Below are 57,671 nucleotides of genomic sequence, written 5' to 3' on the forward strand. Positions count from 1 at the left end.
ACGGGGCGGGGTGCCCCGGTGCCGAGCCGCCGCGCGGGGCGGTGGGGGAGTCGCCGGGGCCTGTGCTCTGCGAGGACCGCCCCGGAGCCGGGGTGCTGCTCGACGCGGTGCTGCGGGGGCCCGACACGCGGCTCAAGTACCCGACATGGAGCGTCCGGCTCGGCACGGACAGTGCCAAGGGGCGGCCCGCGGCGCCCGCTCTCGCCGATCGCGCGCTCCTCGAGTCCGGGGCAGTACGGGTCGGGGACGTCGTGACCGTGCGGCGCAGCACGGGCGGCAGTGCGCGGCTGAAGATCGTCGGGCGGATCGAGGCGGTACCGGGCGTCGCGCGCGACCGGCCCCGGCTGCTCGCCGACTCGCGGGCGATGGCTGCCCAGTTGGTGCTGAGCGGGGCGTTGCCGGGGGCGGAGAGTGTGTGGTGGGCGGGGGTGGGAGTGGAGGAGGGCCGGGGCGATGCCTCCGCCGCGTGGCAGGCGGTGCGGGACCGGCCCCGGCTCGGGACGGCCGTGGATGTGCCCCACGCGCGCGTGCAGCTCGGCGAGGATCCCCTGCGGCGCGGAGCACGGGCGGGCCTCTGGCTCTGCCTCGCACTCGCCCCTGCCTTCGCCGTCATCGCCTTCACCCTGCATACGGTGCTTTCGGCGCGGGCGAGGGAGCGGGAGTTCGCGCTGCTGCGGGCGCTGGGGGTACGGCGGGGCCAACTCGCCGCGTACTTGTGGACGGAACAGCTGGCCCTGGCGGGCGCGGCGGCACTCCTGGGCACGGCACTCGGGGCGGGCCTCGCGGCGGTGATCATGCCGGTCGTGACGGTGGACGCGGCCGGTGCCCCGGTCTTCCCCGGTCTGCTCACGGAGGTCCCCTGGGTGCGGGTCTGCCTGGCGGCGGGCGGGGTGACGTTGGTGATCTGCGGGGTGGTGAGCGGGGTGGCGCGGGTTTTGGGGCGGGTGGATCTGGGGCGGGTTTTGCGGGCGGGGGAGGACGTATGAGGGGGCTGGCCCCTGGGCCTGGTGCGGGGGTGGGGTTGGGGCGTTTGCGGGTGCGGGTGGGTGTTGGCATGTCCGTCCTCGCTACCGCTGGTGGGTGCTGGGCGGGTGCGGGTGCGGGTGCGGGTGCGGGTGCGAGGGCGGGTGCGGGTGCGGTGCGGGGGCGGTCCGTCTGTGGGTGCGGGGCCGCGCCGGTATGTCCGTCCTCGCCATCCGCCTGTGGGCGCTTGCTTGCTTCGGCGGGGGAGTGTCGCGAACCGTGCTCCGGGCGGAAATACCGGCACACCCCCTCGCGAGCGCTGCCGGGTGCGAGTGGATGGGGGGCTCCCATCCACCTCACCGCCCTGTTGCTGCGGGGCAATCGGGTGGGTGGGCGGGAAATGCTTGTTCGTTCAGGGGTGGATGCGGGGTGAACGGGCGGAGTGGAGGGGCTTGTTCGTGCAGCGGTGGATGCGGGGGGAGTGGCATGGACGGGGGTGACTCGTGAGGTGGGGGGAGTGGGGGCTCCGGGGGTGCCTCGCTGTGTTTGTGCTCGTACTCGGAGCCGTGACCATGGGCGGATCGGCGGCGCTCGAGAGAGCCGCCGGGGACGCCTTGGGGACCCGGCTGGAGCAAGCGCAGCGCCCCGCACCCGGAATCACGCACCGCGTGCGGTTCGGACCGGAGGTGGAGAGGGACGGAGTGGAGAGCGACCTCGGGGCCGATCTCCGGCGACTCTCCACCGTCATCGAGAATGCCGCGCCGAAGACCCTGCGCGGAGACCTGGTGCGCGATTCGACCCGGATCGCGCTGCCCGGCGTACGGACCGGTGACGACACCACGCTGTCCCTGGTGTACGCCTCCGACGCCCCACCCCGTTCCGCGTACGCGGCAGGGCGGCCCCCCGCCGCGCGGGGACGCGTAGTGGAGATCGCCGTCTCCACCCGTACGCGTGACGCGATGAAGCTGCGGCTCGGGCAGGAACTCCGGCTCGGCCCCGGCGCGTTGGAGAACGTGGACGCACCGGCCCGGGTGGTCGGGTTCTACGCGGCCGACAGCGACCGGCGGCTCTGGAGCGAGCAGCCCCTGCTCGCGCGCAGCGAACGGGAGCAGCGCGCCGGCACGGACGCGCCGGTCCGGTACGCGGGCGCACTCCTCGCACCACGCGGCGTCGAAGTACTGCAGAGCCAGGCGAACACCGAGCTCACGGTGATCTGGAACATGCGCCTCGCCCCCGGCGACGATGCCGCACGCTTCGTCGGCGATCAGGGGCAGCGCGACTTCGAGCGCCTCATGCTCCAGTATCCGGAGTCCGTGCGGAGCGTCACGTGTGACCTGGGCATGGTGGCCCAGAGCATGCCGTGCACCCTGGGCACGCATCCGGCCACGGAGGCGGAGAGCGCCACCGAACTGCCGGACGCCCTGGAGGAGTTCCAGCGGCAGTGGCGGCAGGGCAGCGTCGTGATCTCCTTCGCGCTCGCCTCGGTGGCGGCGGTCGGGTTCGCCGCCGTGGTGGTCGGTGCGCTGCTGTCCGTACGCCGCAGGCTCGACGTCCATCGGCTGCAACGCGCGCGTGGAGCGTCGGCCACGGGGATTGCCCTGGGGCGCGCCGCGGAGACCGCTCCGGCCGTAATCCTTGGGTTCGGCGGCGGCTGTGTGGCCGCCTCGCTGCTGCCGGGGTCTTCATCCGCGTACGGGCGTGGGCTGCTCGTCGCCGTGGGCGTGTGGCTGGTACTGCCGCTGCTGACCTGGTGGGCCGTACGGGACCGGGCACTTCTGCGGGACAGGAGCAGAGCGGGCGGGCGCCGGGTCGTCGCCGAGGCGGGGGTGGTCGTGGTCGCCCTCGCGAGCGTCTTCGCGCTGCGGGCCCGTGGGACCGGGGGAGGTTCGGGCGGTGATCCCCTGCTCGCCGCCGTGCCCGTACTGCTCGGGCTCGCCACGGTCGTGATTCTGGTCCGCGTCTACCCCTTGCCGGTACGTCTCGCCGCCCGTTGGGCCGGCCGGGGACGCGGAGCCGTGGCCCTGATCGCGCTCTCCCGCGCGGCCAAGGAGGCTCCCGCCAGGGCGCTCGCGCTGCTCGTCCTGGTGGTGACACTGGCCGGCGCCGTGTTCGGCGGCCTGGTCGCCGGCACGCTCACGGAGGGGCGCCGGGATGCCGTCGCGTGGCGGGTGGGCGCCGACGCCTCCTTCCTGGGAGCGGAACGCGACCCCGACACCGCTGGGCGCCTGGCACGCGCGCGTGGAGTGCGGGAAACGGTGGCGGTGCGGCAGATGCGGGTCGACCCGGTGAGCGGCACGGACGGAGGGCGGTACGGGGTCGCGAGCCTGGTGGGCATCGACGGCACGAAACTGCGGACCGCGGCGGGCAGTTCGGCAGCGGCCCGCGCGCTGCGGGACGCCGGACTCAGCGGGGGCCGAGGCGAGGCCACGAGCACGGGCGAGGGCGAGGGCGGGAGCGGGGCTGCCGACAAGGAGGGCCAGGAGGGCCAGGAGGGGCAGGAGGGGCAGGCCAAGGTTGAGGTGGGGCGCGAGGCTGCGGGTCTGGACGCGAGCAGGGCTCCGGGCAAGGATGCGGGAGGGCGCGAGGCCATCGGCCAGGGCGGAAGCAACGCCACCGGCCAGGGGCGGGACAAGGCCACCGGTCAGGGCGAGGGCCGGAGCAAAGCCCTCCGCCAGGGCGCCGGCAGCACCCGTCAGGACATTCGCGTACTCGCCGACGCAGCCCACGCAGGGGATCTGCTCACCATCACCGTCCACGGCAAGGAGCGTCGCCTGCGTGTCGTCGGCGCTCTTCCCGAAGCGGTGCGGCGCGACCCCGCGCTGGGTCCCGTACGCGCCGCCACGCAGGGCAGAGAGCACCTCCTGCTGGCCGACAACCGCGACCTCGGGGGTTTCGACGCGGGGGAGTTCGAGGAGTCCGCCCTGCTGCTCTACGGGCCGCACCTGGACACCGCCGAACTGCGCTCCGTGGTCCCGCGCACCGCGCCGGGCAACGCCACCGGAGAGCTGCGGATCCGCGCCGAGGAGCAGGCCGAGGCCGACGAGGACGGGCTGACCGCGGCCCTGACCGCCGCGCACACCGCCTGTACGGCCCTGGCCGTACTCCTCGCGCTGCTCGCCCTCGTGCTCGAACTCCTGCTGTCCGCCCCCGCGCGCGGAACCACCACCGCCCGCCTTCGCACGCTGGGACTCGGCGACCGCGCCACCGCCGGGCTGCATCTGCTCCAGCTGCTTCCGCTGGTGCTCGCGGCCGTGGCCGGCGGCGTCGCGCTCGGCCTGACTCTGCCGGGGCTGCTCGGACCCGCGCTCGACCTGCGGGAGTTCACCGGCGGGCCCTCCGCGCCCGCCCTGCGGACCGACGCGCTGTTCACCGCTGCCCTGGCCGCCGGAACCGTGGCCCTGGTGGCCGTCGCGGTGGGAGTGGAGACCTGGCTTGGGCGGCGCCGGGGCCTTGGAGCAGTGCTGCGACTGGGGAGGAACGATGACTGAGCTGGCCGATCTGGAGGCCCGCGCGAACGCCGCGCGCCGCCCCGCCGGTGACGAGGGACTTGTCGTGTGCGACAACCTCGTACGCGTCTATCGCACCGACAAGGTGGAGGTGCAGGCCCTCCAGGGGCTCGATCTGGTGGTCGGGGAGGGGGAGTGCGTGGCCCTCGTGGGCGCGTCCGGGTCCGGCAAGTCCACCCTCCTGTCGATCCTCTCGGGGCTCGACCTGCCGACGGCGGGCCGGGCCGAGGTCGCCGGACACGATCTGCTCTCCATGGGGCGCCGCGAACGCCTCGGCTACCGCAGGGGCACGGTCGGCTTCGTGTGGCAGCAGACCGGGCGCAACCTGCTGCCGTACCTCACCGCCCTGGAGAACGTCGCGCTGCCGATGAAGTACGCGCGCGTGCCCCGCCGTGAGCGCGCGGCGCGGGCCGCCGAACTGCTCGACGTGCTCGGCGTCGCGTACTGCCGCGACCGGCGTCCCGCGGAGCTGTCCGGCGGCGAGCAGCAGCGCGTCGCCGTGGCGGTCGCCTCCGCCAATGCCCCGCGCGTGCTGCTCGCCGACGAGCCCACCGGGGAGCTGGACACGGCGAGCGGCGAGGAGGTGTTCGCCGCCCTGCGCCGGGCCAACGAGGAGCTCGGCGCGACCGTCCTGGTAGTCACGCACGACCCGCTCGTCTCCGGACAGGTCCGTCGCACGGTGCGCATCAGGGACGGCCGTACGTCCACGGAGACGTTGCGCGAACAGGGCTGCGCGGGCGAGGAGTTCACGGTTCTGGACCGGGCTGGACGGATGCAGCTGCCGCGCGACTACGTGGAGCGCTACGGGCTGCGCGGACGCGTGCGCCTCACGGAGGAGCCGGACCACATCGGCGTCTGGGGCGAAGGGCCGGATTCCGCCACGCCCGGGCCCCGCCCCGGCCCCTGAGCAGGAGCTCTGACTTCGCGTGCGGAGGAACGTGTAGAAGACCTCTAACTTCACGCCTTGACGGAAGCCTGGTCCGTACTTATGGTCTCGGGCCAACACGCTTGTTCAGAAAGGCACTTGAAGTTCACATACGAGAACTTACGAGAATGGATGGCCCTTCGCATGGCTGACACCCCCACACCCGTGCGCCACCACCGCAGACCCCGCACCACAGTCCTCGCGACCCTCGCCACCGTGGTGACCGCCCTGGTCGCCGCCCTCCTCGCCTGGCCGGGCGCCGAGCGCGCCGACGCGGCGCCGGCGGCCGCGCCGAGCACCTTCGCGCACCCCGGAGTCACCGTCTCGCGCGGCCAGCTGGACTTCACCAGGGAGAAGGTCAACGCGGGCGCCCAGCCCTGGAAGGGCGCCTACGACCAGATGATGGGGAGCAAGTACGCCTCCCTGTCGCGCACGCCCAAGCCCCGCGCGGTCGTCGAATGCGGCTCTTACTCGGACCCCAACTACGGCTGCACCGACGAGCGCGAGGACGCGATAGCCGCGTACACCACGGCCCTCGCCTGGTACATCACCCGTGACGAGCGCTACGCCAAGAAGTCCATCGAGCTGATGGACGCCTGGTCCGCCACCATCAAGGACCACACCAACAGCAACGCCCCGCTGCAGACCGGCTGGGCGGGCTCTTCCTGGCCCAGGGCCGCCGAGATCATCAAGCACACCTACACCGGCAGCTGGGGCAACTCGGGCCGCTTCGCGACGATGCTGCGCAACGTCTACCTGCCCGAGATCATCAACGGCTCCAACTCCAACGGCAACTGGGAGCTGTCGATGATGGAGGCCGCCATCGGCATCTCCGTCTTCATCGAGGACAAGGGCTCGTACGACAAGGCGATGGCGAAGTTCCGTACGCGCACCGCCGCGTACGTCTATCTCGCCTCCGACGGCGACCTGCCCAAGACCGTGCCGAGCCAGAACCTCGACACCCGCGCGAAGATCGTCAAGTACTGGCAGGGACAGGGCACCTTCACCACCGGGCTCACCCAGGAGACGTGCCGCGACTTCACCCACACCGGATACGGACTCTCCGCGATCTCCCACGTGGCCGAGACCAGCCGCATCCAGGGCGACGACCTCTACAAGACGGACGTCGGCGAGCGGCTGCGCCAGGGCCTGGGCTTCCAGGCCAAGTACGAGCTGGGCGAGGCCCCGCCGAGCTCGCTATGCGGCGGTTCGATACACCGGGGCCTCGGGCCCGTCACCGAGGTCGGCTACAACGCACTGCACGGCCGCCTCGGCAACGCCATGAGCAACACCCAGAAGCTCACCGAACGGGGCCGTCCGGCAGGCTCCAACAACCTGTTCGTCGCCTGGGAGACCCTGACCCACGCGGACAACCCGAGCTGATCCGAGCCTTGTTGGGCCGGGCGTACGGTGACCATACTGGCGCCCGGCCCCACAAGGCCGTACGGGGGAGCGAGCACGGGGGAGTGCACATGGCCGAGAGCGCGGTCGTCGTCGAGGACCTGCACCGGACGTACGGCAGCGGCGCGTCCGCCGTGCACGCCCTGCGCGGTGTCTCCTTCACCGTCCCGCGCGGAGAGCTCGTCGCCCTGAAGGGGCGGTCGGGGTCCGGCAAGACCACCCTGCTCAACCTCGTCGGCGGACTCGACACCCCCGACGCGGGCAAGGTCACCGTCGAAGGGCGAGAACTCGCGGGCCTCGGCGAGAACGGCCTCCTTGAGCTGCGCCGCGACCACGTCGGCTTCATCTTCCAGTCCTTCGGACTCATCCCGATCCTCACCGCCGCCGAGAACGTCGGCGTGCCCCTGCGGCTCCGCAAGACCGACCCCCGCGCGCGTGAGGAGCGCGTCGCGCTGCTTCTCGCCCTCGTCGGACTCGCCGACCACGCCGAGCAGCGGCCGGGCGAGCTCTCCGGAGGACAGCAGCAGCGTGTGGCGATCGCCCGCGCGCTCGCCAACAAGCCCTCCCTGCTCATCGCGGACGAGCCCACCGGACAGCTGGACGCCGAAACCGGGCTCGCGGTGATGGAGCTGCTGCGGGCCGTCGTGCGCGGCGAAGGCGTCACCGCCCTGGTCGCCACGCACGACGCGGCGCTGCTCGACCTCGCCGACCGGGTCCTGGAACTGAGCGACGGCGAGATCGTCGAGCACTGACCTCCGGGTACCGGGCCTCTGGGCACCGGGTGGCCGGGGGGCGGGAGACCGACATCAGGGTTGTGTCAAAGAGCGGCCCCGGCCGCACCTTCGTCCGGTTTGCGGGAATTGTTGGCCGTAAAGTCGACGCTGCGTACAGAGCGGATTCGGGAAGACAATGGGGCCATGGCACGCGGCAAGCTTCGGATATACCTCGGCTCGGCGCCGGGCGTCGGCAAGACGTACGCGATGCTGTCCGAGGCGCACCGCCGCATCGAGCGCGGTACCGACTGCGTCGTAGCCTTCGTGGAGCACCACGACAGGCCCCGCACCGAAGTGATGCTGCACGGCCTGGAGCAGGTGTCCCGCAAGGACCTCGACTACCGCGGCACCCTGTTCACCGAGATGGACGTGGACGCCGTCCTGGAGCGGGCCCCCGTCGTCGCCCTCGTGGACGAACTGGCGCATACCAATGTCCCCGGCTCCCGCAACGCCAAGCGCTGGCAGGACGTCGAGGAACTCCTCGCCGCGGGCATCGACGTCGTCTCGACCGTGAACATCCAGCACCTGGAGTCGCTCGGCGACGTCGTCGAGTCGATCACCGGCGTCCGGCAGCGCGAGACCGTGCCGGACGAGGTGGTGCGGCGCGCGGACCAGATAGAGCTGGTCGACATGTCGCCCCAGGCGCTGCGCCGCCGCATGGCGCACGGCAACATCTACAAGCCCGACCGGGTCGACGCGGCCCTGTCCAACTACTTCCGGCCCGGCAACCTCACCGCCCTGCGCGAGCTCGCGCTGCTCTGGGTGGCCGACCGGGTCGACGAATACCTCCAGCAGTACCGCGGCGAGCACGGCATCCGCTCCACCTGGCAGGCCCGCGAACGCATCGCCGTCGGCCTCACCGGCGGCCCCGAGGGACGCACGCTGATCCGCCGCGCGTCCCGGATGGCCGCCAAGGGCTCCGGCAGCGAGATCCTGGCCGTCTACATCGCCCGCAGCGACGGCCTGACCGCGGCATCCCCCAAGGAGCTCGCCGTCCAGCGCACCTTGGTGGAGGACCTGGGCGGCTCCTTCCACCACGTCATCGGCGACGACATACCCGCGGCGCTGCTCGACTTCTCCCGCGGCGTCAACGCCACCCAGATCGTCCTCGGCTCCTCGCGCCGCAAGACCTGGCAGTACATCTTCGGACCCGGTGTGGGCGCGACGGTCGCCCGCGAATCGGGCCCCGACCTGGACGTCCACATCGTCACGCACGACGAGGTGGCCAAGGGGCGCGGCCTGCCCGTGGCGCGCGGGGCACGGCTCGGGCGCTCCCGGTCCATCTGGGGCTGGCTGGTCGGCGTCGGCGGCCCGGCGCTCCTCACCCTGCTCCTGACCCATGTCGACGCGAACCTCGGCCTCGCCAACGACATGCTCCTGTTCCTGACGCTCACGGTCGCCGCCGCGCTGCTCGGCGGCCTCCTGCCTGCCCTGGCATCGGCCGCGTGCGGCTCGCTGCTCCTGAACTACTACTTCGCGCCACCGCAGCACCTGTGGACGATCTCGGACTCCAAGAACATCGTCGCGATCGTCGTCTTCGTGGGCGTCGCGATCTCCGTGGCCTCCGTCGTGGACCTCGCAGCCCGCCGCACCCACCAGGCCGCCCGGCTGCGTGCGGAGTCGGAAATACTCTCCTTTCTCGCGGGCAGCGTGCTGCGCGGCGAGACCAGCCTGGACGCCCTGCTCGAACGTGTGCGCGAGACCTTCAGCATGGACTCCGTGGCCCTCCTGGAGCGGGCGAGCGACGTCGCCCCCTGGACCTGCGCGGGCCGGGTCGGCGAAGGCCGCACCCTGGAGCGCCCCGAGGACGCGGACGTGGACATGCCGGTCGGCGACCACATGGCGCTCGCCCTGTCAGGCCGGGTCCTGCCCGCCGAGGACCGCCGGGTGCTCGCCGCGTTCGCCGCGCAGGCCGTCGTCGTCCTGGACCGCCGGCGCCTCCAGGACGAGGCGCAGCAGGCCCGCACCCTCGCCGAGGGCAACCGTATCCGCACCGCGCTGCTCGCCGCGGTCAGCCATGACCTGCGTACGCCGCTCGCGGGCATCAAGGCCGCCGTCTCGTCCCTGCGCTCCGACGACGTTGCCTGGTCCGAGGAGGACCAGGCCGAGCTCCTCGAAGGCATCGAGGACGGCGCCGACCGCCTGGACCACCTGGTCGGCAACCTCCTGGACATGTCACGCCTGCAGACCGGCACCGTCACCCCGCTGATCCGTGAGATCGACCTGGACGAGGTCGTCCCGATGGCGCTCGGCGGCGTCCCCGACGGCAGCGCCGACCTCGACATCCCCGAGACGCTGCCCATGGTCACCGTCGACAAGGGCCTCCTGGAGAGGGCGGTCGCCAACATCGTCGAGAACGCGGTCAAGTACAGCCTCGACGCCGAACCGGTCCTGGTCTCGGCGAGCGCCCTCGGCGACCGCGTCGAACTGCGCGTCGTGGACCGCGGACCCGGCGTCCCCGATGCCGCCAAGGACCGCATCTTCGAGCCCTTCCAGCGCTACGGCGACGCCCCGCGCGGTGCGGGCGTGGGCCTGGGCCTCGCGGTCGCCCGCGGCTTCGTCGAGTCCATGGGCGGCACGCTCGAAGCGGAGGACACCCCCGGCGGCGGCCTCACCATGGTCCTCACCCTGCGGGCCGCGGCGGGCGGACCGCCGGTCCTGCCGGACCTCTCCGCACAGGCCACCTCATGACCGCCACCACCGGCACCACCGCCACCACCGGCAAGACCCCAAGGCCCGAAAGGCAGGCACCCATGCCGCACTCTCCCGGGGGAGACCCCAGGACCCCCACGAGGGTGCTCGTGGTCGACGACGAGCCACAGATCGTCCGCGCCCTCGTGATCAACCTGAAGGCACGCAAGTACGACGTGGACGCCGCCCCCGACGGAGCCACCGCGCTCCAGCTCGCCGCCGCCCGCCACCCGGACGTGATCGTCCTCGACCTCGGACTGCCGGACATGGACGGCGTCGAGGTCATCAGGGGCCTGCGCGGCTGGACGCGCGTCCCGATCCTGGTGCTCTCCGCGCGGCACAGCTCGGACGAGAAGGTCGAGGCGCTCGACGCGGGCGCCGACGACTACGTCACCAAGCCCTTCGGCATGGACGAACTGCTCGCCCGCCTTCGCGCCTCCATCCGCAGGGCCGAGCCCGCCGGAGCGGGCGAGGACGACGTGATGGTGGACACGGAGGACTTCACGGTCGACCTGGCCGCCAAGAAGGTCAACCGAGGCGGACGCGACGTACGCCTGACACCCACCGAATGGCATCTGCTCGAAGTCCTCGTGCGCAACACCGGGCGCCTGGTCAGCCAGAAGCAGCTGCTCCAGGAGGTCTGGGGCCCTTCGTACGGTACGGAGACGAACTACCTGCGCGTCTACATGGCGCAGCTGCGGCGCAAGCTGGAGGCGGACCCCGCGCATCCGCGGCACTTCATCACCGAGCCCGGAATGGGTTACAGGTTCGAGCGCTGAGTCAAGGGTCGGGCCGGGCTGAGCGGGCATAAGCACAGATGAGCTCACCCGTTGCGGCGCTGTCCGTGACCCCCGGTACGCTTCCTGTATGAGTGCTGTTCCTGGTTCAGAGAAGCCGGCAGGCCGCTTCCGGCGCATGCTCGACCGGCTGTCCTCCTCCCAGGAGGACCTGGAGTCGGAGGAGCTGCGCGAGGACGCCGAAACGGCGGGGTGCACACGCATCGGGGACTGCCACGACCGCCAGATAGTCACCGTTACTGGTACCTTGCGCACGGTCACCCTGCGGCCACGCGCCGGTGTCCCCGCCCTGGAGGCGGAGCTGTTCGACGGTTCCGCGGCACTGGACGTGGTGTGGCTCGGAAGGCGCTCCATCGTGGGGATCGAGCCGGGGCGCAGACTGATCGCGTCCGGCAGGGTCTCGATGAGCCGGGGCCGCCGGGTGCTCTTCAACCCGAAATACGAACTCAGACCCCTCGGACGGGAGTAGCCGGTGACGTCCCTCGACAAGCCGACGGACCACGGAACCACGGACCGGGGATCCACGGATCAGGAAGCCGCCGATTCCAGGGCCGTGACCGAAGCCGCGCTCTTCGAGGCCTTCGGCGGCGTGCGGGGCATGGTGGAGACCGTCGCCCCCGGCCTTCTCTTCGTGACCATCTTCACGATCAACAAGGACCTGCACATGTCGGCCATCGCGGCCCTCGCGGTGTCCCTGGTGCTCGTGGTGGTCCGCCTGGTCATGAAGGACACCGTCAAGCACGCCTTCAGCGGCGTCTTCGGTGTCGCCTTCGGTGTGGTCTTCGCGATGATGACCGGCAACGCCAAGGACTTCTACCTGCCGGGCATGCTCTACACCCTGGGCCTCGCCCTCGCCTACATCATCACGGCCCTCGCGGGCGTCCCGCTGATCGGCCTGATCCTCGGCCCGGTCTTCAAGGAGAACCTCTCCTGGCGGACCCGCAACCCCGGCCGCAAGAAGGCGTACACGAAGGCCAGTTGGGCCTGGGGCCTGATCCTCCTCGCCAAGTGCGCGATCCTCTTCCCGCTCTACTGGTGGGCGGACACCACCCAGTTCGGCTGGGTCCTGATCGCCCTGAAGATCCCGCCGTTCCTGCTCGCGGTCTGGCTGACCTGGGTCTTCCTGGCCAAGGCACCCGCGCCGATCGACGTGTTCGCCGAGATGGAAGCGGCGGAGCAGGCGGAGAAGGAGCGCGAGCAAAGGGCCCCGTAAGGGGCGCGGGGAACTGCGCGCCCAGCCACGACGGTCCCGCAGACGACGTCAGATCCTGCACGCGTACGAGATGGGGGCCGCCCGGAAAATTCCGCGCGGCCCCCATCCACGTAACTGCCGGGGCGGCTAGCCCACCGCGTCCTCCCGGCGCACGGACAACAAGTCCTCCAGCTGCTCCTCACGCGCCTGCGCCGCCACGAAGAGGAGTTCGTCGCCCGCCTCCAGGGAATCGTCCGGGGTCGGCGCGAGGACGCGAGTGCCGCGGATGATCGTCACCAGCGAGGTGTCCTCGGGCCACTGGACGTCGCCGACCGTCGTGCCCGCGAGGGCGGACTCGGGCGGCAGGGTCAGCTCGACGAGGTTGGCGTCGCCGTGGCTGAAGCGCAGCAGGCGTACGAGATCACCGACGCTCACCGCCTCCTCGACGAGCGCGGACATCAGGCGCGGGGTCGAGACCGCGACATCGACGCCCCAGGACTCGTTGAAGAGCCATTCGTTCTTGGGGTTGTTGACGCGGGCGACGACACGGGGAACGCCGTACTCGGTCTTCGCGAGGAGGGAGACGACGAGGTTGACCTTGTCGTCGCCGGTCGCGGCGATCACCACGTTGCAGCGCTGGAGCGCCGCCTCGTCGAGCGAGGTGATCTCGCAGGCGTCGGCGAGCAGCCACTCCGCCTGCGGGACGCGCTCGACCGAGATGGCGGTCGGCGCCTTGTCGATGAGCAGAATCTCGTGCCCGTTCTCCAGGAGCTCACCGGCGATGGAACGTCCCACCGCGCCCGCTCCGGCAATGGCGACCCTCATCAGTGACCGCCTTCCTCGGGGCCTTCGGCGAACGCCGCTTCGACCTTCTCGACCTCGTCGGTGCGCATCATCACGTGCACCAGGTCGCCCTCCTGGAGCACGGTCTGGGAGGTCGGCAGGACCGCCTCGCCCAGCCGGGTGAGGAAGGCCACGCGTACACCGGTCTCCTCCTGGAGCTCACTGATCTTGTGGCCGATCCAGGACTCGGAGGCGTGCACCTCGGCGAGCTGCACGCCGCCGGTGGGGTCGCGCCACAGCGGTTCGGCCCCGGAGGGCAGCAGCCTGCGCAGCATCTGGTCGGCGGTCCAGCGGACCGTGGCGACGGTGGGGATGCCCAGGCGCTGGTAGACCTCGGCGCGGCGGGGGTCGTAGATGCGGGCGGCGACGTTCTCGATGCCGAACATCTCGCGGGCCACCCGGGCGGCGATGATGTTCGAGTTGTCGCCGCTGCTGACCGCGGCGAAGGCGCCCGCCTCCTCGATGCCGGACTCGCGCAGGGTGTCCTGGTCGAAGCCGATGCCGGTGACGCGGCGCCCGCCGAAGCCGGAGCCGAGCCGGCGGAAGGCGGTGGGGTCCTGGTCGATCACGGCGACCGTGTGCCCCTGTTGTTCCAGGGTTTGCGCGAGAGCCGATCCGACTCTCCCGCAGCCCATGATGACGATGTGCACGCCCGTCCTTCCGGCTGTGTCAATACTTTTCGCTCAGGTTGAACGGTCAAAGCGTCTCAGACCGACGCCCAAGCTACACACGCACGGTCCGCGGAGGGCACCCCCGTGCACCTGCCGGTCGTCGGTACTCGCGGATTGTTCAGTCCACGCTGCGCAGCAGGCCCTCGACGGACTTGAGCCGGTAGCCGACCTCGACCAGCTGAAGCCGCGCCGCCTCCTGCTCCGACCTGGCGCGCTCGACGGCCTGGCGGTACTGCTCCATCGCCTCGGCCCACTGGCGGTCGCGCTCGCGGTTGCGCTGTGACTGGAAGTAGGCGACGGCCACGATCGCGCCGGCGAGTATCAGGAAGAAGGCGACCGGAATGATCACGTCGTCCATTAAGACCCCTCAGGTGAGTGCTGTCCGGCCTCGTCGGACGCGTCCTGCCGGACGGCCGCGAGGATCGTGTCCACGTTCAGGCGCACGTCGAACGGCGCCAGTTCGAAGTACTTGAGCGCCTTGCCGTCGTCGGAGAGTTCCAGGCGGCCGACGACGAGACCGGCCTTCTCCAGACGTTCGAGGTGCATGTAGAGCAGGGGGCGGGAGACACCGAGCCGCCGCGCCAGTTCGCTGACGTACAGCTGCCCCGGGGCGAGCTCGGTGATGATCCGGATCCGCTGGGCATGGCCGACGGCGGAGAGGAAGGCGAGCAGCTCTTCGCTGTCCATGGCCCGCCTTTTCGCTGATCCCGAAACCTGTCAGCCAAGACTTACGCATGACGGGATCCACTGTCAATCCACGCCGATCCGGTGCCTTTCCAGTCCCGAATGACAGTTGACGGCTCGCTCCTTCACCTGTCAGTCTCAACTTACACATGAAGGACTGAACGCCAGAGCATGGCGAAGGGGCGGGGATGGTCATGGGGAAGCGATCGGTCACGGTGCGCGCGGCGAGATGGAGCGCGCTGCATCCGGGGCGCGCGGTCATCGGGTGGCTGGTGTTCGTGGTGCTCTGCCTGGGGGGCGGCATCGCCGCGGGCATGAACAGCGCGAGCAGCGAGGACTACCGCGTGGGTGAGGCGGGCCGCGCCGAGGCGCTGGCCACCGAGGGCAGCGTCCAGCTGCGGCCCACGGAGCAGGTGCTCGTCCGCGCCGAGGAGGGCCCGCTGGACAAGGCCGCGGCCGACGCCGCCGTCAAGGACATCACCGCCCGGATGAAGTCGCTGCCGGAGGTCGCCTCGGTGGCGGCGCCGGTGCAGTCGGCCGACGGACGGGTCCTGCGGGTCCAGGTGGAGCTCAACGGCCCCGACCAGGACGGCAAGAAGAACGTCGTCCCGCTGCGCGCCGAGACCGAGCAGGCCGCCCAGGCCCACCCGGACCTGGTGATCGAGGAGACCGGCGCCGCGTCGGTGAGCCAGGGCGTCAACGAACAGCGCGGCAAGGACCTCGCCTTCTCCGAGGCGATCACGCTCCCCGTCACGCTGATCACGCTCGCCGTGGTCTTCGGCTCCGTCGTCATGGTCGGCGTACCGCTGCTGCTCGCCATCACCTCGATCATGGCGACCGTGGGCCTGGCGATGCTGGCCTCGCACCTGCTGCCGGACACCGGCGTCGGGATGAACATGATCCTGCTCATCGGCATGGCGGTCGGCGTCGACTACACGCTCTTCTACCTCAAGCGCGAGCGCGAGGAACGGGCCCGCGCAGGCGGCCGCCTCACCTCAGCGGCCCTGGTCGAGGCCGCCGCGGCCACGGCGGGCCGCGCGATCGTCGTCTCCGGGCTCGCGGTGATCGTCTCCACCGCCGCCCTCTACCTCGCCGGTGACGTCATCTTCGACTCGCTCGCGACCGGCACCATCCTGGTCGTGGCCGTCGCCGTGGTCAGCTCGGTCACCGTGCTCCCGGCGCTCCTCGTCAAGCTCGGCGAGCGCGCCGAACGCCGGGCGGCGAAGCGGCGCACGCAGGGCAAGCCGGTGAAGACGTACGGCGAGAAGAAGCCCGGACGGGCGTGGAACGCGCTGCTCGCGCCGGCCCGCAAGCACCCCGCGCTCACCCTCTGCCTCTCCGTCCTCGTCATGCTCGGCCTGGCGCTGCCCGCCCTGGACATGAACCTCAAGGACCCGGCGCGCGACAGCTTCTCGCGCGACATCCCGGCGATGCAGGGGTACGACCGGCTGCTCGACGCCTTCCCCGAGCAGCGCGTCCGGCACCTGGTCGTGGTGCGCGCCGAGGCCTCGCAGGCGACCGAAGTACGCCGGGCGCTGCACGACCTCGACCGCAAGGCAGCGGCCGACCCGCTCTTCTCGCACCCCTCCGCCGTCCCGCTCGTCCGCTCCTCGCAGGACCGCAGGACCACCACACTGGAGCTGAACGCCCCGCACGCCACGTACTCCGACAAGGCCACCGCCTCCCTCGACCACCTCCGCGACGACTACCTCCCCGCGACCGTCGGCAAGCTGTCCGGCGTCGAGACCGCCGTCACCGGCGAGGTGCCGCGCGGCACCGACTACGTGGAACACCAGAACCAGAAACTGCCGCTCGTCCTCGGCTTCCTGCTCCTGATGACCTTCGCCATGACGGTCTTCGCGTTCCGCTCGATCGTCCTCGGGCTGCTCGGCATCGTGCTCAACCTGCTCTCCGCCGCGTCCGCGCTCGGGCTGCTCGTCCTGGTCTTCCAGGGAAAGTGGGCCGAGGAACTGCTCTCGTTCGTCTCGCTCGGCGGGATCTCCTCGCGGGTGCCGCTCTTCCTCTTCGTGATCCTCTTCGGGCTCTCCATGGACTACCAGGTGTTCGTGGTCAGCCGGATCCGGGAGGCCGCACTGAACGGCGTACCCACCCGGCAGGCCGTCATCGAGGGCATCGGCTCGTCGGCCAAGGTCGTCACCAGCGCAGCGATCGTCATGGTCACCGTCTTCGCGAGCTTCGTGATGCTGCACATCCTGGAGATGAAGCAGATGGGCTTCGTCCTGGCGGCGGCCGTCCTGCTCGACGCGTTCGTGATTCGCATCATGATTCTGCCCGCGGCGCTGCTGCTGCTCGGGCGCGCCACCTGGTGGCCGTCCCGCGCGATCCGCCGCGCCGAGGAGCGGGTGGCCGAGCGCTACGGGGCCCATGGGGCCCACGGGGCGCAGGAGGTACCGGGAGCACCGGAAGCCGCCGATCAGCGTCCGCTTTCCGGGCATTGGGCGGAGCCCCCGGCGGCGCGTCGTGGCTAACCGGAGCAGTTAGGGGGTGGTGGGTGGGCGGGCACCCATTCGAACGCTTACGATCCTCTGCGTGTCCAAACTGACCGACGTGCCCAAACGGATCCTCATCGGGCGCGCACTGCGCAGCGACCGGCTCGGAGAAACCCTCCTGCCGAAGCGCATCGCTCTACCCGTGTTCGCGTCCGACCCGCTCTCCTCCGTGGCCTATGCGCCGGGGGAAGTGCTCCTCGTCCTCTCGATCGCGGGTGTGTCGGCGTACCACTTCAGCCCCTGGATCGCCGTCGCGGTCGTCGTGCTGATGTTCACCGTCGTCGCTTCGTACCGGCAGAACGTGCACGCCTACCCGAGCGGCGGGGGTGACTACGAAGTCGCCAACACCAACCTCGGCCCCAAGGCCGGACTCACCGTCGCGAGCGCGCTGCTCGTCGACTACGTCCTGACCGTGGCGGTGTCGATCTCCTCGGGCATCGAGAACCTCGGCTCGGCGATTCCGTTCGTCGTCGAGCACAAGGTGCTCTGCGCCGTCGCCGTCATCGTGCTCCTGACGGTGATGAACCTGCGCGGCGTGAAGGAGTCGGGGAAGCTCTTCGCCATCCCGACGTACGTCTTCGTGGCCGGCGTCTTCATCATGATCGCCTGGGGTGCCTTCCGGGGCATCGTCCTGGACGAGACGATGAAGGCGCCCACCGCGGACTACGAGATCAAGCCCGAGCACGGGGGCCTCGCGGGCTTCGCCCTCGTCTTCCTGCTGCTGCGGGCCTTCTCCTCCGGCTGCGCCGCGCTCACCGGCGTCGAGGCGATCAGCAACGGCGTCCCGGCGTTCCGCAAGCCCAAGAGCAAGAACGCGGCGAGCACCCTGGCCCTGATGGGCGCCCTGGCCGTCACGATGTTCTGCGGCATCATCGCCCTCGCCATGACGACCAAGGTCCGCATGGCCGAATATCCGGGCAAGGACCTCTTCCACAACGGCGTTCCGGTCGGCTCGGACTACGTGCAGAACCCGGTGATCTCGCAGGTCGCCGAGGCCGTCTTCGGCAACGGCAGCTTCCTCTTCATCGTCCTGGCGGCCGCCACCGCGCTCGTCCTCTTCCTCGCGGCCAACACGGCGTACAACGGCTTCCCGCTGCTCGGCTCGATCCTCGCCCAGGACCGCTACCTGCCGCGCCAGCTGCACACCCGCGGCGACCGGCTCGCGTTCTCCAACGGCATCGTGCTGCTCGCGGGCGCCGCGGCGCTGCTCGTCGTCATCTACGGCGCGGACTCGACCCGCCTGATCCAGCTCTACATCGTCGGCGTCTTCGTCTCCTTCACGCTCAGCCAGATCGGCATGGTCCGGCACTGGAACCGCCATCTGCGCACCGAGAAGGACCCGGCCAAGCGCCGCCACATGATCCGCTCGCGGGCGATCAACACCTTCGGCGCCTTCTTCACGGGCATGGTCCTGATCGTCGTACTCGTCACAAAGTTCACGCACGGTGCGTGGGTCGCGCTGCTCGGCATGTGCATCTTCTACGCGACGATGTCGGCGATCCGCCGTCACTACGACCGCGTGGCCGAGGAGATCGCCGCCCCGGACACCCCCTCCGACGACAGCGTGCGCCCCTCGCGCGTGCACTCCATCGTCCTGGTCTCCAAGATCCACCGCCCGACCCTTCGCGCCCTGGCCTACGCCAAGCTGATGCGCTCGGACACGCTCGAAGCACTGAGCATCAACGTCGACCCGGCGGAGACCAAGGCCCTGCGGGCCGAGTGGGAGCGGCGCGGCATCCACGTCCCGCTGAAGATCCTCGACTCGCCCTACCGCGAGATCACCCGGCCGATCATCGAGTACGTCAAGGGCCTCCGGAAGGAGAGCCCGCGCGACGTGGTCAGCGTGATCATCCCGGAGTACGTGGTGGGCCACTGGTACGAGCACCTGCTGCACAACCAGAGCGCGCTCAGGCTCAAGGGCCGCCTGCTCTTCACCCCCGGCGTCATGGTCACCTCCGTCCCCTACCAGCTCGACTCCTCCGAGGCCGCGAAGAAGCGGGCCAGGAAGCGGTCGGAGTGGAACGCGCCGGGTGCGGTGCGGCGGGGTCCGGTGGAGAAGCGCCAGAAGGAGCCGAGCAACGGGAACGGCCACAAGGGCTAGCACCGGACGGTTGGTGAGCGGCCGGACGACACCCACGTAGACTGGTGGGCTGTTGTCCGGCCGTTTCCTTCGGCCGATGCCCCCTTACGTTGTGGAGTCACCCCGCCATGCAGGCAGAACCGAAGAAATCGCAGGCGGGGAACTCGGCGGAGGGCTCGCAGGCGGCCTCCCTCATCGGGCAGGAGTACGAGGTCGAGGTGGGCCCCGTCGCGCACGGCGGCCACTGCGTCGCCCGCACGGCCGAGGGACGCGTGCTGTTCGTCCGGCACACACTGCCCGGCGAGAAGGTCATCGCGCGCGTGACGGACGGCGACGAGGAGTCCCGCTTCCTGCGCGCGGACGCGGTGACGGTCCTCGACCCCTCCAAGGACCGCGTCGAGGCCCCCTGCCCGTACGCGGGCCCCGGCCGCTGCGGCGGCTGCGACTGGCAGCACGCGAAGCCGGGCGCCCAGCGCCGCCTCAAGGGCGAGGTCATCGCCGAGCAGCTCCAGCGCCTGGCCGGTCTGACCCCCGAGGAGGCGGGCTGGGACGGCACGGTGGTCCCGGCCGAGGGCGACAAGCTGCCCGCGGGCGAGGTCCCGGCCTGGCGCACCCGCGTCCAGTACGCGATCGACCCCGACGGCAACGCGGGCCTGCGCCGCCACCGCTCGCACGAGGTGGAGCCGATCGAGCACTGCATGATCGCGGCTGAGGGCGTGAGCGAGCTCGGCATCGAGAAGCACGACTGGGCCGGCATGGCGTCGGTCGAGGCGATCGCGGCCACGGGCTCCCAGGACCGCCAGGTCATCCTGGAACCGAAGCCGGGCGCGCGCCTCCCGCTCGTGGAGCTGGACAAGCCGGTCTCGGTCCTGCGCATCGCGGAGCAGGACGGCGGCGTCCACCGCGTCCACGGCCGCCCCTTCGTCCGCGAGCGCGCCGACAACCGTACGTACCGCGTCGGCAACGGCGGCTTCTGGCAGGTCCACCCGAAGGCGGCCGAGACCCTGATGCTCGCCGTCATGCAGGGCCTGACGCCCCGCAAGGGCGACACGGCCCTGGACCTCTACTGCGGCGTGGGCCTGTTCGCGGGCGCGATCGCCGACCGGGTCGGTGACAAGGGCGCGGTCCTCGGCATCGAGTCCGGCAAGCGAGCGGTCGAGGACGCCCGCCACAACCTCGCCGCGTTCGACCGCGTCCGCATCGAACAGGGCAAGGTCGAGGCCGCCCTGCCGCGCACCGGCATCACGGAGGTCGACCTGATCGTCCTGGACCCGCCGCGCGCGGGAGCGGGCAAGCAGACGGTCAAGCACCTGACGAAGCTGGGCGCGCGGCGGATCGCGTACGTGGCCTGCGACCCGGCCGCGCTGGCACGGGACTTGGGCTACTTCCGCGAGGGCGGCTACCGGGTGCGGACGCTGCGGGCGTTCGATCTGTTCCCGATGACGCATCACGTGGAGTGCGTGGCGATTCTGGAGCCTGCGGAGAAGAGCCGCTCGGAGAAGAGCCGCTCCGGTCAGGGACCCCAGTAGGAGCGGTGGCGTTCGGCCAGTTCCGCGGCCTCCCCGGTCGTCAGCAGGCGGGCGGGGCGGTCGCCGAGGGCCAGCAACAGGGCTGACACCTCCTCTATTTCGACGGCCGCGTCCAGCGCCGCCCGCAGGGACGTGCCCGAGACGACCGGGCCGTGGTTCTGGAGCAGGGCGGCGCGCAGCGGGAACGGCAGCAGTTCCAGCTTCTTCGCCTGCTCCGCGTCGCCGGGCGCCGCGTACGGCAGCAGGGGTGTCTGGCCGACCCGCATCACGAAGTACGGGGTGAGCGGCGGGATGGCGCTGTACTCGGACCACGGGGGCAGGCAGGAGACCGCCGCCGCGTTCCGGGAGTGCAGGTGGACGACGGCCCGCGTGGCGGCGTCGCGCCGGTAGAGGGCCGTGTGCAGCGGGTGTTCCTTGGACGGCTTGGGGCCGTCCAAGTGCGTGCCGCCGAGGTCCAGGACGCTCAGTTCGTCCGGGTCCAGGCAGGCGAGGTCCGCCCCGGTGGGGGAGATGAACAGCTGGTCGCCGGCGCGGACACTGAGGTTCCCGGAGGAGCCGGGGCTCAGTCCCAGTGCGGCGAGGCGGGCTCCGGCGGCCGTGAGTTCGGCTCGCGCGTCGCTCATACGAGGGTGCTCCATGCTTCCGTGAAGATGTCGGTGTCGCCGAAGTTCCCCGACTTCAGGGCGAGATCCACGCTGGGTCCTTCGCCGTCGGCGCGGGCCCAGGTGACGCCCGGGCAGATGGGGGCGCCGATGGCGAGGCCGCGGACCCCCAGTGCCGTGACGACCGCGCCGGAGGTCTCGCCCCCGGCGACCAGCAGGCGTCGCGCGCCGTGCTCCACCAGTTCGACGGCGAGGGCCGCAAGGGCCCGTTCGATCAGATCGGATGCGGGGGCCTCGCCCTCCGGCGCGCTCTGCTCCAGGTCCGCGAGGTCATCGACCGCGTAGATCAGCGGGGGCAGGCCGGGGTCGCGCCGCCACTGCTCACGCGCGAACGCGGCAAGTCCGGCCACCGCGCCGGGCAGGTCGGAGCGCAGGGCGGCGATGTCCAGCTTGCGGTGCGGCAGCCGGGCCCGGCCGTGGGCGACCTGCGCCCTGGTGGCGGCCGACGCGCTGCCCGAGAGGACGACCGCGGGATCGCCGGGCCGGGAGGCGGGGGTGGCCCGGGCGGCGCCGGGGCGCGGCCCGGTCAGGCCGAGGGCGAGCCCGGCGGCGCCGGTGACCAGGGCGAGGTGCTCGGTGGCGGCGGAGACGGTCCGCAGATCCTCGTCGGTGACGGCGTCCACCACGACGAGCGCCCCGGCCGCGTCCGCGGAGTCCACGGCCGCCCGCAGCTCCGCGGCGCCCGCCCGGACGACGTCCAGGGGGACATGGCGTACCGGATGTCCGGTCTGCGGGCGCAGCAGACGCTCCAGGGACGCGTCCGTCATCGGGGTCAGCGGATGGTGGCGCATCGGGCTCTGGTCGAGCGGCTCCCCGTGGACGTACAGGAGCCCGTCGCGCACGGTACGGCCGGTGGCCGGGAAGGAGGGCGCCACCACGGTGCGGTCCGCGGGGACGGCGTCGAGGAGCGCGTCGATGACCGGGCCGATGTTGCCGCGCGGGGTGGAGTCGAAGGTCGAGCAGTACTTGAAGTAGTACCGGCGGCATCCGGCGGCCCGCAGCGCGCGCAGAGCGGCCAGTGAGTCCGCGACGGCCTCGCCGGCCGGTGCGGTGCGGGACTTCAGGGCGACGACGACCGCGTCGGCGTCGGCGACCGCCGCCGGCTCGACGGCGTCGGCGCCGATGGCGACCAGGGTCCGGAAGCCGCGTGACACCAGCATGGTCGCCAGGTCCGTCGCTCCGGTGAAGTCGTCCGCGATGGCCCCGAGGGTCGGCATGAAACCTCCATGGTGTCGGCGATGTGCCTGTGGCTGTGTGCCTGTGGCTGTGTGCCCGTGTGGCTATGACTATGTGCCTGTGTGTGAAAAAATGTTAACAGACTTTACGTGGGTGAGATATCTTGATACAGATTGTTAACCAGCTCTTGTGTGGCCCTCCTCCCGGCCGATCGGAGCCACCCCATCGCATCGCGCACCCACTGAGGAGTGCCCATGAACTTCCATCACCTGTTCGCCCCGGGCGGCGACCGGATCGTGCGTTACGCGCTCTCCGGCGCCGGTGGCGGATTCGCCCGGACGCTCCTCGCACAGACCCGGCGCATCCCGACGCTCAGCCCCGCGGTCCTCTGCGACCAGGACGTGGAGCGGCTGCGCGCCATGCTCGTCGAGCTCGGCCACGACGCGGACGAACTGCGGATCTGCGACGACGCCGCCTCCGTACGGCAGGCCCGCGAGGACGGCCGGATCGCCCTGGTCCGCGACGGCGCCCTGCTCATCGAGGGCGAGTGGGACATCCTCGTGGAGGCCACCGGCAGCCCCGCCGCCGGATACGCGATGGCCCGCCAGGCGCTGACCGGCGGCCGGCACGTCGCCATGGTCAGCAAGGAGGTCGACTCGGTCGCCGGGCTGCACCTCGCCGAACTCGCCCACACCCACGGCTGCGTCTACACCACGGCCGACGGCGACCAGCCCGCCAACCTGATCGGCCTGGTCACCTGGGCCGAGTCCCTCGGACTCGACATCGTGGCCATCGGCAAGTCCTCCGAGTACGACCTCGTCCTCGACCCCTCCGCCGGTACGGTCACCCAGCTCGACACGACCGTCCCCGCCCCGGAACTCGCCGGACTCCTCGAACTCGGCGACGACCCCCGCGCCACCCTCGACGCCCGCGCCGCGGCCGTCGCCGCCCTGCCCACCGGCGCCACCGCCGACTACTGCGAGATGGCCGTGGTCGCCACCAGCACCGGCTTCCGCCCGGACACCGAGCGGCTGCACTACCCCGTCGCCCGGATCGCCGAACTGGCGGACATCTACGCCCTGCGCGAGGACGGCGGCGTCCTGCACCGCCCCGGCGCCGTGGACGTCTTCAGCGCCCTGCGGCTGCCCGGCGAGGCATCCTTCGCGGGTGGTGTCTTCGTCGTCGTGCGCACCGGAGACCCCGTCACCTGGGAGACCCTGCGCGGCAAGGGACACGTCGTCAGCCGCGACGGCAAGTACGCCGCCGTCTACCTGCCGTACCACCTGATGGGCGTCGAGACCCCCGTCTCGCTGCTCTCCGCCGTCCTGCACCACCGCCCCTCCGGCGGCACCGACCCCCGCTGCCACGCCGTTCTCGCCGGCCGGGCCGAGGTCGACCTGCCCGCCGGGACCGTCCTCGCGATGGGCGGCCACCACCACGACGTCACCGGCGTCAAGGCGGTCCTGCTCCGCGACGAGGACACCCCCGCCGACGCCGCGCCCCTCTACCTCGCCGCCCACGCCACCCTCGCCGTGGACGTACCGGCGGGCGCGCTGCTCACCCTCGGGCACCTCGTGGACCCGGACACCGCCCTGCTCGACGCCTGGACCTCGGGCCGCGCGGCCCGCCCCTCCGGCCCCGCGGGCCAGTCCTCCGCGTCCGCGTCCCGTCCCGTCACCGCGCCGGAGAACGGATCATGAGCACCGACGTCCAGCACCTGCTCCTCGGCCTCGCGGCCGTCGTAGCCCTCATCCTGCTGATCACCAAGGCCAAGCTCCACCCCTTCCTGGCCCTCGCGCTCTCCGCCATCGGCCTCGGCCTGGCGTCCGGCATCGGCCCCGGTGACACGGTCGAGCACTTCCAGGACGGCTTCGGCGACTCCCTCAAGAGCGTCGGACCCACCATCGGCCTCGGCACCCTGCTCGGCGGCATCCTGCTCGGCTCGGGCGGAGCCGACCGGATCGCCACCGTCTTCATCGGCGCCCGGCCAGTGAAGTGGATCCCCACCGCGATCACGGCGGCGGCCCTGCTCATCGGGATGCCGCACCTGTTCGACGTGAGCTTCGTGATGCTCGTCCCGCTGGTCTACGCGGTGGCCAAGCGCACCGGCTCCCACCTGCTCTACGTCGGCCTGCCCATGGCAGCGGGCCTGTACATCTCGCACGGCCTGCTGCCGCCGCACCCCTCGCCGACGCTCGCCGTCTCCGCGTACGACGCGAGCACCGGTCTCACCATCCTCTACGGGCTGATCATCGGCATCCCGATCGCCGTCCTCACCGGCCCGGTACTCACCCGGTACGGAGCCCGCTGGTTCGGGCCCGCGCCCGACCTCGACAAGGGGCCGGTCCCCGACGCGGGGATGACCCCGGAGAACCAGCGGCGCCCGGCATCCTTCGCCCTCGCCCTGATCACGGTCCTGCTGCCGCCTGTCCTCATGCTGATCGGCACCATCGGCACCTCGGCGACCCGGGAGGGCACGGCGCCCTACACCGTCTTCGAGGCGTGCGACTCCCCGGTCCTCTCGCTGCTCGCAGCCGTCCTGTTCGCGTTCTTCGCCCTCGGTCTCCGCTCCGGCTTCGGCCTCGGCCAGATACAGAAGATGGCCGCCAAGGGGCTCGGCCCGGTCGGCGGCATCGTCCTCATCCTGGGCGCGGGCGGCGGTCTCAAGGCGATGCTGACCGCCACCGGGATCGACAAGATCATCTCTGACTACGCGGTCGACTGGTCGATTCCCCCGCTGATCCTCGCCTGGCTGGTCGCCGCACTGCTGCGGATCTGCCTCGGCTCGGCGACGGTCGCCACCGCCGCCGCCACCGGCATCGTCGCCCCGCTGGTCGGCGCCTACCCCGGGCTCTCACCCGAACTGCTCGTCCTGGCCACAGCGTCCGGCGCGGTCATGCTGTCGCACGTGAACGACTCCGGCTTCTGGCTCTTCAAGGAGTACTTCCAGCTCTCGGTGCCGCAGACCTTCCGCACCTGGACGTTGATGCTCTCGCTCCAGTCGATGCTCAGCCTCGGCGGCATCCTGCTCCTGAGCCTGTTCGTCGGAGGCTGAGCCGCGCTCCCGGCGGGGGCCACCATCCGCTCACGGGCCCGCCCGGCACAATCATCGGACCGGGCGGGCCCGCTCGCCGACCAGAGCCGACCAGAGGGGAAGATACGACCATGGCCGAAGACGCGTCCCCGCCGCTCATCCCCGACCAGCGGCGGGAGAAGCTGCTCAAGCACCTGCGCCACGACGGCGTCCTGAGCGTGCAGCAGATCACGCAGCTCCTCGGCGTCTCCCACATGACCGTCCGCCGGGACATCGCCGAACTGGAGCGCCAGGGCCTGGTGTTCACCGTGCCCGGCGGCGTCCGGATCGCGAGCCAGGTGCGCACCGAGCCGAGCCACCAGGCGAAGTCCCGCCTGGAGCAGCCGCAGAAGGACGCCATGGCGCGGCGGGCCGCGGCGCTCGTCGAGGACGGCATGACGCTCTACCTCGACGCGGGCACCACCCTCCTTGCCATGGTCCCGCACCTGATCCACCACCAGCGGCTCACCGTCGTCAGCAACGACTTCAGCACCGTCGACCGCCTGATGACCGAAGGCCCCCACCTGGAGATCATCCATGTCGGCGGCCGGGCCGAGCCCGCCAACCGCTCCACCGTCGGCCGCCTCGCCGCGGCGACCCTGCGCCAACTCGCCCTGGACATGGCCTTCATCAGCACGAGCTCCTGGGACCTGCTGCGCGGGGTCACCACTCCATCGGACGCCAAGGTGGAGGTGAAGCGGGCCGCCCTGGAGAGCGCCCGCAGCGCCGCCCTGGTCGCGGCCTCGTCCAAGTTCGGCACCTTCGGCAAGTACCGCGTCGCCGCCCTGGCCGACTTCGAGACCATCATCACCGACCGCGCCCTGACCGAGGCCGCCGCCGACGGGGTACGGGACTGCGGCGCGGAACTCCATCTGGCGGGCGACTGAGTGCGCCGCCCTCCGAGGAACGGGAGAGTGGTGGACAACATCGTCGTCCACCGGGGGGCCGGAACCGAGGAGCGTGCGGATCGTGGCCAAGGGAAAGAAGCTCAGCAAGGGTGACCAGGTCTCCTGGAGCAGCCACGGGCAGACCGTTCCGGGGAAAGTGAAGAAGAAGGTCACGGAGCGCGCCGAGGTGGCGGGACGTACCGTCGACGCCTCGAAGGACGAACCGCAGTACGAGGTCGAGAGCGATAAATCCGGCCGCAATGCCGTCCACAAGCCCGAGTCGCTGCGCAAGAAGAGCAGCGGCTCGTGAGCGGGAAAAGCGACTCGAGCCGGCAGCAGACCATTGACGAGTTCGGTGACGTCGTCAATATGCCTCCCCGTACCCTCAAGAAGTGGCTGGACACCGACGACTCGAAGAGCGTGGGGCAGTCGAAAGGAAACGGGGAAAGCGTGGGGCACGCGTCCGGACGTCGCATTGTCGGATTGTTGGAGAAGAAGAAGGCCGATCTCACGGATGCTGACGTCGCACATATGCGTAAGGTCGTCGGCTATGTTCATCGGCATCTCGAACAGCGGCCCGATGGTGACGTGACGGATACTCCGTGGCGGTACTCCCTCATGAACTGGGGGCACGACCCGGTGGCATAGGAGGGTATGAGCGTGGCTGCGGAAAATAAGGAGAAAGCGGCAGAGGCCGGTATTCCCCACTGGCTTTTCGGTGACCAGCTCGGCCCCCATTTCGTCGATCCCGCGCGCGGCGGCCCGCACCGGGACGCGCCGCTCCTGATGATCGAGGCCCGCAGTGTCTTCCGGCGACGGCGCTTCCATCGCGCCAAGGCCCACCTCATCCTCTCGGCGATGCGCCACCGGGCCGCCGAGCTCGGTGACCGCGTGCGGTACGTCAAGGCGGACACCTACCGGGAGGGCCTGCGCCGGGCGGTGGGGGAGGACACCCCGGTGACCGTCCACCATCCGACGTCCCACGCGGCCCGCGCCTTCGTGGACGCGCTGCCCTCCGTACGCGTCCTGCCCGCGCGCGGTTTCCTCGTGACGCACGACGAGTTCAAGACCTGGGCGGACGGCCGTGGCACGAAGCAGCTCCGGCAGGAGGACTTCTACCGCTGGGTTCGTCAGACGCACGACCTGCTGATGGAGGGTGACCGTCCCGTCGGCGGGAAGTGGAACCTGGACCACGACAACCGGGAGCCCCCGCCGAAAGGCGCCGCGGACCTGGGCGTTCCGGCGCCGTATCACCCTCGCGAGAGTGACATCGACGCCGAAGTGCGGGCCGACCTCGACCGCTGGGCGCGCGACGGGGACGTCGAGTTCGTCGGCGAGGACGGGCCGCGCCAGTTCCCCGCAACGCGCCGCGAGGCACTCGCCGCACTCCGCCGCTTCGTCGAACACCGGCTCGCCACCTTCGGGGCGTACGAGGACGCGGTACTGGCCGAAGACAAGACGATGAGCCACAGCCTGCTCTCCTCGTCGCTCAACCTGGGCCTGCTCGACCCCGCCGAATGCGTCGAACGGGCCGAGGCGCGCTGGCGGTCGGGTGACGTGCCGCTCAACAGCGCCGAAGGCTTCGTACGGCAGATCGCGGGCTGGCGCGAGTTCGTCTGGCACGTCTACTGGTACTTCGGCACCAAGTACCGGACGAGCAACACCCTGCGCCATCGCGCGCCGCTGCCCGACTGGTTCACGGAACTGTCCCCGGACGGCACCGACGCGAACTGCCTGACCCACGTACTGGAGCAGGTGCGCGAGACGGGCTGGACGCACCACATTCCGCGCCTGATGATCCTGGGCAGCTTCGCCCTGCAGCGGGGGTGGGAGCCCGAGGCCGTCACCGACTGGTTCCACCGAAGCTTCGTCGACGGCTACGACTGGGTCATGGTGCCGAACGTGGTGGGCATGTCGCAGTACGCGGACGGGGGGCGCATGACCACCAAGCCCTACACCTCCGGAGGCGCGTACATCGACCGTATGAGCGACCTGTGCGGGCCCTGCCGGTACAAGCCCTCCGTACGGGTCGGCGAGGACGCCTGCCCCTTCACCGCCGGGTACTGGAATCTGCTGCACCGACACCGCGACCGGTTCGAGCACAACGCGCGGATGTCCCGGGCGGTACGGGGCCTTGACCGCCTCCGCGATCTCGATGAGCTGCTCGAGCAGGAGCGCGACCGCCGGGACTGAGGACTGCGCACTCAGCATTGAGGGCTGAGACCCTTGGGCCGGGCAGGACAAGAACACTGGGGAGAGGAACAGCACGTGGGGCAGCCGGGAGGCGAGCCTGAGCAGCAAGCGCTCTTCGGGTGGGCGGACACCCCGCCGGCGACTGAGACGCCGCAGCCGTTCCGCGACAGTCCGCAGGCCCGCCGCATGCTCGACGTACGCGAGGTCTACGCCGAGCCCGCCGCGCTCGACTCCCCGCGCGGCCGGCAGATCATGGCCCGGCTGCCGGACGCGCGCGTGACCGAGGTCGCCAGTCACTGGAACATCCCCGCCCTGCACGGCAACGACGGCAACATCGGCCGGTGGGTCCGCATCAAGACGGAGACGCTCGTCCTCGGGGTCAAGCACACTCTCGCGACCCGCCCCAACGGAAGGTCCGCCGACTGGATCGCGCCCGGCCCCTCCAACGGCTGCGCGATGGCCTGCGCGTACTGCTACGTCCCCCGCCGCAAGGGCTTCGCCAACCCCATCACGCTGTTCACCAACATCGAGGCGATCGTGGCCCACGTACGGCGCCACGTACGGGCTCAGGGCCCCAAGACCGAACCCAACCAGTGCGACCCCAAGGCGTGGGTCTACGACATCGGCGAGAACGGTGACTGCTCCGTCGACGCGCTGGTCTGCGACAACACGGCCGATCTCATCGCCGCGTTCCGTGGCCTGCCGACCGCGAAGGCTTCCTTCGCGACCAAGTTCGTCAACCCCGATCTGCTCGCGCTCGACCCGCAGGGGCGTACCCGGGTGCGCTTCTCCGTCATGCCGCCCGACGACGCCCGCCTCCTCGACATCCGCACCAGTCCGGTCGACGAACGCATCGCCGCAGCAGCCGACTTCCTCGACGCCGGATACGAGGTCCACTTCAACCTCTCGCCCGTCGTGCTCCGCCCGGGATGGCAGCGGGACTGGGCCGACCTGCTCACCCACCTCGACGACGTCCTGCCCGCCCGCGTGAAGGAGCAGGCGGCGGCCGAGGTCATCATGCTGACCCACAACCAGGCGCTCCACGAGGTCAACCTGGGCTGGCACCCCCGCGCCGAGGACGTGCTGTGGCAGCCGGAGGCCCAGGAGACCAAGCGCTCGCAGAACGGCGCCCTCAATGTGCGCTACTCGCGGGAGATCAAGCAGCAGTCCCTGACGCGCATCCAGCACATCCTCGCGGCCCACGCGCCGTGGCTGCGTGTCCGGTACGCCTTCTGAGTACGCAGGTGTGGATGGCCGGGGTCACGGCCGCCACGGAGCCTTGTGGGCGCCACGTCACAGGAGGAGGGTGCGACAGGAATGACCCCGGCGAGCGGGATACCTGTTCCCGCGGGAGGGACCGCCCCGATGACAGCCGACTCCCGCGATCCCGCGCCGCGGAGCACCAGCATCGTCGACCTGCTCCTGAACACCGACACCCTCGACGGCTTCCTGCACGCCCTGGCGGTGACGGCGATGACGCACGCGCCCAAGGCCGACGGCTGCGGGATCACCCTGCTGAGCGAGGGACGGTTCCTGACCGTGTCCAGCGTGGGAGCCAACGCCCCCGCCCTGGACGAGCGGCAGTACGGCCTCGACCGGGGCCCCTGCCTGGAGGCCCTGCGCACCGGCGAGGAGATCGGCATCGTCGACATGACGGACGAGCGGCGCTGGGCCCCCTACGCCGCGCACGCCATGGCCTGCGGAGCCCGCTCCTCCCTGTCGCTCCCCATCGCCGCACGCACCGACACCGCAGGCGCCCTCAACCTCTACTCACCCCGGCCGCACGGCTTCGACCACATCGACCTGGCCGCCCTGCGCGGCCTCGCTGCGCAGGCGCTGCACCACCGCGGGATCATCGACCAGGCCATCGGCGTCGTCATCGCCCAGCAGGGCTGTTCCGCCAGGCAGGCGTTCGCGGTCCTGCGCCATGCCTCCCAGCACCGCAACGTCAAACTCCGCGACCTGTGCGTAGACCTGATCGCCCGCCTCACCGGCGAGGCGCCGCCCGACCCGCCGGGGCTGCGACCGCGCCCGCACTGACGACCGCGGGGGCCCTTGTCCCGCGCAACGATGCCGTTCGATGCCTGTTCCGATCATGCGAGACGAAGTCCTATCCTCGGCAGAGGAGTCAGGACGACACTCCCTGCGGGCCAGCAGGAGCCGCATCACCGACGAGGCGGCTCCCGCCAGAGCCCTTCGTGGTGGGAAATCCCGCATCTCACCATGGAGGGCACTGCGCGAGGAAGCGACGAGGGGGAGCCTCGTTCCTCGCGCCCGGGCGGCCGTCGCCACCCAGTGCGCGGCGGCCGCCGTCAACCAGCCGCTCCGGTCGCGCAGTCACGACGTTACTCCGGCTTTCCTTCACCGTCCGCACACATGCGTAGTTGGTACGAACCGTTGCACCCTGTTGGTTTCCGCCTCACCGGGCGGGCAGCGCCTTCAGCTGGTCGGCACGTGTGTCTGCGATACGGGCGGCCAGACGTCGGACCTCGCTGCTGCCGGCGGCGCGGGCGGCGGAGCGCGAGACGCGTTGCGAGTGGCCGAGGTGGTCGCGGAGCTCCTTGAGCACGAACCGGTCGAAGGCGGCGCCGGTCAGCCGACGGCCCCGGGCGAGGTCGCTCTCGGTGACCATGCCGGGCATGTCGTGGCCCTCGTGCACATTGGTGTCGGGCAGGCCCACGCGGTGCAACAGCGGTCGTAACGTGCTGAGTTCGGAGCGGTGCTCCTTGGCGAGACCGGACGCCCAGGTCGCCGTGCCCGGCGCGGAACCGCCGCGCTCTGCGGCGAGGTCCAGCAGTTCCTCGGCCTGATCGTCCATCGGGATCAGCAGCTGTATCCAGCCGGTGTCGGTGGCGGTGGCACCGGGGAGCGAGGGCTCTGCCGTCACGGACGGCGCGGACGTCACGGACGGCCCGGACGGCGTCGAGCATCCGGTCAGCAGCAAGCAGAGGGAGAGGGACAGGGACAGCACGAGCGCGGGTGCCGGCTTCATGAGGGCTTCCGGGGAGGGGCCCATGCCCGGCCGGAGGGGAGTCCGGCCGGGCACGGGGCGTGAAGGGGTCGCAGTGCTGCGGAACCGGAGGCACGGGTCAGGAAGGACGCCCGTCGGCACCGCACTTGATGATGGGGTTGATGCAGTCACGTACCCGGCGCTTCATCTCGTCCTCGGGCCATACGTTGATGAAGTCGCCGTGCATCGTGTACCCCGCCCCCGAGGCGAGCCGCAGGTCCGCGGGGTTGCCGTTGACGGGGTAGCGCAGGACCTGGCGGAGCTTGGGGACCGGAACCGGGTGGGTGCCGGGGCAGGCTCCGTTGACCGGGTAGGACATGTGGCTCTTGTGGTCCGCGGAGTCGAGGTCCTTGCCGTTCCAGCACTGCGGGAAGTCGAGGTAGGACTCCAGCATCGATCCCGCCGGGCAGTTGACGAAGTCGTGCGAGGAGCCGACCTCGCCGTGGTGCAGGCAGGACCAGCGGGAGATGGTGTTGTCGTTCGGCCCCGTCGCCTTGGCGTTGCCGGCCACGATGCGCAGGCCGCGGGGGATGGGCTGCGTCTTGGCGATGATGTCGTCCCTGACGCCCTCGCCGAGGTAGTAGAAGGTGGTGCCGGTCGGCTCGACCGGGGTGTTGCCCTTGTACAGGGTCGGCACCCAGTAGGCGGAGAGATCGGTGTCCGGCGAGCAGGTGCTCGCGGAGCCGTTCAGGCTGCCCAGGGTGGAGTGGGCGTTGGTCGACTTGTTGCCGAAGAAGCTGTGCATGTGAGAGGCGCCGGGCAGCCCGGGGAAGATGATCGGGTCGTCGGGCGCGCGGTGATTGGCGGGGCACTCGGCCAGGAACTCCGCCACGCGCACCACGTCTGCCTTCGGGGGAGTCGCCGCCTGCGCGCCGCTCTCGGGGAGCGTCACGCCGAGGAGGGGTAATGCCAGGGCCAACAGGGCGACGGGCAGGGGCAGTCGGCGTCGGCGGTGGGAGCGGGGTGGTTCCGGCTTCGGGGGAGCGGGGTGTCCGGACATGGGGACTCCGATCGGTTCGGTGTGGGTGTGCGGAACGTGCGTGTGAGGGGGGGTGACGGTAAGAGGGGGACTCAAGTGGCCCGGGGCTCCGGGGCTCGGCAGCCCCGGAGTCCCAAGGCCGCTAGCCCTTCTGCTCGACCCGCACCCAGTCGACCTCCGCCTTGACCCCGCCGGCGGCGACCTTGTCGACGCTGGACTGCGGCAGGCCCCAGTACGGCTGGGTGACCTTGTTCCAGCCGGCCGGGTAGGCGCCGCCCAGGGCGAGGTTGAGGATGACGTACTGGTTGTGGTCGAAGACCCACTCGCCGCGGGTCGACTCCAGCTTGTTGCGCGACGTCTCCTGGACGATGCGGTCGTCGACGTAGAAGCGCATGCCCGTCGGTGTCCACTCCACCGCGTACGTGTGCCACTGGTCGGCGGTGCCGCCGCCCGGATAGGTCTGGCGGGCGCCGATGTTGCCGTCCGCCGAGTAGCCGGGGCCGTGCAGGGCCGAGCTCGTCCAGTCCCCGTAGCCGATGTTCTCCATGATGTCGGTCTCGCCGGACGCGGGCCACGAGACGTTCGGGTCGTCGACGTCGCTGCCCAGCATCCAGAACGCGGGCCAGAACCCGTCGCCGACCGGCAGCTTCATACGGGCGCTGACCTTGCCGTACGTGAAGTCGAACTTGGTGTTGGTGTCGATGCGGCCGGAGGTGAAGTCATAGGTGCCGCCGCCCGCGACCGTGCAGTTGTCGCAGTACTTGGCCTCCAGGGACAGACTTCCGTTCTGCGTACGGATGTTGTTCGTCGAGTCGACGTACGCCTGCGACTCGCCGTTGACCGACCCCATTTCCTGACCGGTCCTGACGACCCGCCACTTGGAGCGGTCCAGGCTCGCGCCGGTGAAGTCGTCGAAGAACGTCGTACGGTACGACCCCGACTGGTCGCCCGGCAGGACCGGATACGCGGCGGACGCGCTGCCGCCCGTGCCCCACACCTGGAACTCGTAGAGCGAGTAGCCGAATTGGGCGGTGGACGGAGCCGGGTTGTAGAAGGACCGGCGTTCCTTGCCGAGCATCCGTACGTAGCGGCCGGTCGCGGGCTGCGAGAGCTTCACGCTGTCGTGCAGACCCACCGCGTCGCCGGGCGACTTGACGTTGGCCCGCCGTGCGGCGACCTCCGAGGCGGAGGGCTTGTGCACCGTGCGCCAGTTCTGGTTGTCGTCGGAGACCTGGAGCTCGTAGTCGACCGCGTAGGCCGCCTCCCAGTACAGGTCCACGGTGTCGATGGTCGAGCGTGCGCCCAGGTCGACCGAGACCCATCGGTTGGCGTTCCAGTCGCTGGACCAGCGGGTCTGATCGGCCTTGAGGTCGGCGGGCCAGCCGCCGTCGGTCACGAAGGACGGCGAATTGCCCGCGTGCTGATAGCGGTTGGAGTAGGCGGGATGGTTCAGGGCGAGGTTCGAGCGGGTCGTCGAGGCCGGGGCGGGGGCGCCGCCGTAGACCTTGAAGGCGTGCAGCGAGTAGCCCCAGGGGGTGGCGCGCTCGACGCCCCGCATCCGCACGTAGCGGCCCGTCACCTCCTGGGGGTAGGTGTGGGCGGTGACGGAGCCGCCCGTGCCTGCCGTCTCGGTGTAGAAGGGGGTCCAGTCGGTGCCGTTCTTCGACACTTCCAGGACGTACTTCTTGCCGTAGGCGGCTTCCCAGTCCAGTACAACGCGATCGACGCGCAGGGTGGTGCCGAGATCGAGGCGTATCCACGCGTCGTCGGCGAACTGGCTGGACCAGCGGGTCGATGCGTTGCCGTCGAAGGCGGCACCGGGACCCGCGCTGCCCGCCTCGTTGCCGGACGCGGTCGCCGATGCCGGGTTCGCGGCGTACGCCTCGGCCGCGCGGTCGGTGTCCCAGGCCGCGGCGGCCACGGCGCCGGGATTGTCGCTGGGCGCGGCGGAGGCGAGGCCGGTGAGCAGGGTCAGGACGCAGGCCGTCGCCAGCGCGACGACGGGGGTGAGCCTGAGGGTGCGTCTCTCTCTTCGGGAAGTCTCTCTTCGGGAGGTGCCGGAGTGCATGCTGCTCTCCTTGCGGGTGGGTGAACTGGCCGGTGAGGGAGGTTGCTTCAGGGGTACTGGACCACCTGGGACGGCACCGTGTCGGAGCCCGACGTGGGGTTGCCCGTCGAGTTGATGACGTGCGCGTATTGGCCCTTGCCGCCGAGCGAGACGACGAGCAGGTGGTGGAACTTCACACCTGACTTGTTCGGCGCCTGGAAGCCGTGCTCCTGCACGATGGACGGGGCGACGTTGTAGTAGCAGTAGCTGCCGAGGCCCCAGCCCTCGTGCGTGTTGACGGAGTCGGCGACCTTGTACGCGGCGTAGCCCCGGATGCTGCCGTTCTGGATGGCGGCCTGGTTGGGCGCGTCGTACGCCTTCTCGTTCTGGTAGAAGATCGTGCGCCCGCGCTCGCCGTTCCACTGCACGTCGTACTTGTTGAAGTGCTCCACGAACAGGCCGGTGGCCAGGACGTCGGCGCCGTTCACGACCACGCCGTAGTCGGCCCGGTTGGTCTCCCAGCCGACGCCTTCGCCGTGGTCGGCCCGCCAGACCCAGGTGTGGTCGACGATGGTGTGGCGGGTGTTGACGACCATGCTGGTGGTGGCCTTGCCCGCGCCCGCACCGCCGATGCGGATGAACACGTCCTGGACGGTGGTCGGGTTGCCGACGTGCGAGCCGCTCGCGCCCGACGGGCCGACCTCGACGAGCGTCTTGGAGTTCTGCGGCCCGGCGTCGACGAGGAACCCGGCGAGGCGGATTCCGTCCACGTCGGCGGTCTTCACCGCGGTCACGCCGTTGTCCGGTATGAGGGTGGCGTAGCCGATGCCGAGGACGACGCTGTTGGCCTTCTTGACCTCGATCGCCCGGTCGAGGTGGTAGATGCCGGGGGTGAGCAGGAGGTGGAGTCCGCGGTCGAGCGCGGCGTTCAGGGTGGCCGCGCTGTCGCCCTCCTTGGCGACGTAGAAGGCGGAGAGGGAGAGGGACTGGCCCTGCGGGGTGCCGCGGCCCCAGCTGGTGCCGCGGGCGTTGGTGCGCAGGGCGGGCAGGAAGACCTTGTACTCGCCGCCGTCGAGGTAGAGGAAGGGCTTCTCGCGGGAGTACGGGGTGTTGTTCAGGGTGGTGTAAGGCGGGTTCGGGAAGGTGTCGCCGGGCGCGCCCTCGACGCCGGAGAAGACCATGTTCCACACCGCGTTCAGCCAGCCGCCGATCGAGCTGTCGCGGGTGTACCACTGCTGCTGGGAGTACGGCTGGACGGTGCCGTCGATCCGGCTGTCGGCGATGTAGCCGCCGCTGGCCCAGCCGTAGCCGTTGGGCGCGAGGTTCAGGTCGCCGCGCACGTGCATACGGCGGAACGGGGCGGCCTGGGACACCGCCCAGCGGTTGCCGCCGCTGACCGGGGAGAGGGAGAGGTTCTCCGCCGAACGCCAGAAGTTCTGCGTGGCGTTGCCGTTGAACCAGCCCGCGTCGACGGTGACATCCCCGTTGAAGTGCGTGTCGTCGGGGGACAGGCCAAGGCCCATGATCGAGGTGTAGAAGCCGATCTGGGCGTTGAGGCCGCCGTACGTGCCGGGCTTGAACAGCAGGGCGTAGCGGGCCTTGCCGAACTGCGCCGACTCCTGCTTCTTGAAGACCTCGTCCAGCTTCGCCTGGATGCCCCCGGTGGAGGGGTCGAAGATGATGACGTTCGGTCCGAAGTCAGGAGCGGCGGCGTTGGCGGGCTGCGGGCCGCGGGCGGCGGGGGCCTGCACCGGGGGCGCGTCGGGGGCGGCGACCGCGTGGGAGGCGAGCATCCCGGTGGCCGGAACCGCCAGGGCCGCGGCGAGGGCGGTGCGGCGGGAGAGGGTGGACCTGGCGTCGGGCGTGGGCGTGTGCTCAGACATGGCGAGTCTTCCTGTCGGCAGGGGGTTCTGTGCGCCGGGGGGTCGGCGGCGGGGGTTGCTGGTGGGGGTTGGTGGTGGGGACCGGTGGTGGGGGGTGGCGCCGCTCCGGGGTGGGTGGGCAGAGCGGTGCCAGGGGTGTTCGGTTTGAGTTCAGAACATGAACGTTGATCGCTGAGAGAGCGCTCTCTCGCGTTGGATAGTTGTGTCTGCGACAAGAAGCGTCAAGGGGGTGCGCACGATGTCGCGCTGACTCGGTGGAGAGAAGTCAACTAGGTGCCCGTGTGCGCAAGTTGGCGCCAATAGCTCGTACGTGAGGGAAATGTCCGCCGGTGCCGCGGTGCGGGCCGACGAGGCTTGTCAGCACCGGAGTTGAGGCCCCATCAGGGGTTGAATCCTGAACCTCCGCCCGCGTGATTGCTATAAAGACACCGTGACTCCCGATGCCCTGCGCCCCGCCCGCCCGGTGACCTTGGAGGACGTGGCCCGGACGGCGGGGGTGTCACGCGCCACCGTCTCCCGGGTCGTGAACGGCGCGCCCACCGTCGACCCGGAGCTGCGCCGCAAGGTGCAGGAGGCCGTCGAGGCCACCGGATACGTGCCCAACCAGGCGGCCCGCTCCCTGGTGACCCAGCGGACCGACTCCATCGCCCTGGTGGTGTCCGAGCGGGAGCGGCGGCCGGTCGCGGCTCCCTTCGTGGGCCGGATGTTCACCGATCCGCACTTCGGCCGTGTGGTCGGCGGGCTCCTGGACGTGCTGCGCCCGGCCGGGGTGCAGATGGTCCTGATGCTGGTGGACGACGACACCTCGCGCCGGCAGCTGCTCTCGTATCTGCGCCAGGGGCATGTGGACGGCACGGTGCTTGTCTCCTCGCACGCCTCCGATCCGCTGCCCCGGCTGCTCGCGGAGACGGGGCTGCCCGCCGTGCTCGCCGGGCGCCCGGCGGGGACGGTGCCGTTGCCGTACGTGGAGGTGGACCAGCGGGCGGGGGCGCGGATGGCTGTCGACCGGCTCGTCTCCGGGGGGCGCCGCAGGATCGGCACCATCGCGGGCCCGCAGGACATGCCCGCCGCCCGGGAGCGCCTCGAAGGCTTCCGGGACGCGCTGGCCGCGCACGGCGTCACCGGGGCGCCTTGGGCGGAGGCGGACTTCACGCGGGTGGGCGGCGCCGAAGCGATGCGGCGGCTGCTCGCCGAAGACCCCGACCTGGACGGTGTGTTCGTCGCCTCGGACCTGATGGCGCAGGGTGCGCTGCAGACGCTGCTGCGGGCGGGCAGGCGGCTGCCGCGGGACGTGGCGGTGGTCGGCTTCGACGACAGCGAGGCCGCTCTGTCCTGCGAGCCCGCGCTGACCACGGTCCGGCAGCCGGTGGAGGAGATGGCCGCCGAGATGGCCCGCCTGCTCATCGGGCGGATCAAACAGCCGGGCGACGCACCGCTGTCGATGGTGTTCCGCCCGACGCTGGTGGAGCGGGCGTCGGCGTGATGCCGTCCGGCTGAGCGGCCCTCCGCGCCCCCTCAGGACAGGAACGCCACCAGCGTCACCGTCGTCCCGCTCTCGGAGACCGTGACCTCGCAGCGGTCCGTGAGGGCCTGGGCCAGCCACAGGCCCCGGCCGTTCTCGGCCTCGTCCGCCTCGGGGAGGGTGGCCGGCTCGCATGGCTTCGGGAGGATCAGGCCCGGCCCGCTGTCCGTGATGGAGCAGCGCAGCCCCTCGTCCGTGAGCGCGAGGTGGATGCGGCCCTTGCCGCCGCCGTGCACGACGGCGTTGCTCGCGACCTCGTGCACGGCGAGCACGAAGTCGCTGAGCCGTGGTTCGCAGAGCCCCGCGTCCTCGGCGCGGCGGGTGACCAGGAAGCGGAGCCGCGCCAAGTCGGCCATGGTGAAGGGGTGTTCGATGAGAGTGGCCCTCCCCGGCGTCAGGGCGAGAGTGTCGTTGATGTGCTCCCGGTGCAGTGCCGGGTCACCGCCGTTGTCGTCGTTGCCGATGCCGCGGTTGAGGATCACTGAACGGATCACTTCACCCTTCGCCCAGGACGAGTTGAGGTACTTCGGCGGCTCCGCAGAGCCGTAACGCTTTGTCCTGCGCGGGTGGGCAGCGGACTGCGAGGAGGTGGTCATGGGGAAGCCTCCTCGCGAGTCGCACCAGCGTCGACGCGCCGTGTATGTCCAGGAAGCACAGCTCGGACAGGTCGAGCACGTGCGGTCGGCCGGGGCCTGCCAGGGCGTGCGCGAGCGCCGAGTCGAACTCCTCGCGCGTCGCGAGGTCGACGTCCCCGGCTATCCGCAGCTCGGCGCCGCACCGTGTGATCTCCAGCGCGCCGAGGTGCCGCAGGACCCGTTTGGGATGCGCGTGGTGGATCCGGTCCAGGACGCCCTCGTCGAACTTCCGCAGGTCGTACTCGCAGACGGCGGTGAACCCGATCTTGGCGAAGAGCGGCGAGAGGCCCGCCTCGTACGCGACCAGGAGATCGTGGTCGACGCCCGGTTCGGCGGCCCAGCCCATGTCGCCGACGATCCGGAGGCCCGAGAAGCCCCCGTGCCGGGCCTTGTCGGTCAACTCCACCCACATCTGGGCTCTTTCGTCCGGGTCGAAGCCGGTGGCCGGGGCGTAGCCGGGGACCTCGTCGACCACGACGAGGCGTCCGTCCATGAGCGCGGGGCCCATGCGGAAGCCGCCGGCACTCAGCTGCTCGGCCGCGATCGCGGGAGTGGTCCCCCGGTCGGTGAAGAAGATGACTTGCTCGCCGCGCGAGAGGCCGATGTCGGCGTACGCGGCACGGAGTTCCCAGCGGGATTCGTCGTCGCTGAATCCGAGGCATGCGTGATCCCCGGAATTCATACGGGTGACGGAGACCGTCCTGGTCACAGAACTGGCGTCCATGGGGCAGACCCTAGGGGTGGCGCGAGGCGGCACGGCGCCCGTGATCACTGTTGACTGAAGTCGTTCCAAACGCTGGACAACTCGATAGTTCGTTACGGCGAGCGATCGGTGAAGGTGATGATCCCCGTATGGTTTCGACTCCCCGCGGCTGACGCGAACATCCGCCGGCCGCGATCGTCCGTCACGTCGGCACGACCGTCGCTTCCGTCGCCTTCACGCTGGTCCACACCGGTGTGCCGTCCGTGAGGCCGAGTTCGGCGGCGGCCTGCGGGGTGATCTCGGCCACCAGGTCGGGGGCCTCGGGCGAGGTGATCAGGAGGCGCAGGCGGCTGCCGCTGGTGGTGATCTCGCGGATGGTGCCGGGCCAGACGTTGCGGGGGCTGCCGGTGGGCTTCTCGCGGTGCACGGACACCGCCTCCGGAGCGATGATCGCCAGGGCTTCGGTGCCGGGCGGGAGCGGGTCGGCGGTCACGAGGGTTCCCCCGCCGGGCAGGGCGAGGCCCTCGGGTCCCGCGGTGCCGGGCCAGGCGTTGCGGCCGAGCATCCTGGCCACCCACGGGGAGCGGGGGTGCCGCGTCACCTCGGCGGGCGTCTCGTCCTGGAGGGCGAGCCCTTGGTCCAGTACGAGAACACGGTCGGCGAGGGACACCGCCTCGACGGGGTCGTGGGTGACGATCAGGCAGACCCCGCCGAAGGTGTCGAGATGCGTACGCAGGGTGTGGCGCACGTGGGCCCGGGTCGTCTGGTCGAGCGCGGCGAGCGGCTCGTCGAGCAGGAGCAGCCGGGGCCGGGCCGCCAACGCCCTTGCCAGCGCGACACGTTGGGCCTGACCGCCGGACACCTGGGCCGGCCTGCGATGCGCCAGGTGACCGACGCCGAGCCGGTCGAGCCACTCCTGCGCGCGCCGCCGGGCCTCGGCGCGCGGCACGCCGAGCGCGCGCGGCCCGTACGCCGTGTTGGCGAGGGCGCTCATGTGCGGGAACAGGGCGCCGTCCTGCGGGACCCAGGCGACGTGGCGGCGGTGCGGCGGAAGCCCGGTGACGTCGGTGTCGCCGAGGCGGAGCTCGGCACGGGCGCGCGGGGTGAGGCCGAGGAGCGCGCGCAGCAAGGTCGTCTTGCCCGCGCCGTTGGGTCCGACGACGGCGATGGTGGTGCCCGGTTCGGCGTCCAGGACGAGCCGGTTGAAGCCGGTGACCTCGGCGTGCAGGGACCAGCGCTCCGTGGCGGGCGGCGCGGGCTCGGCCGTGCCGGACTCGGGCGCGCCGGTCTCTGGCCCGGCGGCCGGGGGAACGGTCGGGGGCGAGTCGTCCGGCACCTGTCCGGTCCGTTCGGTCCGTCCGGACCGCCGGCCGCCGGGAGTGCTCATCCAGCGCCCGCGCAGCGCGACGAGCACCGCCATGGCGATCGCGAGCAGCAGCAGCGACACGGACGTCGCGGCCTCGGGGGAGTCCTGGAGGAGCAGATACACCTGCAGGGGCAGGGTCTGGGTGCTGCCGGGGAGGTTGCCCGCGAAGGTGATGGTCGCGCCGAACTCACCCAGGGCGCGTGCCCAGGTCAGGGCGGCTCCGGCGATGAGCCCGGGGGCGACCATGGGCAGCGTGACCGTACAGAACACCCGTACCGGCGAGGCCCCCAGGGATGCCGCGGTCTCCTCGTAGCGGGGGCGGAGTCCGCCGAGCGCGCCTTCGAGGCTGATGACGAGGAACGGCATCGCGACGAAGGTCGCCGCGATCACCGCGCCCGACATGTGGAACGGCAGGGTGATCCCGAATGTGTCCTCGAGCCACGGGCCGAGCAGTCCGCGCCGCCCGAAGGCGAGCAGCAGGGCGACGCCGCCCACGGTGGGCGGAAGGACCATCGGCAGCAGGACGAGGGAACGTACGACCGCCTTGCCGGGAAAGTCGACGCGGGCGAGCAGCCAGGCGAGCGGCACCCCGAGCAGCAGGGACAGACCCAGCGCCCAGAAGGAGACGACGAGCGACAGCTTCAGCGCCTGTGTCGTTCCTTCGCTGGTCAGGTGGGCTCCGAGCGCACCCCATTCGGTACGGACGAGGATCCCGACCAGCGGCAGCATCAGGAACGCGATGGCGAGCAGTGCGGGGATCGCCAGGGCGATCGGGGTGCGGGGGCCGGAGGTGCGGCCGCGCAGGCGTTTCATCGTGGTTCCCGGGGGTGCGCTCGGTGCGGTGTGTCGCGAGGTGAGGGGGCGTCAGGGGGATACCGGGGGACGGCCCGGTGGCCCCGACCGGGGAGGCGGTCGGCCCCCTCACCTCGGCTGGTGCGGCCACGGCTGCTCGGAGCGGTGGCTACGGATGTGACTACGGATACCGCTGCGGACCCGGACAGGTCTACAGGCAGGGCTACGGCTTTTCGAAGCCCGCCTCCTTCAGGATCTTCTGCGCGGCGGGCGTGGACAGCCACTTCACGAACGCCGCCGAGGCCTCCGCGTGCTTCGACGTCTTCAGCGTGGCCGCGGGGTACTCGGCGATCGCGTTCTCGCCGTCGGGGATCTTGATCGCGTCGACCTTCCCGGTGGCCGTGGCGGCGTCCGTCTTGTAGACGAGCCCGGCGTCCGCCTCGCCCAGTTCGACCTTGCTCAGGACCGCACGGACGTTGGGCTCCTGCGAGACCGGCTTCACGTCGATCTTCTGGTCGTCCAGGATCTGCTTGCTGTAGCGGCCGACGGGTACCTCGGAAGCGGCGAGGACGACCTTCAGCTTGCTGTCGGAGAGGTCCTTCAGCTCGGCGACCTTCTTCGGGTTGCCCTCGCCCACCGCGATGACCAGGCGGTTCTTGGCGATCACGGACGGCGTCCCGGTGTCGGACTCCAGGCCGTCCATGGTCTTGGTGTCGGCGGTGACCAGGGCGTCGGCCGGGGCGCCCTGCTTGACCTGGGTGGCCAGCTCCTGGGAACCGGCGAAGGAGAAGGTGACCTTCGTCCCCGGGTTCTCCTTCTCGTACGCGGCGCCGGCCGTCTCGAACACGTCGGTGAGCGAGGAGGCGGCGAGCACCGTCAGATCGGCCTTCGGGGCGGAATCGCCCGCGGCCTTCTTGCCGCTGTCGCCCTTGTCGTCGTCGTTGCCGCAGGCGGCGAGCGGGACGAGCAGGGCAGCCGTGAGCACGGCGGCGGCGGTGCGGCGCCTGGCGGGGGTGAGCGCGTAGGACATGAGCGTGGAACTCCTTGGGGACGAGGCCGGCGGCGCGGTCCGGCCCTTGGTTGCGGACCCCGGGGTGCGGACCAGGGGGCAGATGCGGTCGATGTACACGCCGGCGGAGTTCACGCGGGCGGTCGCCCGCATGCCGGCCTCCGGACTGAGGGGCCGGCGCCGGGCAGACGCGCCGCCTGTCCGATCGTGTTGGACTGCATGCGCGACACGATAAGGCGCTTCACCTGGCATCTACAACATGTATAGGTGATTGTCCATGGCAGATGCCAGCCTCATTGGAGGAAAGCTCAAGAGGGGGTAGGGGCGCCTCCGGGGTGCACGGTCTTCTTCACCTGCGGCACCTGCTTCAGCGCGATGCCGAAGTGGGTGGCGTACGCGTCGAGCACGTCGGCGTCCGTGGCCAGTTCGGCGACGTGACGCTCGCCGGCCGTCGTCGTGGTGAGGGTGCGGCCGCTGAGCGTGATCCGGCCGGTCTCGGTGAGCAGTGAGCAGACCAGTGACTGCGTGAAGTGGGATCGGGGCGAGGTGCGGTGCCACCAGGCGCCGGAGACGAAGTCGCCGAGGGCGCGCGGGCGCCGGTCGGCCACGTACTGCAGCTTGCCGTCCCTGCTGACGTCCAGATCGCCCTCGGGGGTCTCGGCGATGCGGAAGGTGCCGCCCGGGTCCGACTGGTCGCCGCGCTCGCCGAAGGCCAGCGGGAAGTGGCTGTGGGTGCCGAAGCCGACGTCCGCGAGCCAGTCGCCCCCGTCGGAGGTGCGCACGCGCAACGCCAGGTGGTCGTAGGGGATTCCGGGGCGCCCGGAGGCGTCGTACACGCGGGCCTGCATCAGGGTGACCTCGAAGCCGAGGGCGGTGAGCAGCGCGGCGAAGGCTCCGTTGAGTTCGTAGCAGAAGCCGCCGCGGTGGGCGCCCGCCACCTTCGCGACCAAGGACTCGTCGGTGAGTTCGATGTCCTCGTCGAGGTGGATGGAGAGGTTCTCGAAGGGGACGGCGAGCAAGTGCGCGAGATGCAGATCGTGCAGGGCCCGCGTGGTGGGAGCGGCGGGGCGCTCGGCGCCGATGCGGCGCAGGTAGGCATCCGTCTGGTGAGCATCCATGGGCAGATTCTTGCGCGTCGCGCGTCTTGTGCGCCTGCCCGTCGCGGGGCGCTCCGCAGTTCGTGCTGACTTAGGTTAGGCTTAGCTAAGTTGATATTGTGATGTCTGGACCAGGAAGGAGGGGAACGATGCGGGTCCTCTTCGTTTGCGGATGACTGTGACCACGGGGGTGACCGCGGCCGAAGCGGCGCCCCGCCGACTCGCGGACCCGGCGCCCTGCGTCCGGCGCGCCGCCGCCCGGATCGCCGAAGTCCCGGACGCCTCCGAAGCCCCGGACGCCTCCGAAGCCGCGCGGGCCGGTGTCCTGGAGGAGTTCTGGGCGGACGCCGCACGCCGCGGCACCCCCCTGATCGAGGCCGTCGACGGTGAGCCCGGCCACCGTGACGTGACGTTCCTGTGGCGCGGCCACCGCGCCACCCGGCGCGTCCTGCTGCTCGCCGAGGGCATCGCGGACCGCACCGACCTCGCGGCGTCCCTGCTGAGCCCGCTGCCCGGCACCGACATCTGGCACCTCACCTACCGGCTGCGCGCCGACCACCGCGGCTCCTACCGCATGGCCGCCGACATCTCGCCCGGCGAACCGCCCGCGTCCGCCGCGCTCCTCCAGCAGCGACTGCTCTCCCTCTCCGCGTACGCCGCGCCCGACCCGCTCAACCCCCGTGTCGTGCAGGGCCGTTGGCCGAACCGCGCCGCCTCCGTCTTCGAGCTTCCGCGGGCGCCCGCGCGGCCGGGCGCCGAGCCGCTTGCCGGGGCGCCCCGGGGGAGGGTCGAACGGCACCGGCTGCCCGCGGGGGTGCTCGGCGCCGAGCGGGACGTGTGGGCGTACCTCCCGGCAGGCGGTCCGGCGGCCGGACTGCCGGTGCTCGTCCTGTGCGACGGCGACATGTGGTTCGGACGGCTCGCCTTCCAGGACGCGCTGGACGCCCTCATCGCCGACGGCGCCCTGCCGCCGCTCGCCGTCCTCGCCCCGGACGCCGTCGACAGGGCCACGCGCCGCCGGGAACTGGGCGAGCGCGAAAGCCACGTGCGGTTCCTCGCCGACGAGCTGCTGCCGTGGGCGGCGGGCCGCTGGCCCCTCACCACCGACCCCGCGCGCACAGTCGTCGCGGGCCAGGGCCTGGGCGCACTGGCCTCCCTGTACGCGGGTCTCCTGCGCCCGGAGCGCTTCGGCAACGTCCTGGCCCAGTCCGCGCCGCTCACCGAACCCGTGTCCGCGACCGTCTCCGCCGGCCTCTCACGCCTCGGCGGCGGTACGTCACGGCCCGTCACCGTGCGCCTCGGTGTCGGACTTCGCGAGGGCGGAGTTCTTGATCACCACCGCGATCTGTACGAGATGCTGCGCTCGCGCGGCTGTCCGGTGACCCTGGACGAGCACAACGGCGGCCACGACTGGGCCTGTTGGGGAGCCGGCCTGACCGAAGGGCTTGTGGGACTCCTGGGACACTGACCTGCCGGGCCTGGCACACTGGTTCGCCCGCCCCGTGTCGCTGTTGGGCCGAACGGGTGAGGTCGCGTAAGAATGAGCCAGTGCAGATATCGAGTGCGAGCCAGGACGGGGTGGAGCGTTGAACAGCCACGACGTCACAGATGAACAGTGGGAAGGGCTCGCCCAGGTCGTACCGCTGCGCAGCCGCAACGAATGGCCGTCGTGGCCCGGACACCGCGCGCTGCCCGACGCGGAGACCGAGGCGCGGCGGCGTTTTGTGGTGATGCGGGTGAACATCTTCGCGGACGCCCGCGAGGTCGCCGAGACGGTGATGGCGCAGATTCCGGTCCTGCTCGACCTGACCGGAGCCGAGACGGAAGTCGCCAAGCGCGTCCTGGACTTCAGCAGCGGCGTGGTCCTCGGCCTCGGCTGCGGGATGCACCGGGTCGACAAGAACGTCTTCCTGCTCGCGCCTCCCGGCACCGAGGTGCAGGGGCTGGTCGCGGCGGCGCAGTCGTAGGAGCTCTCGGGAGCCGGGCGCCAGGGAATCCCTGAGCCGAATCCCTCATCCGTAGGAAGGTCATCGGGGCGGAACGGTTCGCCAGATCCGTGGCCGCCTACCGTCCGGGCATGACTGTGCACCTGCCGGAGACGGTCGCCGAGCCGCCGCCGGGCCCGGGCCGGAGCCGCGTCACCGAACTGCGGCTCTCGGCTTTCGCCTCGCACCGGGGCGCCGTGATTCCGCTCGGGCCGCTGACGGTCGTCACGGGTCCGAGCGGCAGCGGCAAGTCCACCGCCCTCGCCGCGTACGGAGCGCTGGCGCGCCTCGGTGCGGGCGAGGAACTCATCGACGTCTTCGCCGACCCCGTGGCCTGCGTGCCCGACCGCGCACGGGCGGACGGGCAGCGCCGGCGCGGTTTCCGGATCGGCTGCACGGTTCAGGGCCCCGTCGGAGCGGTGCGGCTCGACGTCGCCGTGCAGGCCGAGCCCGAACTGCGGGTCGTGGGCGAGCGGCTGACCATGGGCGGGCTCATCCTCTTGGAGACGGCACTGCGTGATCCGGGGCGGCGTGCGGTGCAGGCGGCCTGGCACACGGCCGGTATGACGCCGGTGACGCGCGCACCGCTGCCGGACGACCGGCTCGGCACGGCGCTGCTTCCGCTGCGGGTGGCGGGCAAGACCGCGGGGCAGCGCCTGGTGCTCGCGGCGGCCGAGCAGGTGGTGGTCGCGCTGCGCTCGGTCTTCCCGTGCGCTCCCCGGCCCGGCGCCATGCGACTGCCCGTGCCTCCCGGACTGCTCGGCGCGGGACGCCTGTTGAGCGGCTGCGACAACCTCGCCGAGGTCCTTCTCCGTACGAGGGAGGAGTGCACGACCCGTCATGCGCGCCTGGTCGCCGCGGTGCGGGCGGGGTGTGCGGGCCCGGTCGCCGACGTGTTCGCGGAGGTGGCCGACGACGGGTCGGTCCAGGCCCTCATCGACAGGGGCGACGGGATCAGGTCACCCGTGGGACGGCTCGGCGACGGCGAGCTGAGGTACCTGGCGCTCGCCCTGGTGCTGCTCACCGGGCCCGGAGTGCTCGAAGTGGATCCGGCGAGCGAGGTGCCGGCGGCGTACCAGAACCTCACCGTGCTCGCCGACGGCCTCGATCACTTCCTGGACCTGCGGCAGAAGCGCGCCCTGGCCGAACTCGCGGCACGCACCTGCGAGCGCGGGCACATCCGCCTTGTCGGGACGGCGAGCGACGCGTCGTGGGCCGCCCTGGCGGGTGGCGCCGCGGTGGTAGACCTGGAGTCGTGACTGAACTTGATGTAGAGGGACTGCAGCGCAGGCTGGCCGAGTTCGCGGCGAAGCGGGACTGGGAGCAGTACCACACGCCCAAGAACCTGGCCGCCGCGCTCAGTGTGGAGGCGTCCGAACTGGTCGAGATCTTCCAGTGGTTGACGCCCGACGAATCGGCGCGCGTGATGGACGATCCCGGCTCGGCGCACCGGGTGACGGACGAGGTCGCCGACGTCCTCGCCTATCTCCTCCAGTTCTGCGAGGTCCTCGGCATCGACGCGCTGGCGGCGCTCGCCGCGAAGATCGACCGGAACGAACTGCGCTTTCCGGCGAAGTGAGTTCGCGGGCCGGCTGACGCGCCATTCATCTATGCACAGTCCCTAGATTCGTCACTCTCCGGAGTGGACAAGTTGTCCACAGTCGACAACTTGTCCACAGATTTCCGGGTTACTCTGGCTTTTCGCCCCGCTGGCCCTCACTGTGGGTAGTGGACAGAGGAGTTGAGGCGAACGTGCGGCGGTTGCGCACGGGACAGGTGGGGGTGCTCATGGAGGCGATGCGGCTCATCGAGGTGAGCAGACGCGCTCTGGCACGGAGCCAGGAGTCGTCGGACATCGTGACCGAGGTGTGGCAGTCCCAGACCCTCGCGCAGGCGATCGGCAGCCGTCTCGCGATCGCGGGCCCACCGGAGTTACGGGGCGAGGCACTGGGCCTGAGCGAAGTCAGCGGCAGAGGCTGCGGCGTCCTCGACGGCCAGGGCCTGGGCACCGAGGGGATACGGGCGGCGCGGCTGACAGGCATCAGCCAGGCGTACGACGTGCTGCAAGGGCTCGACGAACTGCTCGGCGAGGTGGGCATCGCGCTCGTCGGCGTGGCCATGGGCGCGGACGGCGAGGGGGCGTACTGGCAGTGCATGGAAGCGATCGACGCCGCCGACGAGTCGAGGGACCGTGTGCTCGAAATGCTGCGCAGGCTAGCGGTGCGCGAACAGAGCCTGCCGGAACCCGACTCGGCGGCGGGGTCGCCGTGAACCGGCGCTGTCACGCCGGCCGCGGACGGCCGGGCGGTGCAGATGCCGGGGGAGTGCCGGTGCCCTCAGAAGCGGGTGGGCTCGTCGCCGACGGGAGGACGAGCGGCAGGCGGCGCGGTGTCGCCCGCCGGCGTGGACTGCTGCAGATCCGCGTCGAGCTGAGTCAGATCCGCGTTGAGCGCGGCCATCAGCTCATCCATCTGCTGGAGCAGGTTGGGTGGTTCCTGCTGTGGCGCGGACGGTTCACGCGCGGCCCCCTGCTCGGGTACGGCTTCCTGCGACATGACGGCCTCCTCGGCCCTCGCCCTCCGAGTGGCGGAGGGCAGCTGATGCAAGCGACGCACCAGCAGCGGCCGCCGGCGCGGGTGCCGGGCGGTCCGGCTCCGCCCGAGCCAACGACCGCCCGCGGCGACGGGTCACTGGGGCGGTGCCGGACCGGATGCGGGGTTGACGGAATTTCACCCGGCCGGGGGCCGGTTGTGCCGCGGTCAGCTCAGCTGCGGCATGACCTGCGAGGAGATCAGCTCCAGGTGGTCCAGGTCGTCCAGGTCGAGGATCTGGAGGTACATGCGCTGCGAACCCACGGCCTGGTAGGCGGCGATCCGCTCGACGACCTCCGCGGGGGACCCGGCGAGACCGTTCGCCTTCAGGTCCTCCACCTCGCGCCCGATCGAGTCGGCGCGGCGCTTCACCTCCGCGTCCGTCTTGCCGACGCAGGCCACCAGGGCGTTGGAGTAGGTGAGGTCATCGGCCTTGCGGCCGTGCTCCTCGGCGGCGGCGCGCACCCGCTTGAACTGCTGCTCGGTATCGGAAAGAGAGGCAAAGGGAATGTTGAACTCGCTCGCGTAGCGGGCCGCGAGGGCGGGCGTCCGCTTGGCGCCGTGACCGCCGATGAGGACAGGCACCTTGGGCTGCGCGGGCTTGGGAAGGGCGGGGGAATCGGAGAGCTGGTAGTAGGTGCCGTCGTAGGAGAAGTGCTCGCCCACCGGGGTCTCCCACAGGCCCGTGACAATGGCGAGTTGCTCCTCCAGGCGCCCGAACTTCTCCTTCGGGAAGGGGATTCCGTACGCGGAGTGCTCCGCCTCGTACCACCCCGAGCCGAGGCCGAGCTCGATGCGGCCGCCCGACATCTGGTCGACCTGCGCGACCTGGATCGCGAGCACCCCGGGCAGCCGGAACGTCCCCGCGGTCATCAGGGTGCCGAGCCGGATCCGCTTGGTCTCACGGGCAAGCCCCGCGAGGGTGATCCAGGCGTCCGTGGGGCCGGGAAGGCCGTCGGAGGAACCCATCACGAGGTAGTGGTCGGAGCGGAAGAAGGCGCTGTAGCCGAGGTCCTCGGTGGCCTTGGCGACGCGCAGGAGCGTCTCGTAGGTCGCGCCCTGCTGCGGTTCGGTGAAGATTCGAAGGTCCATACAGCTATCTTGCCCGGACGCCGGATCCAGTTTCAGTCCCGCGCCGTCCGTGTTGCCGCCGCCCGGCGAAGAGATGTGCTGGGCCGCTCACCCCCGCGACGCGGGGGTCAGGAGGTTAGGCTTCGGCACTGGCTGTCCGGGCAAGGGGCCCGGAGATGGTGTGGGGGTTGGGGTCGAGATGGTCGCTGGCAGAGTTGTCCGGTTCGACGGCGCGCGGGGCTATGGGTTCATCGCCCCGGATCATGGTGGCGAAGACGTGTTCCTGCACGCCAACGATCTGCTGATCCCGGAGCCTTTGGTGCACACGGGGGCGCAGGTCGAGTTCGAGATCGAGGAGGGCGAGCGCGGACCCAAGGCGTCGTCCGTGCGTCTCCCCAAGGGGGCGCAGGCGCCGACGGCAGCGCCGTTCACGAGCAGGGCCCAGATGCCTCCGTCAATCCAGGCGGCCGCCGCGGGGTTCGACGACGGTGAGGAGCCCACCTGCGATGTGCTCAGCGTCGCGGAGTACTCGTTCGAGCTGACCGAGTTGCTGCTCAGCACCGCTCCGTGGATGACCGGCGAGCAGATCAAGCAGCTTCGCGAGCAACTGGTGCAGCACGGCAAGAGCCACGGCTGGGCGGAGGGCTGAGGGCAGGTCCTGGCCGGGGTTCAGAGGGACTCGGGGGGAGTGAAAACCCCTGAGTGTGCCAGAGGTGTTCGCTGTACGGTCTAGAGGCGCGCTGGAGCCGCAACCGTAAGTTTCCGCAGTTCAGATTGCGTTTCGAGGCAAACCCGTGTTCCTGACGATCAGTACCTCCGGTACCCCCGAGAACCCCGCGACCGACCTCGGGTTCCTGCTGCACAAGCATCCCGAGAAGGCGCAGAAGTTCTCCACCTCCTACGGCCCGGCGCATGTCCTCTACCCCGAGGCGACCGCGCAGCGTTGCACCGCCGCGCTGCTGCTCGAGGTGGACCCCGTGGCGCTGGTGCGGCGGGGCAAGGGCAAGGGGCGGGGAGGGGCGCCCGACGCGGCGCTCGCCCAGTACGTGAACGACCGGCCCTACGCCGCTTCGTCACTGCTCGCCGTGGCGCTGAGCGCGGTGTTCTCCAGCGCGATGCGCGGCGTGTGCAAGGCCAGGCCCGAGCGGGCCGGGCAGCCGCTGCCGTTGCGGATCGAGGTGCCCGCGCTGCCCGCACGCGGCGGCGCCGCTCTTGTGCACAAGCTGTTCGAGCCGCTGGGCTGGACGGCCACGGTGACGCCGATTGCGCTGGACGAGCAGTTCCCGGAGTGGGGCGAATCGCGGTACGTACACCTCGTGCTCGAAGTGCCGGACGGGAAGCTGACCCTGGGCGAGGCGCTCAGGCACCTCTATGTCCTGCTCCCCGTGCTCGACGACGCCAAGCACTACTGGGTTTCCGAGGACGAGGTCGACAAGCTCCTTCGCGCCGGTGAGGGCTGGCTCGCGGACCACCCGGAGCAGAAGGTCATCACCAGCCGCTATCTGTCCCGGCGCTGGTCGCTGACCAGGGAGGCCATGCAGCGGCTCGAACTGGTGCGGCTCGCCGACGCCGACGACACGGACGTCGACGACCTCGACAACGCGGTCGACGAGGAGAGCGACACGGAGGAGAAGCCGGTTCCGCTGGCCGAGCTGCGGCGGGAGGCGATCCTCGCGGCGCTGACCGGCGCCGGTGCCGCGCGCGTGCTCGATCTCGGCTGCGGTCAGGGGCAGTTGGTGCAGGCGCTGCTCAAGGACACGCGGTTCACCGAGATAGCCGGTGTCGACGTGTCGATGCGCGCGCTGACCATCGCGTCGCGGCGGCTGAAGCTCGACCGCATGGGCGAGCGGCAGGCCGAGCGCGTCAAGCTCTTCCAGGGCTCGCTCGCCTACACCGACAAGCGGCTCAAGGGGTACGACGCCGCCGTGCTCAGCGAGGTCATCGAGCACCTCGACGAAGAGCGGCTGCCCGCCCTGGAGTATGCGGTGTTCGGCTCCGCGCGCCCCCGCACCGTGCTCGTGACGACGCCGAACGTCGAGTACAACGTCCGCTGGGAGACGCTCCCCGCCGGGCACGTCCGGCACGGCGACCACCGGTTCGAGTGGACGCGCGAGGAGTTCCGCGGCTGGGCCCGCCAGGTCGCCGACCGGCACGGCTATGAGGTGGACTTCGTGCCCGTCGGCGATGACGACCCCGAGGTGGGTCCGCCGACCCAGATGGCCGTGTTCACGCAGGCAGAGAAGACCGAGAAGACCGAGAAGACCGACAAGAACGCGAAGGAGGTGCAGGCAGCATGACGAATGAAACCGGCACCAGCGCCGGCCCCCTCTCCACCACAGAGGCTCCCGCGGGACGCGTGCTGCCCGTCACCGATCTCTCCCTCGTCGTCCTCGTCGGCGCCACCGGCTCCGGCAAGTCCACCTTCGGGCGCAAGCACTTCAAGCCCACCGAGGTGCTCTCCAGCGACTTCTGCCGCGGCCTCGTCGCCGACGACGAGAACGACCAGGGCGCGAGCGGCGACGCCTTCGACGTGCTGCACTACATCGCGGGCAAGCGTCTCGCCGCGGGCCGGCGCACCGTCGTCGACGCGACCAATGTGCAGAGCGAGAGCCGCAAGCAGCTGATCCAGTTGGCCAGGGAGCACGACGTGCTGCCCATCGCCATCGTCCTGGACGTGCCCGAGGAGGTCTGCGCCGCACGCAACGCCGAGCGCTCGGACCGCGCCGGCATGCCGCGCCGCGTCATCCAGCGCCACCAGCGCGAACTGCGACGCTCCCTGAAGCACCTGGAGCGCGAGGGGTTCAGGAAGGTCCACGTCCTCAGGGGCGTGGACGAGGTCGACGGCGCCACCATCGTCACCGAGAAGCGCTACAACGACCTCTCCCACCTCACGGGCCCCTTCGACATCATCGGCGACATCCACGGCTGCGCCGCCGAACTGGACACCCTGCTCGGCAAGCTCGGTTACGCCGACGGCGCGCACCCCGAAGGGCGCACCGCCGTCTTCGTGGGCGACCTCGTCGACCGCGGCCCGGACTCCCCGGGCGTGCTGCGCCGTGTCATGTCGATGGTCGGCGACGGCACCGCCATCTGCGTACCGGGCAACCACGAGAACAAGCTCGGCCGCTACCTCAAGGGCCGCAAGGTCCAGCACACCCACGGGCTCGCCGAGACCATCGAGCAGCTGGACGCGGAGAGCGAGGAATTCCGCGCGAGCGTGCGCAAGTTCGTGGACGGACTCGTCTCGCACTACGTCCTTGACGGCGGCAAGCTCGTCGTCTGCCACGCGGGCCTGCCCGAGAAGTACCACGGGCGTACGTCGGGCCGGGTGCGCTCGCACGCGCTCTACGGAGACACGACCGGCGAGACCGACGAGTTCGGCCTGCCCGTTCGCTACCCGTGGGCGGAGGACTACCGCGGCAGCGCCGCCGTGGTCTACGGCCACACCCCCGTGCCGACCGCGACCTGGCTCAACAACACCATCTGCCTGGACACCGGTGCCGTGTTCGGCGGCAAGCTCACCGCGCTGCGCTGGCCGGAGCGCGAACTCGTCGACGTACCGGCGGAGCAGGTCTGGTACGAGCCGGCCAAGCCGCTCAGCACCGAGGCTCCGGGCGGTCACGACGGACGGCCCCTCGACCTGAACGACGTGCACGGCCGCCGTGCCGTGGAGACCGGCCAGGCGGGACGCGTCGCCGTGCGCGAGGAGAACGCCGCGGCGGCCCTTGAGGTCATGAGCCGCTTCGCCGTCGACCCGCGGCTCCTCCCGTACCTCCCGCCGACGATGGCGCCGACCGCGACCTCGCAGCGTGAGGGCTACTTGGAACACCCGGCCGAGGCCTTCGCGTCGTACGCGCAGGACGGGGTCGCCCGGGTCGTGTGCGAGGAGAAGCACATGGGCTCGCGCGCCGTGGCCCTGGTGTGCCGCGACGCGGACGTGGCCCGCGAGCGCTTCGGCGTGGACGGACCGACCGGCTCGCTCTGCACGCGTACGGGGCGGCCCTTCTTCGGCGACCCCGAAGTCACCGAGGAGATACTCGGCCGCGTGCGCACCGCCGTCACCGAAGCGGGCCTGTGGCAGGAGCTCGACACCGACTGGCTGCTGCTCGACGCGGAGTTGATGCCCTGGTCGCTGAAGGCGTCCGGCCTGCTCCGCACGCAGTACGCAGCCGTGGGCGCCGCCTCCGGAGCCGTCTTCCCCGGCGCGATCGCCGCCCTGGAAGCGGCGGCGGCGCGCGGCGTCGACACCGGAGGGCTCCTGGCCAGGCAGCGCGAACGGGCCGTGGACGCGGCCGCGTTCACGGACGCCTACCGCCGTTACTGCTGGCCGACCGACGGTCTGGAGGGCGTGCGCCTCGCGCCGTTCCAGATTCTGGCCGTCCAGGGCCGCAGCCTCGCCGCACTACCGCACGACGAACAGCTGGGCCTGATCGACCGCATGGTGGAGCACGACGGCACCGGCCTCCTGCAGACCACCCGGCGGCTCTATGTCGAGACCGGTGACGAGGCGTCGGTCCAGGCAGGCGTCGACTGGTGGCTGGAGATGACCAGCCGCGGCGGCGAGGGCATGGTCGTCAAGCCGGTCGAGGCGCTGGTCCGCGACGGCAAGGGCCGGATCGTGCAGCCCGGCATCAAGTGCCGCGGACGCGAGTACCTCCGGATCATCTACGGCCCGGAGTACACCCGCCCCGACCACCTCGACAAGCTGCGCGGCCGCTTCCTCGGCCACAAGCGCTCGCTCGCGATCCGTGAGTACGCGCTCGGTCTGGAGGCCCTGGACCGCCTCGCGGCGGGCGAGCCGCTCTGGCGCGTGCACGAGGCGGTGTTCGCGGTCCTGGCCCTGGAGTCGGAGCCGGTGGACCCGCGGCTTTAGGCAACAGGGGGCAACGGCCGTCCGGCAGGGGAAAGATGGAGTCCATGGGATTCCATGTCGACTCCGAGGCCGGGCGGCTGCGCCGCGTGATCCTGCACCGCCCTGACCTGGAGCTCAAACGGCTCACGCCGACCAACAAGGACGCGTTGCTCTTCGACGACGTCCTGTGGGTCCGAAGAGCCCGCCAGGAACACGACGGGTTCGCCGACGTGCTGCGCGACCGCGGGGTGGCCGTCCACCTCTTCGGCGACCTGCTGACCGAGACCCTGGACGTGCCCGGCGCGCGCCTCCTCGTCCTTGACCGGGTCTTCGACGAGAAGGAGTACGGGCCGCTCGCGACGGACCATCTGCGGGCCGCGTTCGAGACGTTGCCCTCCGCGGAGCTCGCCGAGGCGCTGATAGGCGGGATGACCAAGCGGGAGTTCCTGGAGCGCCACCCGGAGCCGACGTCCGTGCGCTTCCACTGCATGGACCTGGACGACTTCCTGCTCGGCCCGCTGCCCAATCACCTCTTCACGCGCGACACCTCGGCCTGGATCTATGACGGCGTCTCCATCAACGCCATGCGCTGGCCCGCCCGGCAGCGCGAGACCGTGCACTTCGAGGCGATCTACCGGCACCACCCGCTCTTCCGCTCCGAGGACTTCCACGTCTGGTCCCGGGGGCAGTCGGACTATCCCTCGACCATCGAGGGCGGCGATGTCCTGGTGATCGGCCGGGGCGCGGTCCTGATCGGCATGAGCGAGCGCACCACGCCGCAGGCCGTCGAGATGCTCGCGCACAAGCTTTTCGCTGCGGGCTCCGCGCAGACCATCGTGGCCCTGGACATGCCGAAGGGCCGCGCGTTCATGCATCTCGACACGGTGATGACGATGGTCGACAGCGACACCTTCACGCAGTACGCGGGCCTGGGCATGCTCCGCTCGTACACCATCGAGCCGGGTGTCGACGGCCGGGAGCTGAAGGTGACCGACCACCCGCCCGAGCACATGCACCGGGCGATAGCGGCGGCACTCGGCCTCAGCGGCATCCGGGTCCTCACGGCCACCCAGGACGTGCACGCGGCCGCGCGCGAGCAGTGGGACGACGGCTGCAACGTCCTCGCGGTGGAGCCGGGCGTCGTCGTGGCGTACGAGCGGAACTCGACGACGAACACGCATCTGCGCAAGGAGGGCATCGAGGTGATCGAGATCCTGGGGAGCGAGCTGGGGCGGGGCCGGGGCGGCCCGCGGTGCATGAGCTGCCCGGTGCAGCGGGACCCCGTCGACTGAGCGGGTGCGCCGCCGAGCCGCCGCCCCGCCGAGCCAATGCGCCGCCGAGCCGGTGCGGAGCGGCCGAGTCCGCGCGAGAATGGGGTCTGTATAGAAATGTGGAGCGTCGTATAGACTTCCAGTAATCCCGTACGCGTACCCCTGGAGCGCCATCATGGCCATCGACCTCACCGGCCGCCACTTCCTCAAGGAGCTGGACTTCACCGCCGAGGAGTTCCGCGGCCTGATCGATCTTGCCGCCGAGCTGAAGGCGGCCAAGAAGGCGGGGACCGAGACGCAGCGCCTGCGCGGCAAGAACGTCGCGCTGATCTTCGAGAAGTCCTCCACGCGGACGCGCTGCTCCTTCGAGGTCGCGGCCGCCGACCAGGGTGCCTCCACGACGTACATAGACCCGGCCGGATCCCACATCGGGAGCAAGGAGTCCCCGAAGGACACCGCGCGGGTCCTCGGCCGGATGTTCGACGCCATCCAGTTCCGCGGCGACGCCCAGTCGACGGTCGAGGAGCTCGGCGCCTACGCGGGCGTGCCCGTCTACAACGGCCTGACCGACGACTGGCACCCCACCCAGATGCTCGCCGACGTGCTCACGATGACCGAGCACAGCACGAAGCCCCTCACCGACATCGCCTTCGCCTATCTCGGTGACGCCCGTTTCAACATGGGCAACTCGTACCTGATCACCGCCGCGCTGCTCGGCATGGACGTACGCATCGTCGCGCCGAAGGCCTACTGGCCCGCCGAGGAGATCGTCGCCAAGGCGCGCGAGCTCGCCGAGGCCAGCGGTGCCCGGATCACGCTCAGCGAGGACATCGCCGGGGGCGTCGCGGGCGCCGACTTCGTCGTGACCGACGTCTGGGTCTCCATGGGCGAGCCCAAGCAGATCTGGGCCGAGCGCATCGAGGCCCTCGCGCCGTACGCGGTGACCATGGACGTCCTGCGCGCCACGGGCAACGCCGACGTGAAGTTCCTGCACTGCCTCCCGGCCTTCCACGACCTGGGCACGCAGGTCGGCCGCGATATCCACGCCCAGTACGGACTAAGCTCTCTCGAGGTCACCGACGAGGTCTTCGAGTCGGCGCACTCCGTCGTCTTCGACGAGGCCGAGAACCGCCTGCACACCATCAAGGCGATTCTCGTCGCCACACTCGCCTGAACGCGTTACCGCACGCTCACAAGGGTGGGGCCGGGGAACACCTTCCCCCGGCCCCGCTTTTTCGCGGCACACCCCGGCCGCTCCCCGCACCACCGAAATGAGAACCACCGCATGCGCCCGACCGGTCCGGCAGGACTCCGCATCAAGTCCCCCGAACTCCTCGTCGCCGAATCGGGCGCCGACCTCGAAGGCCACGGCCTCAAGCGCACCATGGGCCTGTTCCAGCTGGTGTGCTTCGGTGTCGGCGCGATCGTCGGCACCGGCATCTTCGTCGGCCTCTCCGACAGCGTCGCCGAGGCGGGCCCCGCGGTCGCCGTCTCGTACTTCCTGGCCGCCGTGACCTGCATCTTCACCGCCTTCTCGTTCGCCGAGCTGGGCGGCGCGATCCCGGTCTCCGGCAGCTCGTACTCCTTCGCGTACGCCTCGCTCGGCGAGCGCACCGCGTTCCTCGTCGGCTGGTGCCTGCTCCTGGAGTACGGCGTCTCCGTGTCCGCCGTGGCGGTCGGCTGGAGCCAGTACCTCAACGAGCTGCTCGACAGCCTCACCGGCTGGCAGCTGCCCGACGCGCTCTCCGCGGGGCCCGGCGAGGGCGGCGTCGTGAACCTGCCCGCCGTGATCGTGATCCTGCTTGCCGCGGTGCTGCTCGTGCGCGGCATCCGGGAGAGCGCGGGGGCGACGGCCGCCATGGCCGTGCTCAAGATCGGGATCCTGCTGCTCTTCCTGGCGATCGCGTTCACCGCGTTCAAGGCCGGCAACCTCACGCCCTTCGCGGGCGCCGGAGTCTCCGGCATCACCGCGGGCGCCTCGCTGGCCTTCTTCTCCTTCATCGGCTTCGACGCGATCACCACGGCGGGCGAAGAGGTCAAGAACCCCCGGCGCAACATCCCGATCGCCATCCTGGTCTGCATCGGCGTCGTCACGCTGCTGTACGTCGCCGTCGCCCTCGGTGCGATCGGCGCCCTGGGCGCGGACGCGGTCGCCGACAAGCCCGCCGCGCTCTCGCTGGTCGTCGACAAGGTCACCGATTCGGCGGTCGGCGGCGGCATCATCGCCTTCGGCGCGGTCGTGGCCATCGCGTCTGTCGTACTCGCCGTGATGTACGGGCAGACCCGCATCCTGATGTCGATG

General features: G+C 71.0%; 49 protein-coding genes (2 of these 49 only partly in view). 32 read left to right on the forward strand and 17 right to left on the reverse strand.

What is annotated here, in order from left to right:
- The 9 genes from ACWFR3_RS09460 to ACWFR3_RS09500 all read left to right on the forward strand — a co-directional run.
- Positions 1–986, forward strand: the end of a protein-coding gene (locus tag ACWFR3_RS09460) for an FtsX-like permease family protein (protein ID WP_453733976.1). Its footprint begins 2,377 nt before the window's first position; 986 of the gene's 3,363 nt are visible here — the last part of the coding sequence; its start codon lies off the left edge, out of view; its stop codon occupies positions 984–986.
- A gap of 645 nt (positions 987–1,631) precedes the next feature.
- Positions 1,632–4,451 carry a hypothetical protein gene (locus ACWFR3_RS09465; RefSeq protein ID WP_453733977.1) on the forward strand — a complete coding sequence of 940 codons (2,820 nt, stop codon included), beginning with the start codon at positions 1,632–1,634 and terminating at the stop codon, positions 4,449–4,451.
- Positions 4,444–5,376: an ABC transporter ATP-binding protein gene (locus ACWFR3_RS09470; RefSeq protein ID WP_453733978.1), complete on the forward strand. Its 933-nt coding sequence runs from the start codon at positions 4,444–4,446 to the stop codon at positions 5,374–5,376. Before ACWFR3_RS09465 ends, ACWFR3_RS09470 begins: the two co-directional genes overlap by 8 nt.
- Positions 5,377–5,538: 162 nt before the next feature.
- Positions 5,539–6,777 (forward strand): alginate lyase family protein, encoded by a 1,239-nt coding sequence (locus ACWFR3_RS09475; protein WP_453733979.1) that lies wholly within the window; start codon positions 5,539–5,541, stop codon positions 6,775–6,777.
- Between the two features lie 89 nt (positions 6,778–6,866).
- Positions 6,867–7,547 carry an ABC transporter ATP-binding protein gene (locus ACWFR3_RS09480; RefSeq protein WP_453733980.1) on the forward strand — a complete coding sequence of 227 codons (681 nt, stop codon included), beginning with the start codon at positions 6,867–6,869 and terminating at the stop codon, positions 7,545–7,547.
- A gap of 165 nt (positions 7,548–7,712) precedes the next feature.
- On the forward strand, positions 7,713–10,259 hold the full coding sequence (locus ACWFR3_RS09485) for an ATP-binding protein (RefSeq protein WP_453733981.1): 2,547 nt from the start codon (positions 7,713–7,715) through the stop codon (positions 10,257–10,259).
- A 62-nt stretch (positions 10,260–10,321) separates the two neighbouring features.
- Positions 10,322–11,038 carry a response regulator gene (locus ACWFR3_RS09490; protein ID WP_453734037.1) on the forward strand — a complete coding sequence of 239 codons (717 nt, stop codon included), beginning with the start codon at positions 10,322–10,324 and terminating at the stop codon, positions 11,036–11,038.
- A gap of 88 nt (positions 11,039–11,126) precedes the next feature.
- Entirely contained in the window at positions 11,127–11,525 is a 399-nt protein-coding gene (locus ACWFR3_RS09495; protein ID WP_249587256.1) for an OB-fold nucleic acid binding domain-containing protein, read from the forward strand.
- Positions 11,526–11,528: 3 nt separating this feature from the next.
- The gene (locus ACWFR3_RS09500; RefSeq protein ID WP_453733982.1) at positions 11,529–12,269 is read left to right on the forward strand and encodes a DUF3159 domain-containing protein; all 741 of its coding nucleotides are present in this window, start codon (positions 11,529–11,531) and stop codon (positions 12,267–12,269) included.
- 126 nt (positions 12,270–12,395) lie between these two features.
- Here ACWFR3_RS09500 and ACWFR3_RS09505 read toward each other — a convergent pair whose 3' ends face one another.
- The 4 genes from ACWFR3_RS09505 to ACWFR3_RS09520 all read right to left on the reverse strand — a co-directional run bounded on the left by ACWFR3_RS09505 (position 12,396) and on the right by ACWFR3_RS09520 (position 14,449).
- Entirely contained in the window at positions 12,396–13,073 is a 678-nt protein-coding gene (locus ACWFR3_RS09505) for a potassium channel family protein (RefSeq protein ID WP_453733983.1), read from the reverse strand.
- Complete coding sequence (locus ACWFR3_RS09510; protein ID WP_453733984.1) at positions 13,073–13,741, reverse strand: potassium channel family protein; 669 nt, start codon at positions 13,739–13,741, stop codon at positions 13,073–13,075. Before ACWFR3_RS09510 ends, ACWFR3_RS09505 begins: the two co-directional genes overlap by 1 nt.
- Before the next feature lie 139 nt (positions 13,742–13,880).
- Positions 13,881–14,120 (reverse strand): hypothetical protein, encoded by a 240-nt coding sequence (locus ACWFR3_RS09515; protein ID WP_453733985.1) that lies wholly within the window; start codon positions 14,118–14,120, stop codon positions 13,881–13,883.
- Positions 14,120–14,449, reverse strand: coding sequence for an ArsR/SmtB family transcription factor (locus ACWFR3_RS09520; protein ID WP_344521978.1), 330 nt, complete (start codon positions 14,447–14,449; stop codon positions 14,120–14,122). The genes ACWFR3_RS09515 and ACWFR3_RS09520 overlap by 1 nt, the downstream gene beginning before the upstream one ends.
- A gap of 191 nt (positions 14,450–14,640) precedes the next feature.
- Here ACWFR3_RS09520 and ACWFR3_RS09525 point away from each other — a divergent pair, with 191 nt between their 5' ends.
- The 3 genes from ACWFR3_RS09525 to ACWFR3_RS09535 all read left to right on the forward strand — a co-directional run bounded on the left by ACWFR3_RS09525 (position 14,641) and on the right by ACWFR3_RS09535 (position 20,565).
- Positions 14,641–16,935: an MMPL family transporter gene (locus tag ACWFR3_RS09525; protein ID WP_453733986.1), complete on the forward strand. Its 2,295-nt coding sequence runs from the start codon at positions 14,641–14,643 to the stop codon at positions 16,933–16,935.
- Between the two features lie 61 nt (positions 16,936–16,996).
- Complete coding sequence (locus tag ACWFR3_RS09530; protein WP_453733987.1) at positions 16,997–19,057, forward strand: APC family permease; 2,061 nt, start codon at positions 16,997–16,999, stop codon at positions 19,055–19,057.
- Positions 19,058–19,164: 107 nt separating this feature from the next.
- Entirely contained in the window at positions 19,165–20,565 is a 1,401-nt protein-coding gene (locus ACWFR3_RS09535; protein WP_453733988.1) for a class I SAM-dependent RNA methyltransferase, read from the forward strand.
- Here ACWFR3_RS09535 and ACWFR3_RS09540 read toward each other — a convergent pair.
- Together ACWFR3_RS09540 and otnK are read right to left on the reverse strand one after the other, a co-directional pair.
- Positions 20,550–21,188 carry a class II aldolase/adducin family protein gene (locus tag ACWFR3_RS09540; RefSeq protein WP_453733989.1) on the reverse strand — a complete coding sequence of 213 codons (639 nt, stop codon included), beginning with the start codon at positions 21,186–21,188 and terminating at the stop codon, positions 20,550–20,552. The genes ACWFR3_RS09535 and ACWFR3_RS09540 overlap by 16 nt on opposite strands.
- Complete coding sequence (gene otnK / locus ACWFR3_RS09545; RefSeq protein ID WP_453733990.1) at positions 21,185–22,444, reverse strand: 3-oxo-tetronate kinase; 1,260 nt, start codon at positions 22,442–22,444, stop codon at positions 21,185–21,187. Before otnK ends, ACWFR3_RS09540 begins: the two co-directional genes overlap by 4 nt.
- A 213-nt stretch (positions 22,445–22,657) precedes the next feature.
- On the opposite strand from otnK, the gene ACWFR3_RS09550 reads away from it, so the two are divergent.
- From ACWFR3_RS09550 to ACWFR3_RS09585, 8 genes are all read left to right on the forward strand, one after another.
- A complete protein-coding gene (locus ACWFR3_RS09550) occupies positions 22,658–24,103 on the forward strand; it encodes a homoserine dehydrogenase (RefSeq protein WP_453733991.1) in 1,446 nt (481 codons plus the stop codon).
- Positions 24,100–25,458 carry a GntT/GntP/DsdX family permease gene (locus tag ACWFR3_RS09555; protein WP_453733992.1) on the forward strand — a complete coding sequence of 453 codons (1,359 nt, stop codon included), beginning with the start codon at positions 24,100–24,102 and terminating at the stop codon, positions 25,456–25,458. The genes ACWFR3_RS09550 and ACWFR3_RS09555 overlap by 4 nt, the downstream gene beginning before the upstream one ends.
- Before the next feature lie 110 nt (positions 25,459–25,568).
- Positions 25,569–26,363, forward strand: a complete 795-nt coding sequence (locus tag ACWFR3_RS09560; protein WP_453733993.1) for a DeoR/GlpR family DNA-binding transcription regulator — start codon at positions 25,569–25,571, stop codon at positions 26,361–26,363.
- An 82-nt stretch (positions 26,364–26,445) separates the two neighbouring features.
- On the forward strand, positions 26,446–26,673 hold the full coding sequence (locus ACWFR3_RS09565; protein ID WP_453733994.1) for a DUF2945 domain-containing protein: 228 nt from the start codon (positions 26,446–26,448) through the stop codon (positions 26,671–26,673).
- The gene (locus ACWFR3_RS09570) at positions 26,670–27,011 is read left to right on the forward strand and encodes a DUF3140 domain-containing protein (RefSeq protein WP_453733995.1); all 342 of its coding nucleotides are present in this window, start codon (positions 26,670–26,672) and stop codon (positions 27,009–27,011) included. The genes ACWFR3_RS09565 and ACWFR3_RS09570 overlap by 4 nt, the downstream gene beginning before the upstream one ends.
- A gap of 12 nt (positions 27,012–27,023) precedes the next feature.
- On the forward strand, positions 27,024–28,556 hold the full coding sequence (locus ACWFR3_RS09575; protein ID WP_453733996.1) for a cryptochrome/photolyase family protein: 1,533 nt from the start codon (positions 27,024–27,026) through the stop codon (positions 28,554–28,556).
- Positions 28,557–28,631: 75 nt separating this feature from the next.
- Positions 28,632–29,792 (forward strand): spore photoproduct lyase family protein, encoded by a 1,161-nt coding sequence (locus ACWFR3_RS09580; protein WP_453733997.1) that lies wholly within the window; start codon positions 28,632–28,634, stop codon positions 29,790–29,792.
- A 129-nt stretch (positions 29,793–29,921) separates the two neighbouring features.
- Positions 29,922–30,596, forward strand: a complete 675-nt coding sequence (locus ACWFR3_RS09585) for a GAF and ANTAR domain-containing protein (protein WP_453733998.1) — start codon at positions 29,922–29,924, stop codon at positions 30,594–30,596.
- 379 nt (positions 30,597–30,975) lie between these two features.
- Here ACWFR3_RS09585 and ACWFR3_RS09590 read toward each other — a convergent pair whose 3' ends face one another.
- The 4 genes from ACWFR3_RS09590 to ACWFR3_RS09605 form a co-directional block, all read right to left on the reverse strand.
- Positions 30,976–31,548 carry a DUF305 domain-containing protein gene (locus ACWFR3_RS09590; protein WP_453733999.1) on the reverse strand — a complete coding sequence of 191 codons (573 nt, stop codon included), beginning with the start codon at positions 31,546–31,548 and terminating at the stop codon, positions 30,976–30,978.
- A gap of 97 nt (positions 31,549–31,645) precedes the next feature.
- Positions 31,646–32,566, reverse strand: a complete 921-nt coding sequence (locus tag ACWFR3_RS09595; protein ID WP_453734000.1) for a DUF1996 domain-containing protein — start codon at positions 32,564–32,566, stop codon at positions 31,646–31,648.
- A gap of 121 nt (positions 32,567–32,687) precedes the next feature.
- Positions 32,688–34,613, reverse strand: coding sequence for a discoidin domain-containing protein (locus ACWFR3_RS09600; RefSeq protein WP_453734001.1), 1,926 nt, complete (start codon positions 34,611–34,613; stop codon positions 32,688–32,690).
- A 47-nt stretch (positions 34,614–34,660) separates the two neighbouring features.
- Positions 34,661–36,475, reverse strand: a complete 1,815-nt coding sequence (locus tag ACWFR3_RS09605; protein ID WP_453734002.1) for a coagulation factor 5/8 type domain-containing protein — start codon at positions 36,473–36,475, stop codon at positions 34,661–34,663.
- A 430-nt stretch (positions 36,476–36,905) separates the two neighbouring features.
- Between ACWFR3_RS09605 and ACWFR3_RS09610 the strand changes: the two genes are divergently transcribed.
- Positions 36,906–37,958 (forward strand): LacI family DNA-binding transcriptional regulator, encoded by a 1,053-nt coding sequence (locus tag ACWFR3_RS09610; RefSeq protein ID WP_453734003.1) that lies wholly within the window; start codon positions 36,906–36,908, stop codon positions 37,956–37,958.
- A gap of 32 nt (positions 37,959–37,990) precedes the next feature.
- On the opposite strand, the gene ACWFR3_RS09615 is transcribed toward ACWFR3_RS09610, so the two are convergent.
- The 5 genes from ACWFR3_RS09615 to ACWFR3_RS09635 form a co-directional block, all read right to left on the reverse strand.
- Positions 37,991–38,491, reverse strand: a complete 501-nt coding sequence (locus ACWFR3_RS09615) for an ATP-binding protein (protein WP_453734004.1) — start codon at positions 38,489–38,491, stop codon at positions 37,991–37,993.
- Position 38,492: 1 nt separating this feature from the next.
- Positions 38,493–39,356 carry an MEDS domain-containing protein gene (locus ACWFR3_RS09620; RefSeq protein WP_453734005.1) on the reverse strand — a complete coding sequence of 288 codons (864 nt, stop codon included), beginning with the start codon at positions 39,354–39,356 and terminating at the stop codon, positions 38,493–38,495.
- 181 nt (positions 39,357–39,537) lie between these two features.
- Entirely contained in the window at positions 39,538–41,514 is a 1,977-nt protein-coding gene (locus ACWFR3_RS09625) for an ABC transporter permease (RefSeq protein WP_453734006.1), read from the reverse strand.
- 202 nt (positions 41,515–41,716) lie between these two features.
- Complete coding sequence (gene modA / locus ACWFR3_RS09630; protein ID WP_453734007.1) at positions 41,717–42,523, reverse strand: molybdate ABC transporter substrate-binding protein; 807 nt, start codon at positions 42,521–42,523, stop codon at positions 41,717–41,719.
- A gap of 287 nt (positions 42,524–42,810) precedes the next feature.
- On the reverse strand, positions 42,811–43,620 hold the full coding sequence (locus tag ACWFR3_RS09635; RefSeq protein ID WP_453734008.1) for an arylamine N-acetyltransferase family protein: 810 nt from the start codon (positions 43,618–43,620) through the stop codon (positions 42,811–42,813).
- Between the two features lie 151 nt (positions 43,621–43,771).
- Between ACWFR3_RS09635 and fes the strand changes: the two genes are divergently transcribed.
- From fes to ACWFR3_RS09660, 5 genes are all read left to right on the forward strand, one after another.
- Entirely contained in the window at positions 43,772–45,067 is a 1,296-nt protein-coding gene (gene fes / locus ACWFR3_RS09640) for an enterochelin esterase (protein WP_453734009.1), read from the forward strand.
- Between the two features lie 118 nt (positions 45,068–45,185).
- A complete protein-coding gene (locus tag ACWFR3_RS09645) occupies positions 45,186–45,566 on the forward strand; it encodes a cell division protein SepF (RefSeq protein WP_361194972.1) in 381 nt (126 codons plus the stop codon).
- 110 nt (positions 45,567–45,676) lie between these two features.
- Complete coding sequence (locus ACWFR3_RS09650; protein ID WP_453734010.1) at positions 45,677–46,843, forward strand: AAA family ATPase; 1,167 nt, start codon at positions 45,677–45,679, stop codon at positions 46,841–46,843.
- On the forward strand, positions 46,840–47,163 hold the full coding sequence (locus tag ACWFR3_RS09655) for a nucleotide pyrophosphohydrolase (protein ID WP_453734011.1): 324 nt from the start codon (positions 46,840–46,842) through the stop codon (positions 47,161–47,163). Before ACWFR3_RS09650 ends, ACWFR3_RS09655 begins: the two co-directional genes overlap by 4 nt.
- A 209-nt stretch (positions 47,164–47,372) precedes the next feature.
- Positions 47,373–47,855: a DUF6099 family protein gene (locus ACWFR3_RS09660; protein WP_453734038.1), complete on the forward strand. Its 483-nt coding sequence runs from the start codon at positions 47,373–47,375 to the stop codon at positions 47,853–47,855.
- Between the two features lie 65 nt (positions 47,856–47,920).
- On the opposite strand, the gene ACWFR3_RS09665 is transcribed toward ACWFR3_RS09660, so the two are convergent.
- Together ACWFR3_RS09665 and ACWFR3_RS09670 are read right to left on the reverse strand one after the other, a co-directional pair.
- Positions 47,921–48,139, reverse strand: coding sequence for a hypothetical protein (locus ACWFR3_RS09665; RefSeq protein ID WP_453734012.1), 219 nt, complete (start codon positions 48,137–48,139; stop codon positions 47,921–47,923).
- A gap of 204 nt (positions 48,140–48,343) precedes the next feature.
- Positions 48,344–49,267 (reverse strand): LLM class F420-dependent oxidoreductase, encoded by a 924-nt coding sequence (locus ACWFR3_RS09670; protein WP_453734013.1) that lies wholly within the window; start codon positions 49,265–49,267, stop codon positions 48,344–48,346.
- A 178-nt stretch (positions 49,268–49,445) separates the two neighbouring features.
- Here ACWFR3_RS09670 and ACWFR3_RS09675 point away from each other — a divergent pair, with 178 nt between their 5' ends.
- From ACWFR3_RS09675 to ACWFR3_RS09700, 6 genes are all read left to right on the forward strand, one after another.
- Positions 49,446–49,895 (forward strand): cold-shock protein, encoded by a 450-nt coding sequence (locus ACWFR3_RS09675; protein ID WP_453734014.1) that lies wholly within the window; start codon positions 49,446–49,448, stop codon positions 49,893–49,895.
- Between the two features lie 145 nt (positions 49,896–50,040).
- Positions 50,041–51,543 (forward strand): 3' terminal RNA ribose 2'-O-methyltransferase Hen1, encoded by a 1,503-nt coding sequence (locus ACWFR3_RS09680; protein WP_453734015.1) that lies wholly within the window; start codon positions 50,041–50,043, stop codon positions 51,541–51,543.
- Positions 51,540–54,119, forward strand: a complete 2,580-nt coding sequence (locus ACWFR3_RS09685) for a polynucleotide kinase-phosphatase (RefSeq protein ID WP_453734016.1) — start codon at positions 51,540–51,542, stop codon at positions 54,117–54,119. Before ACWFR3_RS09680 ends, ACWFR3_RS09685 begins: the two co-directional genes overlap by 4 nt.
- Before the next feature lie 44 nt (positions 54,120–54,163).
- Positions 54,164–55,390: an arginine deiminase gene (locus ACWFR3_RS09690; RefSeq protein ID WP_453734017.1), complete on the forward strand. Its 1,227-nt coding sequence runs from the start codon at positions 54,164–54,166 to the stop codon at positions 55,388–55,390.
- A gap of 154 nt (positions 55,391–55,544) precedes the next feature.
- The gene (gene argF, locus ACWFR3_RS09695; protein WP_453734018.1) at positions 55,545–56,543 is read left to right on the forward strand and encodes an ornithine carbamoyltransferase; all 999 of its coding nucleotides are present in this window, start codon (positions 55,545–55,547) and stop codon (positions 56,541–56,543) included.
- 111 nt (positions 56,544–56,654) lie between these two features.
- Positions 56,655–57,671 carry the 5' portion of an amino acid permease gene (locus tag ACWFR3_RS09700; protein ID WP_453734019.1) on the forward strand. 447 nt of this gene lie beyond the right edge of the window, so 1,017 of the gene's 1,464 nt are visible here — the first part of the coding sequence; it begins with the start codon at positions 56,655–56,657; the stop codon falls past the right edge of the window.

The organism is Streptomyces sp. NPDC055189 (assembly GCF_053606765.1).

Coding starts and splice junctions, on each gene's coding strand:
- ACWFR3_RS09665 (WP_453734012.1), bottom strand. CDS start 48,139: ATGTCGCAGGAAGCCGTACCCGAGCAGGGGGCCGCGCGTGAACCGTCC.
- argF (WP_453734018.1), top strand. CDS start 55,545: ATGGCCATCGACCTCACCGGCCGCCACTTCCTCAAGGAGCTGGACTTC.
- ACWFR3_RS09560 (WP_453733993.1), top strand. CDS start 25,569: ATGGCCGAAGACGCGTCCCCGCCGCTCATCCCCGACCAGCGGCGGGAG.
- ACWFR3_RS09470 (WP_453733978.1), top strand. CDS start 4,444: ATGACTGAGCTGGCCGATCTGGAGGCCCGCGCGAACGCCGCGCGCCGC.
- ACWFR3_RS09660 (WP_453734038.1), top strand. CDS start 47,373: ATGGAGGCGATGCGGCTCATCGAGGTGAGCAGACGCGCTCTGGCACGG.
- ACWFR3_RS09490 (WP_453734037.1), top strand. CDS start 10,322: ATGCCGCACTCTCCCGGGGGAGACCCCAGGACCCCCACGAGGGTGCTC.
- ACWFR3_RS09535 (WP_453733988.1), top strand. CDS start 19,165: ATGCAGGCAGAACCGAAGAAATCGCAGGCGGGGAACTCGGCGGAGGGC.
- ACWFR3_RS09620 (WP_453734005.1), bottom strand. CDS start 39,356: ATGGACGCCAGTTCTGTGACCAGGACGGTCTCCGTCACCCGTATGAAT.
- ACWFR3_RS09605 (WP_453734002.1), bottom strand. CDS start 36,475: ATGTCTGAGCACACGCCCACGCCCGACGCCAGGTCCACCCTCTCCCGC.
- ACWFR3_RS09485 (WP_453733981.1), top strand. CDS start 7,713: ATGGCACGCGGCAAGCTTCGGATATACCTCGGCTCGGCGCCGGGCGTC.
- ACWFR3_RS09595 (WP_453734000.1), bottom strand. CDS start 32,566: ATGTCCGGACACCCCGCTCCCCCGAAGCCGGAACCACCCCGCTCCCAC.
- ACWFR3_RS09650 (WP_453734010.1), top strand. CDS start 45,677: ATGACTGTGCACCTGCCGGAGACGGTCGCCGAGCCGCCGCCGGGCCCG.
- ACWFR3_RS09635 (WP_453734008.1), bottom strand. CDS start 43,620: ATGGATGCTCACCAGACGGATGCCTACCTGCGCCGCATCGGCGCCGAG.
- ACWFR3_RS09505 (WP_453733983.1), bottom strand. CDS start 13,073: ATGAGGGTCGCCATTGCCGGAGCGGGCGCGGTGGGACGTTCCATCGCC.
- ACWFR3_RS09670 (WP_453734013.1), bottom strand. CDS start 49,267: ATGGACCTTCGAATCTTCACCGAACCGCAGCAGGGCGCGACCTACGAG.
- ACWFR3_RS09540 (WP_453733989.1), bottom strand. CDS start 21,188: ATGAGCGACGCGCGAGCCGAACTCACGGCCGCCGGAGCCCGCCTCGCC.
- ACWFR3_RS09525 (WP_453733986.1), top strand. CDS start 14,641: ATGGGGAAGCGATCGGTCACGGTGCGCGCGGCGAGATGGAGCGCGCTG.
- modA (WP_453734007.1), bottom strand. CDS start 42,523: ATGTCCTACGCGCTCACCCCCGCCAGGCGCCGCACCGCCGCCGCCGTG.
- ACWFR3_RS09600 (WP_453734001.1), bottom strand. CDS start 34,613: ATGCACTCCGGCACCTCCCGAAGAGAGACTTCCCGAAGAGAGAGACGC.
- fes (WP_453734009.1), top strand. CDS start 43,772: ATGACTGTGACCACGGGGGTGACCGCGGCCGAAGCGGCGCCCCGCCGA.
- ACWFR3_RS09685 (WP_453734016.1), top strand. CDS start 51,540: ATGACGAATGAAACCGGCACCAGCGCCGGCCCCCTCTCCACCACAGAG.
- ACWFR3_RS09495 (WP_249587256.1), top strand. CDS start 11,127: ATGAGTGCTGTTCCTGGTTCAGAGAAGCCGGCAGGCCGCTTCCGGCGC.
- ACWFR3_RS09515 (WP_453733985.1), bottom strand. CDS start 14,120: ATGGACGACGTGATCATTCCGGTCGCCTTCTTCCTGATACTCGCCGGC.
- ACWFR3_RS09590 (WP_453733999.1), bottom strand. CDS start 31,548: ATGAAGCCGGCACCCGCGCTCGTGCTGTCCCTGTCCCTCTCCCTCTGC.
- ACWFR3_RS09675 (WP_453734014.1), top strand. CDS start 49,446: ATGGTCGCTGGCAGAGTTGTCCGGTTCGACGGCGCGCGGGGCTATGGG.
- ACWFR3_RS09690 (WP_453734017.1), top strand. CDS start 54,164: ATGGGATTCCATGTCGACTCCGAGGCCGGGCGGCTGCGCCGCGTGATC.
- ACWFR3_RS09480 (WP_453733980.1), top strand. CDS start 6,867: ATGGCCGAGAGCGCGGTCGTCGTCGAGGACCTGCACCGGACGTACGGC.
- otnK (WP_453733990.1), bottom strand. CDS start 22,444: ATGCCGACCCTCGGGGCCATCGCGGACGACTTCACCGGAGCGACGGAC.
- ACWFR3_RS09550 (WP_453733991.1), top strand. CDS start 22,658: ATGAACTTCCATCACCTGTTCGCCCCGGGCGGCGACCGGATCGTGCGT.
- ACWFR3_RS09585 (WP_453733998.1), top strand. CDS start 29,922: ATGACAGCCGACTCCCGCGATCCCGCGCCGCGGAGCACCAGCATCGTC.
- ACWFR3_RS09475 (WP_453733979.1), top strand. CDS start 5,539: ATGGCTGACACCCCCACACCCGTGCGCCACCACCGCAGACCCCGCACC.
- ACWFR3_RS09625 (WP_453734006.1), bottom strand. CDS start 41,514: ATGAAACGCCTGCGCGGCCGCACCTCCGGCCCCCGCACCCCGATCGCC.
- ACWFR3_RS09520 (WP_344521978.1), bottom strand. CDS start 14,449: ATGGACAGCGAAGAGCTGCTCGCCTTCCTCTCCGCCGTCGGCCATGCC.
- ACWFR3_RS09555 (WP_453733992.1), top strand. CDS start 24,100: ATGAGCACCGACGTCCAGCACCTGCTCCTCGGCCTCGCGGCCGTCGTA.